Genomic DNA, 54,760 nt, shown 5'->3' with positions numbered 1-54,760 from the left:
GATGATCTTCGAGCGCCCGTCGACCCGGACACGCGTGTCGTTCGATGTCGCGATGCGTCAGCTCGGCGGCGAGCCCATCATGCTCACCGGTGCCGAGATGCAGCTCGGCCGCGGCGAGACCATCGCCGACACCGCGCGCGTGCTGTCGCGCTATGTCGACGCCATCATGATCCGCATCCTCAACCACGACGCGCTGCTGGAGCTTGCGGCCAACGCCACCGTGCCCGTCATCAACGGCCTGACGCGGCGCTCGCATCCCTGTCAGGTGATGGCCGACCTCATGACCTATGAGGAGCATCGCGGCCCGATCGAGGGCAAGACGGTGGCCTGGACCGGCGACGACAACAACGTGCTGGCGTCCTGGGCTCACGCAGCCGAGCGCTTCAAGTTCCAGCTCAACGTCGCAACGCCGCCGGAGCTCGCGCCGAAAAAAGCGATGCGCGACTTTATCAAGGCGACCGGCGCGCCGATCATGCTCGGCACCGACCCGGAAGCCGCCGTGCGCGGCGCCGACTGTGTCGTCACCGACACCTGGGTTTCGATGGGCGACAAGGAAGGCGAGCATCGTCACAACGTGCTCAAGCCCTATCAGGTCAACGGCAAGCTGATGTCGCTGGCCAAGCCCGATGCGCTGTTCATGCACTGCCTGCCCGCCCATCGCGGCGAGGAGGTCACCGATGACGTGATCGACGGTCCGCAATCGGTCGTGTTCGACGAGGCCGAAAATCGCCTGCACGCGCAGAAGGGCATTCTGGCCTGGTGCTTTGACGCGGTGAAGTAAGGGCGCACGAAGCCCGGCCGCGGCCTCACACACAACTGTCGTCCCGGACAAGCGCGCCTAAAGCGCGCGCAGATCCGGGACCCATAACCACAGGAAGTCGTTTGGCGAGGACTCGGAGTTGTCATCGCTGGCTGCAACGTAGTCCTGTGGTTATGGGTCCCGGATCTGCGCTTCGCTACGCTACGCTTGTCCGGGACGACAGCAGGCTTGAGACGGCTTGATACAGTCCAATTCGCATCCGGAACACGCCACCCAGCGCCCCTTCCAATTCCCACCCTCCGACCCCAGATAACGCCCCATGGTTTCCCAATCCCCTCAGATGAAAGCCGGCCCCGAAGGCCCGGTTCGCGCGCCATCAGCGGTTCCGATCGATGACGCCGTGTTGCCCTACGAGGTCGATGCGCTCGACGTGCGCGGGCGCCTCGTGCGGCTTGGCCCGGCGCTCGACGAGATCCTGACCAAGCACGATTATCCGGCGCCGGTCGGCAAGCTGCTCGGCGAGGCCATCGTGCTGACGACGCTGCTCGGCTCGGCGCTGAAATTCGAGGGGCGCTTCATCCTGCAGGCCCAGACCGACGGCCCGGTGTCGTTCCTGGTCGTCGACTACATGGCGCCGGATCGCCTGCGGGCCTATGCGCGCTTCGATGCCGCGCGTCTCGGCGATACCAGGGATTCCGGCACGCTGCTCGGCCGCGGTCATCTCGCCATGACCATCGACCAGGGCCCCGACATGAGCCGCTACCAGGGTCTGGTCGCGCTCGACGGCGGCAGCCTCGAAGACGCCGCCCACGAATATTTCCTGCGCTCCGAGCAGATCCCGACGCGCGTGCGCCTCGCGGTCGGCGAGGAATGGCGCTCCAACGACGGCGGCAAGCATCGCTGGCGCGCCGGCGGCATGCTGATGCAGTTTCTGCCGAAGGCGGCGGAGCGCGCGCGGCAGGCCGATCTGCATCCCGGCGATGCCCCCGATGGCGTCGAGGTGCACAGCGTTGCCGAAGACGACGCCTGGGTCGAGGCGCGTTCGCTGATCGAGACCGTCGAGGATGTCGAGCTGATCGATCCCGAGCTCTCCGGCGAGCGGCTGTTGTTCCGCCTGTTTCACGAGCGCGGCGTGCGCGTGTTCAATCCGATGGTCCTCAAGGCGCAATGCTCCTGCTCGCGCGATGCGGTCGCATCGATGTTGAAGAGCTTCTCGCCCGACGACCGCGCCGCCATGGTCAAGGACGACAAGGTCGTCGTCACCTGCGAGTTCTGCAGCTCGGTGTACGATTTCACGCCGGACGAGGCCGGCGTGGAGGACGCGTAGCGAGCTCTCGTAGGGTGGGCAAAGGCGCACTTGCGCCGTGCCCGCGATCTCTCGATGACGACCAAAAACGTGGGCACGCTTCGCTTTGCCCACCCTACGGCAGCTTGCTGTGTCGCCCTCTGTCAATCCGCCTTGCTAAAAACATTCCACTTTACCGAAATTCGGTTTTGTCGTATCTATCGCCCATCCCGGCTCACCCAAGAGGGGCGATCTTGTGTCGTCACGCATCGAGAGCCGGGCTTGCGGTGGACGCGGCAGCGTCGGCACGAGAGGTGTGGGCAGGGCGGGTAATCCCTGTGAGCCCGTAACCGCGTGTAGATGAGCGGCGCTGTTCAGTTCGTCTCGCCACATTCTTCCGGCAACGTCGACAAGGCCGGGAGATAATGTGGTGACCAGCGAATGCGCGTACGGCAAAACCGTGTGGTCCAGGCCGTCGTTGCTACGGTCAAGCCTTTCGAAGATGCGCGCGAGCCCAACCGGGTGGACGGCATCGTCAATTCGAACGGCGAGGGAGGCCAGAACGAACTCGGCTCCCGGGAGATCACGGCATAAGCCGTCCAACCATCGCGCAGGGAAGGCCGAGTGATCGGCGACACCTGTATGCTGCTGTGCGGTCTTCTTGCGTGTGCTTTTCGCGCAGCAGACCGCGGGTGCCAGCCGGCACCCGGTCTTCCCTGCGCCCTCTTGGCTTTATGAGGGTGAAGCGACGAAGCAAAGCTCGGGCGATTCAAGCCGCGAGGCCGCGGAGGCGTGTCTGCAAATTGGCTGTCGTAGGATGGGTAGAGCGAAGCGAAACCCATCATGCTTCCGCGAGGATGAGGGACGATGGGTTTCGCTTCGCTCTACCCATCCTACTTTGCTGCTTGCCAAGCGCCCCAATATCGTAGGGTGGGCAAAGCGAAAGCGTGCCCACGATTTGTCTCCGAATTCGCGAAAAATGGTGGGCACGGCGCGTTGCGCCTTTGCCCACCCTACGGCAGCTGCGCAAGGAGCGTCGCTCCTAATTCAACACCCTCTTATTGTCCGGGCTGTCCAGCGAAAACGCCGGCACGTCGATCTCGAAGCGCTCGCCGCTTTCGGTGACCATCTGGTAGCGGCCGGTCATGAAGCCCGAGGCGGTCGAGAGCGGGACGCCGGAGGTGTATTCGAAGCGCTCGCCGGGGGCCAGGATCGGCTGCTCGCCGACCACGCCCTCGCCCTTCACCTCCTGCTGGCGCCCGGAGGCATCGGTGATGATCCAGTGCCGCGCCTTGAGCTGCACGGTCTCCTCGCCCGAATTGACGATGACGATGGTGTAGGACCAGAAGTAACGGGAGCGGTCGGCCGACGACTGCTCCGGAACAAAGTTCGGCTCGACGGTCACTTCGATCTGGCGGGTCACGGCGCGGTACATGGTTGCTATCATACCGAAATCGGGCGCTGGAACCAAACGCCGGAGGCGGCTTTGGCGACATCGTCCCGCCAGAATTCAAAGGGAATGACACCCGGACGTGATCCGGCCGCTTTGCGAGATGACGACCGGACCGGTACACTCCTCAACGTCGCGATTTGCGGAAGGGTTTTTAGGCCCCGATGACCATTGCCGACCATGTGACGGGATCGACGATCGCGGGAACCGCCAAGCCTGCAGACGCCAAGCCTGCAGACAGCACGCCTGTGGACAGCAAGCCCGCGGGCGCGAAGACGCGCGCGACCGCACCGGCCATCACGCTGCCCGCCATCGGCGAGCGCGAGCTCCGGCTCGACCTGTTCCGCGGGCTGGCGCTGTGGCTGATCTTCATCGACCATCTGCCGCCGAGTCTGCTGACCTGGTTCACGATCCGCAATTACGGCTTCAGCGACGCCACCGAGATCTTCATCTTCATCTCCGGCTACACCGCCGCCTTCGTCTACGGAAGGGCGATGCTGGAGAGCGGCGTCGTCATCGCCACCGCGCGCATCCTGCGCCGGGTCTGGCAGATCTACGTCGCCCACGTCTTCCTGTTCACGATCTTCCTCGCCGAAATCTCCTATGTGGCGACCCGGTTCGAGAACCCGCTCTACACCGAGGAGATGGGTATCATGGATTTCCTCAAGCAGCCCGACGTCACCATCGTGCAGGCGCTGCTGCTGCGTTTCCGCCCCGTCAACATGGACGTGCTGCCGCTCTACATCGTGCTGATGCTGGCGCTGCCGCTGATCCTGTGGTCGATGAAATGGCGCCCCGACGTCACGCTCGGCCTCTCGGTCGTGCTCTACGCGGTCACCTGGGAGTACGATCTCTACTTCTCCGCCTATCCGAACGGCTTCTGGGCCTTCAATCCGTTGGCCTGGCAATTGCTGTTCGTCTTCGGGGCATGGTGCGCGCTCGGAGGTGCGCGACGGATGTCGCGTATCCTGGCTTCGCCGGTGACGATGTGGATCGCGATCGCCTATCTCGCCGCGGCGTTCTACGTGACGCTGACCTGGTACGTGCCGCAGCTCTCCCAATTCATGCCGAAGCGGGTCGAGCAGTGGATGTATCCGATCGACAAGACCGATCTCGACGTGCTGCGCTTCACGCATTTCCTGGCGCTGGCCGCGCTCACCGTCCGCTTCCTACCCCGGGATTGGCCGGGCTTGAAATCGCGCTGGTTGCGACCATTGATTCTATGTGGCCAGCATTCTCTCGAGATCTTCTGCCTCGGCGTCTTTCTGGCCTTCGCCGGGCATTTCATTCTCGCCGAAGTCTCCGGCGGCGCAGCCATGCATGCGCTGATTAGTCTCTCCGGGGTCCTGATCATGTGGGGCGTGGCCTGGGTGATTTCGTGGTACAAACGCGTGGCTGACAAGAGCGGTGCGAAAACCAAAAACGCCGTCGGCAACGCCGATCTGGCGGGAGGGGGCTGATGAAGGCGAAGGTTCTCCTGAGCCTGGTCCTGCTATGCGGTAGCCTCGCCGCGCCTGTGGCGCGCGCGGGCGATGCCGCGCCTGCCGGTGCGCCCGCGGCGTGCGAATTGCCGTCTTATCTGCTTACCAGCGAAAGCCAGCTTCCTAAGGTCGCCGAGGCCGTCAAGGCTGGCAAGCCGCTCGAAATCCTGGTCGTCGGCAGCCGCTCGACCACGATTCCGTCCTCGGAGGGCAGCTCCTATCCGGCGCGCATGGAAGCGGTTCTGAAGGAAAAGCTGCCACCGTCAGAAGCGGTGCACGTCTCCGTAGAAATACAGAGCAAGAGAACGGCGGAGGAGGCCGCCTCGACCTTCGTTAAGCTGGTGGAAGCAAAGACGCCTACTTTGGTCATCTGGCAGACCGGGACCGTGGATGCTATCCGATCCATCGATCCCGACGAATTTCGGAGCGCGGTGACCGACGGGGTTGTTGCGCTGCAAAAGGCAGGGGCCGACGTCGTCTTGATGAATTTGCAGTACAGCCCGCGCACCGAAACCATGATCTCGGCGCAGCCTTTTCTCGATAATATGCGCGTGGTGGCGCAGGAGCACGACATCCCGCTGTTCGATCGCTTCACGATCATGCGGCAGTGGAATGATCAGGGTCAGTTCGACCTGTTCAGTCCGTCCCGCGGGCCCGAACTGGCGAAGCAGGTTCATGATTGCCTTGGCCGGGCGTTGGCACAGTTCGTGATCGACGCAGCCCATCTGGAGCCGGCCCAGCAGCAAAATTGAGGTCTAGCGTTAATGAGTTCTCTCCGCCCTTTTTGCCTGACGGCATGGCTGGCCGCACCTGCAGCAGCAGTGCTGTTGTTGCTGGCGCCAGCCTCGCATGCGCAGACCCAAGCCGCGCAGGCGACACAAGCACCGGCGCAGTCGGCTGATCCCGCTCCCGCTTCGCCGTCCCAGACCACCGTTGCCGTGACCTCGCCCGAGCAGCGCGGCATCACGGCGCGCGCCATCGACAAGGTGAAGCAGGTCGCCAAATCCGCCGGCGACGTCTTCAACCGCGTGCCCTGCCTGCCGTCAAAGGGCGGCTCGAAGGCGATGGGCTCGCTGCTGCATGTTGCAAGCAAGCTCGTGGCCGGCCAGCCCGTCCTCATCGTCGCGTTCGGCTCGTCGTCGACCGCAGGATTCGGCGCGAGCTCGCCGGAATTCAATTATCCGAACCGTCTTGCTGCCCAGCTGCGCCGCCACTATCCGACCGCCGACATCACCGTCGTCAATGCCGGCGTCGGCGGCGAGGATGCGCCCGAGATGATGAAGCGCCTCCAGACGCAGGTGATCGACGTGCATCCGGATCTCGTGATCTGGCAGGTCGGCACCAACGCTGTGCTGCGCAACCTCGATCCCGGCGACACCGCCAAACTGGTCGAGGACGGCATCAGCCGCATCCAGGCCGCCGGCGGCGCCGACATCGTGCTGGTCGATCCGCAATATTCGCCGGCCGTCAACCAGCGCGGCGAAAGCGCCGGCAAGATGGTGAAGCTGCTCGGCAAGGTCGCCGAGCTGCGTCACGTCGGCATCTTCCCGCGCTTCGAGGTGATGCGCGACTGGCACGAGAACCAGTCGATTCCGGTCGAGAGCTTCGTCATCGCCGACGGCCTGCACATGAACGATTGGGGCTATGCCTGCTTCGCCCAGCTGCTCGGCGACGACATCATCCGCTCGGTGGGGCAGATCAAGCTGGGCGTGAACGTGCCCGCGGACGTAAGAACGTATCGGCCGATGTAGCTTGCTTCACCCTCCCCTGGAGGGGGAGGGTCGATCGCGCGAAGCGCGAGCGGGGTGGGGTGATCTCTCCACTCGGGCACTGTTGGATGTGGGAAGACCGTCACCCCACCCCGCTACGCATTCCGCTTCGCTGCATGCGTAGCAACCCTCCCCCTCCAGGGGAGGGTAAGAACCTCACGCCTTCTCCAGCGCCGCGGTCAGATCCTCGATCAGATCATCGGCATGCTCCAGCCCCGCGGAGAAGCGGATAAAACCTTCGCTGATGCCGAGCGCGGCGCGGTCCTCCGGCTTCAGGCGCTGATGCGTCGTGGTCGCCGGATGCGTGACGAGGCTCTTGGCGTCGCCGAGATTGTTGGAGATCTTCGCCAGTTTCAATTCGTTGAGCACACGGAACGCCGCGGCCTTTCCGCCCTTCACCTCGAAGCCGACCAGCGTCGAGCCGCCGCGCATCTGCTTTTTCACCAATGCTGCCTGCGGATGATCGGCGCGGCCCGGGAAAACCAGTCGCGAGATCTTCGGATGGCTCGCCAGCACGTCGGCGATGCGCGCGGCCGTATCGGTCTGCGCGCGCACGCGCACGCCCAGCGTCTCCAGGCCCTTGAGCAGGACCCAGGCGTTGAACGGCGAGATCGACGGGCCGGTCTGGCGCATGAAATTGTGGATGTGCTCGGCGATGAAGGCTTCCGACGACAGGATGATGCCGCCGAGGCAGCGGCCCTGGCCGTCGATATGCTTGGTCGCGGAATAGACCACGACGTCGGCCCCGAGCGCCAGCGGGCTCTGCCAGATCGGTGTTGCGAACACGTTGTCGACGACGAGCCGCGCGCCGCCCTTGTGCGCGATCTCGGCAATCCCTGGGATGTCGAGCACATCCAGCGTCGGATTGGTCGGGCTCTCCAGGAAGAACGTCTTGGTGTTCGGCCTCACGGCGCGCTGCCATTGGTCGAGGTCGAGCCCGTCCACCAGCGTGGTCTCGATGCCGTAGCGCGGCAGCAGGTCCTGGATGACGTAAAGGCACGAGCCGAACAGGGCGCGGGAAGCCACCACGTGGTCGCCGGCCCTAAGCGGCGCCAGGATCGCAGTCGTCACCGCGGCCATGCCGGTCGCCGCCGAGCGGGCGGCTTCGGCGCCTTCGAGCTCGATCATGCGGCGCTCGAACATCGCGATGGTGGGATTGGAGTAGCGCGAATAGATGAAGCCCGGATCCTCGCCCTTGAACCGCGCCTCGCATTGCTCGGCAGTGTCGTAGACGTAGCCCTGGGTCAGGAACAGCGCCTCCGACGTCTCGCCATATTGCGAGCGCAGGGTGCCGGAATGGACCAGGCGGGTTTCGGGACGGTAGTTGGTGGTCGATTTCGACATAGGTACCTCCGACATGACCGTCTCGTCGAAAACGGTCACAAAAAAACCGGCCTGGATATCTCCACGGGCCGGGATCACAGAGGTCCCCGGCCTGTTTAGCGACTTATTTAACGTGGCTGCAAGCCGGCCGGCTCAAATCACCACGGGATAAGTGATGCTCATATTCCGCAATGCCCTTTCCGTCAAGGCGTCCATCGGATAGCCGTAAAAGACTTGTATTTCCGGCATGTCCGGATGCATCTGCCCCCTGAAGAGGACCCCCGGTTGACGTTCACGGTTGCGCCCGACGCCAATGGTATCCTGCCCGACCGCATGATCGCGGCGATGGCGGCGGCCGGGCTCATCCTGCCCGCCTATGACTTCGTCGAGAGCCAGATCCAGCCGGCGAGCCTCGATCTGCGTCTCGGCGACATCGCTTATCGCGTCCGCGCCAGCTTCCTGCCCGGTCCCGGCGCCACCGTCGCCGAGCGCATCGACGAATTGAAGCTGCACGAATTCAGCCTCGCCGACGGAGCGGTGCTGGAGACCAACTGCGTCTACATCGTGCCGCTGCTGGAGAGCCTCGCGCTGCCGCCGGAGATCGTCGCGGCTGCGAATCCGAAGAGCTCCACCGGCCGGCTCGACGTCTTCACCCGCGTCATCGCCGACGGCACCCGCCGCTTCGACATGATCGGTGCCGGCTATCACGGCCCGCTCTATGCCGAGATCAGCCCGAAGACGTTTCCGGTGCTGGTCAGCGAGGGCTCGCGTCTGTCGCAGGTGCGCTTCCGCACCGGTGACGCCATCCTCAATGCCGACGAGCTCGACGGCTTGCATGCCGCCGAGCGCCTCGTCGACGTCGACGATGCTGATCTCTCCGGCGGCGTCGCCGTCTCCGTCGATCTCTCCGGCGAGAAGGCAAACGGCTTCGTCGGCTACCGCGCCAAGCGCCACACCGGTGTCGTCGACGTCGATCGCCGCTCCGGCTATTCCGTCGAGGACTTCTGGGAGCCGATCTCGGCTCGTCCCGACGGCAGCCTGATCCTCGATCCCGGCGAGTTCTACATCCTGGCGTCGAAGGAAGCGGTGCAGGTGCCGCCCGACTATGCCGCGGAGATGGTGCCGTTCGATCCGCTGGTCGGCGAATTCCGCGTGCATTATGCCGGATTCTTCGATCCCGGCTTCGGTTATGCCGGCGCGGGCGGAAAAGGCGCGCGCGCCGTGCTGGAAGTGCGGTCGCGCGAAGTGCCGTTCATCCTCGAGCATGGCCAGATCGTCGGCCGCCTCGTCTACGAGAAGATGCTGGCCCGTCCCGACGCGATGTACGGCCAACGCATCGGCTCGAACTATCAGGCCCAGGGCCTCAAACTATCGAAGCATTTTCGGGTGTAGCTGCCCATTTTACTGTCATGCCCCGGCTTGACCGGGGCATCCAGTACGCCGCGGCCTGTCGGCTCTATAGTGATCGCCTCTGGAATACTGGATCGCCCGATCCTCGTGCGCAATTGCGCACTGGTCGGGCGATGACACCGGTGTGTCAGGATGCGAAGCGAAATTCGGGCTACATGCAAGGTGGTGACATGAGCAACCAATCCGAACTCGACGCAAAGATCGTCGAAGACGTCGCGGATGCGCTGATCTATTCGGATCGCTCCGGCACGATCATGCGGTGGAACCGTGCAGCGGCGGCGCTGTTCGGCTTCTCCGCTGCGGAAGCGCTCGGCCAGAATCTCGATCTGATCATTCCCGAACACCTGCGCGCCGCGCACTGGAAGGGCTTTGAAGCTGCGCTGGCCAGCGGCAGCATGAAGCTTGCGGGCAGGCCGACACTGACCCGCGCGCTGCATAAGAGCGGGCGCAAGCTCTACATCGAGATGACCTTTGCGTTGGTGCGGGATTCCGGCGGCAACGTCTTGGGATCGGTGGCGATGGCGCGCGATGTCACCGACCGGGTCGAGCGAGAGCGCGCGGCCAAGACGCCACCGCAAACTTCGTGATGCGGAATTGGCGGGTGGCCACGCAGGGCGCTCTGCACGGGCGTCATGTTGCCTGCCGGAGGGTGCGGTGACACACTCGATCGCAACACGATCGGGAGCGAAACGAATGACCTCCGCAGCTGACGCCGCGCAGGAAGCCCAATGGAAGCGCTGGCGTGCGGTCGCCGACCTCTATCACGCCTATTTCACCGCCCTCATCCTCACCGTCGTCACGCGGCGCGGCACTGCGGATGCAGCGGAGTTCGTCTTCCGCGTGTTCCGCCGCCAGCAGCAGGAGCGCTTCCTGCCCGGGCTTAGGAAGCTGGGGATCGATCATCTGCCGCCGGCGGTGGCGGCCGCGCAATATCACTATCTCTCGAACTGGATCGGCGGCGTGCATGTCGAATACATGTATGAGAATGACGCCAAGGCCTGGATCCGCTATCCGCCGCCGCGCTGGATCTGGAAGGGCACCGCGATCTGCGGCGTGCCGGGCGAGGTCTCGCGCGCGATGCTGCGGGGATGGCACGCCAATAACGGCGTTGCGCTCGGCGATCTCAGGCTCGGCTTCGTCTGCACCAAGCAGAGCGTCGACGGGCAGGACGGGCTGGAAGGCTACTACCACCAGTACGATCATCCGCTCGAGCTGGACCAGCGGCTCGTGTTCGCGCGCCACCTCGAAGCGCCGCTGTTCGACGCGAAGACTGCGCCGGCTCTGCCGGTTGCGAGCTGGCCGAAACCGCGCCTCGAAAAAGCCTATCGCAACTATGCGATGGAGTATGTGCGCACGGCGGCGCCCGTGATGGTGCAGTTGTTCGGCCCGGAAGACGCCGGCTATCTGCTGCACCTCACCGGCAAGTTGATCGGGATGCAATATTTCGACGAAGTCGCCGCCGCGCTGGCGATGAGCCGCGGCGGGGCAAGCGAATTCGCGTCGTTCCTGAACGCGCTGTTCGCGGCGCAGGATGACACGGCCGAGACCTCGCAATCCGAAGGCACCTTCGAAATCCGCCAGCAGAGCTGGAAGCTGATGGACGACGTCGCCGATTATCACCCCGCCTGCGCCAGGGTGTTGGAGGGCTTGTTCGAGGGGCTAGCTGCGGGATGCGGGCGGCATATCGGCGTGCGCATGCGCGCTGCTGCTGGCGGCCGTCCGCCGCTGGTTTGGGCCGTGGAATAGGCGATGGCGCCGCCGCGCGCTTCGCCTCTCCCCGCAAGCGGGGAGAGGGAGAACAACAGCCGCAATCTCACGGGCTGAAATGCGCTGCCGCAGGGCACGCCTGCAGCTAGCGCAGGAGGAATCGCTGCGGGCCGTGCTAACAAGCCTCTCGCCGCGCCTTCTGCGCGAAGAAAATAATTGGCACACCTACGCATTGCCGCGCCGCAAATGGCGCCCCGTGCCCCGGAGAGGACATGTCCGACATCGCCGAAATCCCGGTCGATGAGCAAGAGCGTCCGCTGCCGCCGCCCCCGCCGCCGGTGCGAAGCGCGCTGACGGACGGGCCGATTCTGCGCACGCTGCTCTCCCTCGCCTGGCCCAACGTGATCGCGCTCTCGGCCGGCACCTGCACGGTGATCGCGGAGACCTCCTATATCGGCCGGCTCGGCGTCGAGGCGCTGGCGGCGATGGCGCTGGTGTTTCCGACAATCATTCTGACCATGACGATGTCGGGCGGCGCCATGGGTGGTGCGGTGGCTTCCGCCATTGCCCGCGCGCTCGGCGCCGGCGATCGCGAACGCGCCGCCACGCTCGCCGCGCATGCGATCCTGATCGGCATCAGCTTCGGCCTCGTCTTCATGCTGGGCATGCTGATCTTCGGGCCGCGGGTGCTGGAAATGCTCGGCGGCCGCGGCGCCGTGCTGACCCACGCCGTCGCCTACACGCAGGTTTTTTTCGGCGGCGCCGTGCTGCCCTGGCTGCTCAACACCATGGCCGGCGTGCTGCGCGGCACCGGCAACATGAAGCTGCCGTCGTTCCTGATCCTCAACTCGGCGGCCTGGCAGATCGTGCTCGGCGGCACGCTGGGCCTCGGGCTCGGGCCGGTGCCGCAGTTCGGCATGCGCGGCGTCGCGGCCGGCGCGCTGATCGCCTATTCCATGAACATCTGCATCATGGGCTGGTACCTGTTCTCCGGCCGCGCCCGGGTTACACCGAAGCTGCGTGGCCTGCGCATTCAGTGGGCGATGTTTTTCGACATCCTGAAGGTCGGCGCGATCGCCTGCTTCTCGCCGCTGCAATCGGTGCTGACGATCTCGATCTTCACCCACATGCTGGCGAAGTTCGGCACCACGATCCTCGCCGGCTACGGCATCGGCGCGCGGCTCGAATTTTTGCTGACCTCGATCGCGTTCTCGTTCGGCATCGCCTGCGTGCCGATGGTGGGGATGGCGATCGGCGCAGGCAACATCGCGCGCGCCCGGCGCGTCGCCTGGATCGCCAGTGCTGCCGCCTTCGTGGCCGTCGGGGCGCCGGCGTGCGTCGTTGCGATGTTCCCCGATCTCTGGATCAACATCTTCACCGACAGCGCGGCCGTGCGCGCGGCGAGCCATCAATATCTCTCGACGGTCGGACCGTTCTACGCATTCTTCGGCATCGCCACGACGATGTATTTCTCCTCGCAAGGCGCGGCCAAGGTGATCGGGCCGGTGCTGGCGCAGACGGCGCGGCTGATCTACATCTCGGCGGCCGGCTGGTGGCTGTCGACCCACGATGCGACCGCGCAGAGCTTTTTCTGGCTGGCCGCAAGCTCGATGGTCGTGCTCGGCCTGCTCTCGTTCTCCAGCGTGGTGCTGACGCGCTGGGGACCGCGCGCGAGCAAGGCTGCGATCAGGCCGGCTCTATCGGGCGCCGCCGATTAGCGATGCCTGTGGCGGCGATGGCCGCCGCCGCCGACATTGGCGAGCCGCATCAGTTGCGGAATCATCGCCATCATGTCGCCTCCACCGGAACCGCCGATCATGCCCATGATGTCGCCGCCACCAACGCCGCCATAACCGCCCGGCATGGTACCGCCCATCGGGGTGTAGCCGCCGTAATTGGGTGCGCCGAAGCCGCCGCCGAGATTGCCGCCGCCACCGAGGCCACCGCCCATCATGCCACCAAGCCCTCCGCCGCCGTTCTCCATCATGCGGCTCATCATCGGGCCCATGGTCTGCATCATCATGGCGAAGCGGCGCTTGCCCATCTTCGCCTTCATCATCTCCAGCATCGGGGCCATCTGGGTCATCATGTCCTCGCCGCCGGCACCTCCGCCGCCGAGGAACTGCGCCTTCGCCGGCGAGCTCGCGACTGAAAACAGCAGCAGCACGGCGGCCGCCTGGCAGATCACCTTGTCCGCACCTCTCATGGCATGCTCCTCGCGTGCGTGGCGCCGCCGGGAGAGCGGAGTCAACCGGACGCACGCCGCGATGGTTACGGCTGGCGAGGGCGGAGCTCTGTGAGAAAACTCACAGAGCCGAGTGGACCGCCGCTAGGCTGCAGCGGGCGGAAACGCTTTATGTATCGCAACGACGGCGTCCTTGGTCTGGCCCTGGACATAGGCTGCAAGCTCGTTCGGCAGCATGTCGATGATCCACACCAAGCGGCTTCTCCGCTCGCCGTCGGCGATCACCTGCACCGAGGCGCTGTAATGCTTCAGCCGCTCGTTGTTGATGGCATAGACGAGGCGCTGCCGCGCGTCGTCGCAATCGACCAGCACTTCGCGCGCCACCGAGCCGTTGGCGAAGGTGACGATACGCGCATCGCCGTCGAGCGTGCAGGCGGTGACGAAGCCGGGCGCCAGCCGCTCATGCAGTGCGCCGAAATCGCGCACCGCATCCCAGACGTCGCGCGCCGGGGCATTGATGGAGATGTCGTTGTGGATGGAGGCCATGGGATTCCCATTGTTGGAGTCATTCCGGGGCGCGCGGAGCGCGAACTATGGTGCGCAATTGCGCACCTGAGAATCTCGAGATTCCGGGTCTGGTGCTTCGCACCATCCCGGAATGACGGCGTATGTGGCACCTCAGGTCGCGCCTCACACACAAACCGCCTCGACATTGTTGCCATCAGGGTCGATCAGGAACGCCGCGTAATAGGTCGGGCTGTAATCCTTGCGCGGCCCGGCGCCGCCATTGTCGCGGCCGCCGCTCTTCAGGCCTTCGCTGTGGAACGCCTTGACCGCGTCATGATTTCCGGCGCGGAACGCGATGTGCGCACCGTCGGCCTTGCGGCCCTTGTTCAGGTGCAGCCACAGCGCAGGCTCGCCCTTCGGCCCGAAGCCGGCATAATCGTCGCCGCTTGAGCACAGGACGTAACCGAGCGGCGCCAGCACCGCGGTGTAGAAGCGCGTCGCGGCGTCGAGATCGGCAACGCGAAGCCCGATGTGGTCGTACATGATCGTCTCCATCTGCAAAGCGCGTCGAAAATGGCGCGCGCCGGGGACGACCCTAGTCGAGGTGAAGTGGGCGGCTCTTGGAGAATCTTGCGCTTGGCAGCCGGCTAATTCGCCGGCACCTCCGACTGCCACCGGATCACCCGTTTCAGGTGATAGACGTGAACCCACATGTTCGTTCCGATCACGCTGACTGTTGCAACGATCAGGGCCGTGAGCTTCTGCGGGTCATGTAGGGCGAGCACGAGCAGGAACGCGGAGAGGGCCGCCGTGACGCCGAAGCTGAACCAGAGCCCGATGAGGCGTGGTGCAAACCAGGCCGGCTGACCGTCGGTGCCCCACTGCATCGGAATCCTGCGCGAGGTGATCTGGCGGCCATAATAGACGGCACAGCCGGCGATGAAGGCAAGACCGACGGCAAGCGCGATCAGTGTGGCCGCAATCACATCACTCGGGGCACTGTTCATCTGCCGGGTCGCCGCACTCAAAGAGCGTTGATTCGCTCTTTGGTTGTAGTATCGCGCGGCGTGCCGTAAGCCCAGTGCGACGCGCCCGTCTGGTCAACAGACTATTACCCCACCATGCGGCCGACCTGTCTCAGTTGAGGACGAGGCGTTCGGCGAGGATGCTGCGCTCTCCCTTCGAGGCCTGGCGGAACTTGGTCGGCGATACGCCGGCAGCGCGGTGGAAGGTGCGGACGAAGTTGGAGAGATCGCCGAAGCCGACGTCATAGGCGAGATCGGTGACCGCGATGTCGTCATCGGTGAGCAGCCGTGCGGCGTGGCGCAGCCGCGAGCGCACCAGATATTGATGCGGGGTGACGCCGAGCACGCTCGAGAACAGCCGCAGGAAATGGAACGGGCTGAGGCCCGCCTGCTTTGCCATCTGTTCGAGATCGACCTCGGCATGCGAATTGTCGTCGATCCACAGCGCGGCCTCGACCGCGCGGCGGCGGTCGCGCGCGGAGGGCGTGGCCGGCTTGCGCGCCTTGCCGGAAACGACGTCGACAAAACGGCCGGCCAGGATCTGGCCGACCTCGTCGAGACCGATGTCGCTGTTGCCATCTGCCGCCGTCTGGGCGAGCTCGCCCAGCACCATCAATTCGGGCAGCGGCGGCGTGGCGCCGACGTGCCAGATCTCGCGTCGTCCGCCGAGGGCATCGACCATGTCCTCGCTGAGGAAGAACGACAGGCAGACGTCGCCGCTGACATGCTCATGTGTGCAGGTGTATTCCTCGCCGGGCGCGCCGACCAGCATCGAGCCCGCCACCAGGTCGAAGAAACCGGCGCGGCAATGGCAGCCGAAGCTGCCCGAGCGGACATAGGCGATGGAATGCCCGGTGCGGCATTCGGCAAACGGCGTATCGCCCGGTCCCGCGTCGCAGCGAAACTCGGAGACGGTCATCGATTGTGACGTCAGCAGTGTGTTCGCGTCCATGCCGCCTTATCTAGGCATGATCCGGACAAGTGTGTAGCGGTTGTCCGACAAGATCATGCCCAAAAATACAAAGCTAAGGTGCGGTCAAGATCGCGCCTTAGCTCGGCCTTGGTGGGGCAACGGGCAGCAGCACCTCGAACAGCGTCTTGCTGGCGACCGGATGGGCGCCCTCGAGCGCCAGCAGGCGCCGCTTGGAGATCACCCCGCCATAAGGCGAGAGCCGATCGGTGTAATTGCCGGCCTCCAGCATGCGGTGGCAGGGCACGATCAGCATGTAGGGATTCTTGGCGATCGCCTGTGCCACCGAATGTGCCGCGCCTGAAGCGCCCAGCGCCTTGGCGACCTCGTGATAGGTGCGCGTCTCCCCGCGCGGAATGGAGCAGGCGAACTCATAGACGCGGCGATTGAAGCCGGGCACCCCGCCGGCATCCAGGCTGACCTCGGAAAAATCGGGATCGTTGCCCTGCAGCAGGCTCACGATGCCCTCGATCGCAAGCTCGGCATTGTTGGAGGGGCGCTGCTCGCGCGCCTCGGGATGGATCGCAAAAATGCGGCGGCGGGTATCGATCTCCCGCGCCTCCGGCAATTGCACGGCCACCACGCCGGTGTCGCTCCAGATGATGCCGCAGCGCCCGATCGCCGTGTCGAATATCGTATAGCCACGCCCCACCATGCACACGCCCCACTCAGTGCACGTCTCTCCCCAGACAGGAGATCATAACACCGCCACAATCCGGCGCACCTGGAATCTTATCAGGACGTTAATAACCGGCCGGCTGGCTGCGCCAAACCGCTTGGCGGGAGGCGCCGTCTCGGCTAATCAGGACGGGCGCGCAAGCCGCGCATAAGCGGGCGTAGTTCAATGGTAGAACGGCAGCTTCCCAAGCTGCATACGAGGGTTCGATTCCCTTCGCCCGCTCCAAGCTCCCCGATTGAATGTCCATTAACGACCGGACTTGCAGGCGCCAATGCGCATTCGCGCGGGTCTGAGATTCCAATATATTAGCTGCTCTCGTCCGGTCTAAACTTTCCATTGGCCTAAGCTCTGCTCATCCCCGGGGCGGCCCTTGCGCCGGCCAGCGCTTGGATGAAGGCCAGGACCTGCAAAGAGATGGACCAGCAGAAACTCGATCGCGCGATCGGTCGCCGCCTGAAGACGCTGAGGACACAGGCGGGCATGACGTTGAACGAGCTCGCGGCGCGGTCCGGCGTCAGCCGTGCCATGATCGGGCGAGTGGAGCGGGCGCAGAGCAGCGCGACGGCTGCGCTGCTGGGAAGACTCTGCGCGGCGCTCGACGTGTCGCTCAGCGATGTCGTCGCGCTCGCCGAGAAGCCGCCGGAGCGGTTGGTGCGGCTTGCCGACCAGCCGCACTGGCGCGATCCCGACAGCGGCTATCGCCGGCGGCACGCCTCGCCGACGGATGCGGCCAGCGGCATCGAGATCATCGTCGTCGATTTGCCGGCCGGCGCGCGGGTGCCGTACAGCCCCTGGGGCCGCAACGCCTTTACCCAGCAGTTGCTGATGCTGCAGGGCGCGATCGCCGTGCACATCGACGCCAAGGCGGTGCGTCTGCGCGAAGGCGACTGCCTGGATTTCGACGTGATGCGCGCGGTGATCTTCGAGAACGAAACCAAGCAGGACGCACGCTACGTCATCATCACGCGGCGCGGCGCCTCCTACGGGCAGATGTGAGATCAGAGCAGGCCTGTCATGGCCTGTCGACAAGTCGGTCAAATGCTCAGGCCGGTTGCGGGAGCGCTTGGACCTGTTCGCCGACTCAGGAGCTCACGGCCCTCAAAATGAGTTGCGTACCTCAAAACACCTCTGCTAACCTTCAGCGATGGCCGAGACCCTCACCGCGACCGCGCTGACGCTGAAGGACATCGCCCGCGAGGCAGGCGTCAGCCTCGCGACCGTGGACCGCGTGCTGCACAACCGCCCGGGGGTGCGGCCGGACACGGTGCGGCGCGTCAAGGCGGCGATCGAGCGCAACGCGTTCCAGCCGCACGTCGCGGCCGCCGAGCTTGCTCGCGGCCGCGCCCGCCGCTTCGCCTTCGTGATGCCGTCGGGGCCGAACCCGTTCATGCAGCAGATCGAGGCCTATCTCGGCGAGATGTCGGCCTGGCTCACGGTTCGCCGTCTCAATGTCGAGCTGGTCGCGACCGACGTGTTTGACCCCTCGGTGCTCGCAGGCACGCTGGAGACGCTGTCGGGCGATTACGACGGCGTCGCCGTGGTGGCGCTGGATCATCCGGGCGTCCGCGCCGCGATCAACGATCTCGTCGATGCCGGCACCAAGGTGGTGACGCTGGTTTCGGACGTGCCGTCGTCGCGCCGCCACCATTATGTCGGCATCGACAACATTGCCGCGGGACGCACCGCCGGCGCGCTGGTCGGGCGGCTGGCCGGCCAAAAGTCCGGCAAGGTCGCGATCGTCGCGGGCTCGCAGGGCCTGCGCGACCATGCCGAGCGCATCTTCGGCTTCAACCAGGTGATGGCGTCGGAATTCCCAGGGCTCAGCGTGCTGCCGGTGCTGGAAGGCCGCGACGAGGACGATCGTTCGGAACAGGTGCTGGCGCGGCTATTGGGCAAGCATGCCGACATCGTCGGCCTTTATAACGTCGGCGCGGGCACGCAAGGCGTCGCCAAAGCCTTGAATGACAAGGCCTTGAATGACAAGGCGTTGAGCGATGCCGGTCGCAACGAGGTCGTGTTCGTCGGTCATGACGTCACCGTGCTGACGCGCCGGCTGCTGCTGCAGGGCGTGATGGATGCCGCGATCTCGCAGAACCCCGGACATGAAGCGCGTGCCGCGGTGCGCGTGCTGCTCGCGCTCGCCCGCGGCGAGCCGATCCTGCGCGAACAGGAGAAGATCAGGATCGACATCGTGATGCGGGACAATCTGCCCTAGCGGCAGTGGATATCGAACGGGCCGTGGCGGAGAGCGTGACGTCAAGATCGCGCCTCGCAAATGGGCAAAGAGGAGGACGATTTGTATCTCGGACTGGACATCGGCACATCCGGTGTGAAAGCGGTGCTCGTGAGCGAAGCCGGCGCGATCCTCGCGACGGCGGCGCGCGAGCTTGCGCTGTCGCATCCGGCGCCGTTGTGGTCCGAGCAGGACCCCGATTCCTGGGTCGATGCTGCCATCGGTGCGGTCGACGATCTCGCCGCCCGCCATCCAGGCGAGGTCACGCGGGTCCGCGGCATTGGCCTGTCGGGCCAGATGCATGGCGCGACGCTGCTCGACGAGGACGGACGGCCGCTGCGTCCGGCGATCCTCTGGAACGACGGCCGCTCGCAGGCCGAATGCGCCGTGCTGGAGCAGCGTTGCCCGTCGCTGCACGCGATTGCCGGCAATCTCGCGATGCCCGGTTTCACCGCCCCGAAGCTGTTGTGGGTCGCGCGGCATGAGCCAAAAATCTTCGCGCGAATCGCAAAGGTGCTACTGCCAAAGGCTTATGTGCGCTATCGCCTGACCGGCGAGATGATCGAGGATATGTCGGATGCGGCCGGCACGCTGTGGCTCGATGTCGGTCTGCGCCGCTGGTCGCCCCTGCTGCTGCATGCCACGGGGCTCGATCTTCACCACATGCCGCGCCTCGTCGAGGGCAGCGAGGTGAGCGCCATGCTCGCGCCGGGACTCGCGCAGCGCTGGGGCATGGCGAAAGATGTCGTTGTCGCGGGCGGCGCCGGCGATAACGCCGCGAGCGCGATCGGGCTCGGCGCGATCGCACCGGGCGATGCGTTCCTGTCGCTGGGCACCTCCGGCGTGGTGTTCCGCGTCACCGATCGCTTCGCGCCGGCGCCGGCCTCGGCGGTGCATGCGTTCTGCCACGCGTTGCCTGGTCTCTGGCATCAGATGGGCGTGATGCTCTCGGCGGCGGCGTCGCTGGCCTGGCTCGCCGGTGTGATGGAGACGCCGGCCGCAGCGCTGCTGGCGCCGCTCGGCGAGCGCGTCGATGGGCCGAGCCCGATCAGATTCCTGCCCTATCTCGACGGCGAGCGCACGCCGCACAACGATACCGCCGCCAGCGGCGCCTTCGTCGGCCTGCGCGGTGCGACCGGGCGGACGCAGGTCGTGCAGGCCGTGCTCGAAGGCGTCGCCTTCGCCGCGCGCGACAATCTGGCGGCGCTGAGCGCAGCGAGCGGGCCCGTTGCCGAGCTCGATCTCGTCGGCGGCGGCTCGCGCTCGTCGCTGTGGGCGCAGATCTGCGCCGATGTGCTCGGCATTCCCGTCCATCGCATCGAGGAAGGCGAGGTGGGGGCGGCCCTCGGCGCCTCCAGGCTAGGCCGGCTCGCGGTGACCGGCGAGAGACCCGCAGCGGTCTGCACCCGCCCGCGGCGACTCGCGAGCTTCACGCCCCGCGCATCCGTCACGGAGGCCTATGACGAGGCCTATCGGCGATGGCGCGAGCTTTATCGCGCATTGAAGGAGTGCTCTTAAGTGAACGCGTCAGCCAAATTCTTCGATGCAACTACACCTGTCGCCTTCGCCGGCAAGGATGCGGGACAGGAGCCCGCGTTCCGCTGGTACGACAAGGACCGCCTCGTGCACGGCCGCAGGCTGGAGGATCATCTGCGCTTTGCGGTCTGCTATTGGCATTCGTTCTGCTGGCCGGGCGGCGATCCCTTCGGCGGCGAGACGTTCCTGAGGCCGTGGCATCAGGGCGGTGACGCGATGGCGCAGGCGCGGGCCAAGGCCGACGTCGCCTTCGAGCTGTTCCGCCTGCTCGATGTGCCGTTCTTCACCTTCCACGACGTCGATGCCGCGCCGGAAGGTAGCTCGCTCGCCGAGTCCGTCGCCAATCTCAATGCGATCGCCGATCTGTTCGAAGCGAAGATGGCCGCGAGCAAGGTGCGCCTGCTCTGGGGCACCGCCAATCTGTTCACGCATCGTCGCTACATGGCGGGCGCAGCGACCAATCCCGACCCGGAGATATTCACCTATGCGGCAGGCCAGGTCCGCGCCGCGCTGGAGGTGACGCACCGGCTCGGCGGCCAGAACTACGTGCTGTGGGGCGGGCGCGAGGGCTACGAGACGCTGCTCAACACCGATCTCAAGCGCGAGCTCGACCAGCTCGGCCGCTTCATCTCGCTGGTGGTCGAGCACAAGCACAAGATCGGCTTCAAGGGGCCGATCCTAATCGAGCCGAAGCCCAAGGAGCCGACCAAGCATCAATATGATTTCGACGTCGCCACCTGCTACGGCTTCCTTGCGCGCTACGACCTCTTGAAGGACGTCAAGCTCAACATCGAGCAGAACCACGCCATCCTTGCCGGCCACTCCTTCCACCATGAGGTCGCGCTCGCCGAGGCGCTCGGCGTGTTCGGCTCGCTCGACGTCAACCGCGGCGACGATCTGCTCGGCTGGGACACCGACCAGTTCGCGATGAACGTCCCGGAGCTGGCGCTGGTGTTTCACGAGATCCTGAACCGTGGCGGCTTCACCACCGGCGGGCTCAATTTCGACGCCAAGATCCGGCGGCAGTCGATCGATCCGGACGATCTGATCCACGCCCATGTCGGCTCGATGGATGCGTGCGCGCGCGCGTTCCTCGCCGCCGCCGACATGGTCGATGCCGGCGCCCTCACGGCGCCGCTCACCGAGCGTTACGAGGGATGGGCCGGCACCGAGGGCCGCGCCATTCTTGGCGGCCAACGTTCGCTCGCCGATCTCGCCGACCGCGCGCTTCGTCCCGGTTTCGAACCGCAGCCGCGCTCGGGCCGGCAGGAATATCTGGAATCCCTGGTCAACCGCTATGTCTGAGCGAGGCTGCTGATGGCAAACGCTGACGCGAGACCGGTCCTCGAGCTGACCGGCATCGGCAAGGAGTTCGGCGCGATCCGCGCGCTGCACGGCGTCGACATGCAGGTCATGCCAGGCGAGGTGGTCGGCCTGATGGGCGACAACGGCGCGGGCAAGTCGACGCTGGTCAAGATCATCGCCGGCAATTTCCGTCCCAGCCACGGCGAGATCCGCTTTGCCGGCGACGCGGTTCATTTCAGCCGGCCGGTCGATGCCCGCGCGGTCGGTATCGAGGTCGTCTACCAGGACCTCGCGCTGTCGGACAATCTCACGGCGGCGGCCAACGTGTTCCTCGGCCGCGAGCTGAAGCGCAGGTTCGGGCCCATCGCATTGCTTGACCACAAGGCGATGGCGGCACGCGCGCTGGAGCTGTTCGGCGAGCTGCGCTCGGAGACGCGCCCCGACGATCTCGTCAAGCAGATGTCGGGCGGCCAGCGCCAGGCGGTCGCGATCGCGCGGACGCGGCTCTCCAATGCGCGGCTGGTGATGATGGACGAGCCGACCGCCGCGATCTCGGTTCGCCAGGTCGAGCAGGTGCTCGGGCTGATCCACCGGCTCAAGGAGCAGGGTGTCGCCGTGATGCTGATCTCGCACCGCATGCCCGACGTGTTCGCAGTATGCGACCGCGTCATCGTCATGCGCCGCGGCGAGAAGCGGGCCGACAAGCCGATCCACCAGACCTCGCCAGAGGAAGTCACCGCCCTCATCACCGGCGCGAAGGAGGCGGCGTGATGGCCATGCCCATGGAATCCCCGATCAGCTTCACCAATGTCGGCCGGATCAGATGGTGGCAGCGCGGCATCTTCGCCTCCCAGACCGGCTACGTGCTGCTCGCGCTCGCGGTGCTGCTGGTGATCATGCATTTCGCCAGCCCATATTTCTTCACCGAAGGCAACATGCAGAACGTGGCGAAGAACTTTTCGTTCATCGCCATCGCCACCCTCGGCGTCACCTTCGTGATCATCACCGGCGGCATCGATCTGTCGGTGGGATCGATGATGTGCTTCTCGGCCATGATCACCTCGATGGTGATGACCGAGCTCTCGGCGCCCGGCTCGCCGGCGGGCGCGCTGTTCGTGCATCTGGCGGCCGACGGCAAGACCGTAATTGCCAATGTGCCGGGCCTGATCCTGCTGGTCTCGATCGTCGCCGGGCTCGGCGTCGCGCTGATCGCCGGGCTCGTCAACGGCTTCTGCATCGCGGTGCTCGGCCTGTCGCCCTTCGTCACCACGCTCGGCATGCTCTCGATCGTGCGCGGGCTCGGCTACGTCGTCTCCAACGGCCGCGGCAGCTTTCCGGGCGGGCCCGATGCCGATCGTTTCTACGCGCTCACCTCGGGCGACGTGCTCGGCGTGCCCGTGCCTTTCATTTATCTCGTGATCCTCGCACTGACGATGGCCGTGGTCCTGCATCACACCTCGTTCGGCCGCCACGTCTTCGCGCTCGGCGGCAACGAGAAGGCGGCCGAATTGACCGGCATTCCGGTCGTGCGGGTGAAGATCGAGGTCTATGTGATCTGCGCGCTCGCAGCCGGCCTGCAGGGCATCATCATCTCCGGCTGGCTCGGATCGGCGCCCGCCAACATGGCGACGTCCTACGAGCTCAACGTGATCGCGGCGGCCGTCATCGGCGGCGCAAACCTCGCCGGCGGCATCGGCGGTCCGCTCGGGGCCATCGTCGGCTGCGTGCTGCTGGAGGTGATCCGCAATGGCCTCGTGCTGGCTCAGGTCTCCTCCTACTGGCAGCAGACGCTGGTGGGCGTGATCATCATCCTGGCCGTGCTGGTCGACCGCATCCGCTCGCGCATGAGCTGAAGGTGACGTCGTTCCGGGAAAACAACGAAGATGCCGCCTGTCCGCTTCCCGGACGTTTCAAAGAGGACGGGCGCCAGAGAAGGGTGGAGGAGACAATGAGGAAACTTCTTCTTGCCGGCATCGCCGTCGCAATGATGGCAACGCCGGCGTTGGCCGCGAACTACCGCTTCGTCATCGTGCCCAAGGCGATGAACAATCCGTTCTTCGACTTCGCGCGCGACGGCTGCCTGAAGCGAGCCAAGGAGCTCGGCAATATCGAGTGCATCTACAAGGGGCCGGTGGAGCATGAGCCGGCGACGCAGGCCCAGATCATCCAGGACTTCGTCACCCAGAAGGTCGACGGTCTCGCCATCTCGGTCGCCGACGTCGCGGCCATGACCAAGTCGATCGACGCGGCGACGGCTGCCGGCATCCCCGTCATCACCTTCGATGCCGACGCGCCGGGCTCCAAACGCATCGCCTATATCGGCACCAACAACAAGGAGTTCGGCGTCGCACTCGGCAAGCAGCTGGTGAAGATGCGCCCCGACGGCGGAAAGTACGCCATGGTCTCGGGCGGCCCCGGCGCCAAGAACCTCGCCGAGCGTGTCGACGGCGTGCGCGAGGCGCTGAAGGGCTCGAAATGGACGGAGGTTGCGGGCTCCCCGACCTTCTGCAACGACGATCCCGCACTCGCGGTCCAGCAGATGACGGATATGCGCACCGCAACGCCGGATCTCGCCGCGATCGTTCCCATCGGCGGCTGGCCGATGTTCGCGCCTGAAGGCTTCAAGGCCTTCGCCAGCAGGAACAAGAAGGACATCGATTCCGGCAAGTTCACGCTGGTCGTCGCCGATACGCTGAAGATGCAGCTCGAGCTGCTGCGCGACGGCTATGCTAACGCGCTGGTCGGCCAGCGTCCGTTCGAGATGGGCGAGAAGGCGATGGACACGCTGCTCGCCATCAAGAAGGGCGAGAAGGTGCCGGAAATCGTCTACACCGGCCTCGACCTCGTCACCAAGGACAACGTCGCGCAGATGTTGAAGTAGGAGCGTCCGCCAGCCCCGCGCTCCTGCATGCCTCCCCCGCTTGCGGTTTTCGCAAGCGGGGGAGATGATCTGGACTGTTGGAATGAAGACAAGGCAATGGGAATGAAACGGTCGCGGCTCGGCTCGCTCGACGTCACTTCAATCGGTCTCGGTTCCGCCCCGCTCGGCGGATTGTTCAGCCCGGTCAGCGATGCCGATGCTGAAGCGACGATCGCGCGCGCCTGGTCGCTCGGGGTGCGCTTCTTCGATACCGCGCCGCTCTACGGCTTCGGCCTTGCCGAACGGCGGCTTGGCGCCTTCCTGCGGCAGCAGAAGCGCGACTCCTACGCCATCTCGACCAAGGTCGGCCGCCTGCTGCGCGCGCCGGTTGACGGCGCCGCCGAGGACGAGCACTACAAGGGCACGCCGCGCGAGCGGCCGGTGTTCGATTTCAGTCATGACGGCGTGCTGCGCTCGGTCGAGGAGAGCCTGGGGCGCCTTGGGCTGGACCGTGTCGACGTCCTCCTGGTGCATGATCCCGATGACCACTATGACGACGCCGTCGCCGGTGCCTTCCGCGCGCTCCAGCGCCTGCGCGAGGAGGGCACGGTGAAGGCGATTGGTGCCGGCATGAACCAGTCGGAGATGCTTGTCCGTTTCGCCGAGGCCGTGTCGGTCGATTGCTTCCTGCTGGCCGGGCGCTACACGCTGCTCGATCAGGACGCGCTGGATGCGCTGTTTCCGGTCTGTCAGGCAAAGAGCATCGGTACCCTGCTCGGCGGCATCTACAACAGCGGCATCCTCGCCAATCCGCACACCAGCGCGAAGTTCAACTATCAGGACGCCGATGCTTCGCTGGTTGCGCGGGCGTTGGAGCTGGACGCGCTCTGCCGCGAGCATGGCACCGAGCTGAAAGCCGCCGCGCTCCAGTTCTGCATGGCGCATCCGGCCGTCACGGTCGCCGTGATGGGTGCGCGCAACGCCGCGGAGGTTTCCGACAACATCGCGATGTCGGAGAAAGCGGTGCCGGCGGCCTTCTGGCAGGAACTGCGGGCACGAAACCTCGTCGATGCGCGCGCGCCGCTGCCGGGTGGGGCGTAAGGCATGATCATCGACAGCCATCAGCATTTCTGGGATCCTGCGCGCGCCGACTATCCCTGGATGGCAGCGGACGAGCTGACGCCGATCCGCCGCGCCTTTGGTCCGGCGGATCTCGCGCCACTGTTGAAAGCGAACGGCATCGACGCCAGCATCGTGGTGCAATGCCGCTCCGCGCTGGAGGAGACCGAGGAATTCTTGCGCATTGCGCACGAAAATCCCTTCGTCGTCGGCGTGGTCGGCTGGGTTGATCTGACGGATGGTGCGCTCGGCGAAACGCTCGATCGGCTTCGCGCTTCACCCGGCGGCGGCAAGCTGGTCGGAATCCGCCACCAGGTCCACGATGAAGCCGATCCCGATTGGCTGCTGCGCGGGGACGTCCAGCGCGGCCTCACCGCCGTGTTCGCGCACGATCTCGCCTACGATTTCCTCGTCCGCACCCGAGAGCTGCCGTCGGCGATCGCCACCGCGCAGGCCTTTCCGCAAGCGCGCTTCGTGCTCGACCACGCCGCCAAGCCGCCGATTGCCGACGGCGGCAGCGACGAGTGGGCCGATCGCATCAAGGCGCTCGGTGCCTGCGGCAATGTCTGGTGCAAGATCTCAGGGCTCGCGACCGAGGCGGTCTGGAATGATTGGGATGCGGAACGCCTGTTTCCGTTCGTCGCGCACGCCGCGAGGTGTTTTGGCGAAGACAGGCTGATCTTCGGCTCGGACTGGCCGGTGTGCCTGCTTGCGGGAAGCTATGGCGAGATCAAGAACGCGCTGGAGGCTTGTCTGGCGAAGCTTGGCCCGCAGCTGCGGGACAAGGCTTTTGGCGTGAATGCCGCGCGGGCGTATCGGCTGGCGATCGCAGGTTAGCGTCTGAGCGCGCTCTTGCTTCCTGCCTCTCCTGGCAAAGCAGGAGAGGGGAAGCAGCGGCGCGCCCCCAGCCTACTCCGACATCGGCTTGTCGGAGATGTCCCAGTCCTTGCCGGTGAAGGTGGAGATGAAAAGCGTCTTCATCGGCGTGTAGTCTTCGGGCGTGTAGCTGTAGGTGACGCCGTCGAGGAAGTAGGGCGAATGGAAGCCTTTGAGGTTCGAGGCCTGCTTCAGCACGTTGGCGCGGGTGAGGTCGTCGCCGCAGCGGCGCAGGATCTCGCCCATGGTCACGGCCTGGCCGTAGCCGGCGAAGGCGATGGTGTTGTCGGGGTCGATGGCCGGCGTGTACTTCTTGCGCAATTCCTCGAACGCCATCACGTCGGGGTCCTTCTCCCATTTGGGCAGGCCGACCTCCTTGTTGTAGCGGATGGCGACGATGCCGGTGGCGTTCTCGAGGCCCGCGGCAGTGAGGATCGAGCGGCCGGTTGAGCCGGCGGAAAGAAGCTGCAGCGGCTTCCAGCCGAGCTCGGCGACCTTCCGGATCGACTGCGACGACGCCTTGCCGGTCGAGATGTTGTAGAAGACGTCGGCGCCCGACTTCGAGAGGTTGATGAGCTGGGAATCGACGGTCGGCTCGGTGAGATCGTAGGTCTGCTCCATGATCACCTTTGCGGTGCCGCCGGCGTCCTCCAAAACTTTCTTGAAGGGACCGAGGAAGTCGCGGCCGAAATCGTCGTTCTGGTAGAGGATGCCGATCTTGGCGTTCGGCTTCACGCTGACGACGTGACGGGCCAGGATGCGCGCCTCGGTCGGATAGAGCGGCAGGCCCGCCATCGTCCATTTGAACTCTTTCGGGTTATTCCACTTCGACGCGCCGGTGTTGAGCAGCAACTGCGGCACGCCCTTGGAGTTCAGGTATTTGTGCACGGCGGTCTGCGGCGCGGTGCCGAGCGAGCCGTACAGCGCGAGCACTTCCTCCTGCTCGACCAGGCGCCGCGTCGCCTCGACGCATTTCGGCGCGCTGTAGGCATCGTCCATGGTGAGAAACTTGACCTTGCGTCCGTTGATGCCGCCCTTCTCGTTCAGCATCTGGAAATAGGCCTCGCCGATGCGCCCCAACACGCCGTAGAGCGAGCCGGGGCCGGAATGCGGCACGGTCTGCCCAATCTTGATCTCGGTGTCGCTGGCGCCGGCATCGTATTTCTTCTCCGCGGCCCAGACATACGGCGCGGGCAAGGTGGATGCGGCGATGGTGGCGAGCGCGGCGGCGCTGAAATCGCGCCGCGATGGATTCTTCGTCATGATCTGTTTCTCCCTGGCATGCGCATTGTGCTGGGAACGCAGCACGGCTCGCAAGTGGGAAGTCACGGCTTTGCGACGCAATGACGCTCAAATCGCCGGGCGCTAGCGCCTAGACTCAAGTTTTCTCGGCGACCACGACGAGGCCGCGCACGGGCTCGTTGTTCTCGATCCGTGGAGAGGCCGGCTCCAACGTCAGCAGCTTGAGCCCGGCCTTGGCGATGGCACCGCGCACATATTCCGCCGAATGGGCATAGCGCAGGCCTTCGCCGAGAACGATGCCGCTGCCATCGTGCGTCTCCAGCGTGAAGGCGAGCACGCCGCCGGATACGAGCACGCGTCTGGCTTCGTTGAACACCGGCGCGAGATCGGAGAGATAGACGAACGCATCCGCGGCGACGACGAGGTTCGCGCATCCATCGCCCTTGCTCCGCAGCCCTTCGATCATGTCGGCGACTTCGAGCTCGGCGTAGAAGTTGGTGGCGCGCGCCTCCTTGATCATGCCGGGCGACAGGTCAATGCCGATGAAATGATCGACCTGCTTCGAGAATGCGGCGGCCGCAAGCCCGGTGCCGCAGCCGAGATCGATGGTGCGTTTGAAGAAGGCCGGCTTCTTCGCGTCGACCCGCGCGGCCACCACCGCCTTGAAGATCAGCGCCGGGGCGCGATAGTCGAGATCGTTGACCAGTGTGTGCTCGAAGCGCGGGGCGTACTGGTCGAACAGGGCCTGCACATAGGCCTTGGGCATTTCGGCCATCTGTGCGTCGCCGAGCCGCATCAGATGCAGGCCGGCCCCATGGTGGTCGTCGGGATCGGACCGCCGCGCTTCTCGAAAGGCGGCGATGGCCTTGTCGCGCTCGCCGAGCCGCTGACGGATTTCGCCGAGCGTGAACCAGGCCGAGGTGAAGTCAGGCGCGAGCTCGATCGCCTGCTCTATGAGGTCAGCGGCGGCGGGCAGGTCGCCCTTGAGCTGGAGATCGCGCGCGAACTCGAAGCGGCGGTCGGCCATGAGATCGCCGGAGGACTGGAATAGGCGGAGGGGCATTGGAGGAACCGATTGTCATTGCCGGGCTTGACCCGCCTGCGGGGCCGAAGCCCCTCCGGCGCGGCGAAGGCCCGGCAATCCATCAAAAAAGGAACTCTTTAGGGGGATGGATGCGCGGGTCAAGCCCGCGCATGACCGGTGAATATCGGGGCCCCGTGACTATATGATCATGATGCGTCCCCAAGACATCCTGCTGCCAGTTGCTGCCGGCCTGTGCTGCAAGCCCGGCGGCTTCCATATCGACCCTGTCCGCCCGGTCGAGCGGGCCGTGATCACCCACGGCCATTCCGACCATGCCCGCGCCGGCCATGGTGCGGTGCTGGCGACGCAGGAAACGCTGGACATGATGCGGCTGCGTTACGGCGAGAATTTTGCCGGATCGATGCAAGCCATCAACTATGGTGAGGAGATCCGGCTCGGCGAGGTCTGCGTGAAATTCCACCCGGCCGGCCACGTGCTGGGATCAGCGCAGATCGCGGTGACCTGCAAGGACACCTGCATCGTCGCCTCCGGCGACTACAAGGACGCGCCCGATCCGACCTGCACGCCGTTCGAGCTGGTGCCCTGCGACGTCTTCATCACCGAGGCGACGTTCGGGCTGCCGGTATTCCGGCATGGCGATGCGAGCGACGAGGTGAAGAAGCTACTGGCCTCGGTCGCGCTGTTTCCCGAGCGCGCGCATCTGGTTGGGGCCTATTCGCTCGGCAAGGCCCAGCGCGTGATCGCGCTGCTGCGCGCGGCCGGCTATGACGCCCCGATCTATCTGCATGGCGCGATGGAGAAGATCACAGAGTACTACCAAAGCCGCGGAATCGATCTCGGCGAGCTCAGGCCGGTGAAGGGCGTGAAGAAGGCGGCGCTCGCCGGCACGATCACGCTGGCGCCACCCTCGGCGACCTCCGATCTCTGGACGCGGCGGTTTCCCGATCCGGTCACTGCGTTCGCGTCAGGATGGATGCGCGTGCGCGCCCGGGCGCGGCAGCGCGGCATCGAGCTGCCGCTGGTGATCTCCGACCACGCCGACTGGGACGGCCTCACCGCCACCATCGGCGCGACCGGTGCCGGCGAGATCTGGGTCACGCACGGCCAGGAAGATGCGCTAGTGCATTGGTGCCAGAGCAAAGGCCTGAAAGCGCAGCCGCTCGACCTCGTCGGCTATGGCGACGAGGAGGAGAGCGAGACGCCGGCCATTGACGAGGCCGAAGCATGAACCGCTTCGCCGAACTCCTGGACCGTCTCGCCTACGAGCCCGGCCGCAACAACAAGCTGCGGCTGCTCACCGGCTATTTCCGTGAGGTCGGTGACCCCGACCGCGGCTACGCGCTGGCCGCGCTCACCGGCGCGCTCAGCTTCAAGCACGCCAAGCCCGCCCTGATCCGCGATCTCATTGCTGCGCGCACAGATCCGGTGCTGTTCGGGCTGAGTTACGATTACGTCGGCGATCTCTCGGAGACGGTGGCGCTGATGTGGCCGAAGGCTGTGCTAGCCGCCCACAACAACCCGCCGCCGCCGACCCTTACCGAGGTCGTCACCACGTTGCGCACGCTCGGCAAGACCGAGCTGCCAAAGCAGCTCGAGCGCTGGCTCGACGAGCTCGATGAGACCGGGCGCTGGGCGCTGCTGAAACTCGTCACCGGCGCGCTTCGCATCGGCATCTCGGCACGGCTGGCGAAGACTGCGGCGGCCGCGCTCGGCGACAAGGATCCGCATGACGTCGAGCTGATCTGGCCTGGCCTTGCGCCACCCTATCTCGACCTGTTCGCCTGGCTGGAGGGCCGCGCCGAAAAGCCGGTCAATCGCGATCCCGCGCCGTTCCGCCCGGTGATGCTGGCGCATGCGATCGAGGACAGCGATTTCGCCGCGCTCGATCCCGCCGACTACATCGCCGAGTGGAAATGGGATGGCATTCGCGTGCAGGCGGTGGCAGGGCGCGACGAGCGCGGCCACGTCACGGCGCGGCTCTATTCGCGCACCGGCGAGGACATCACGGGCAGCTTTCCCGATCTCGTGCCAACGCTGCGCCTGCCCGGTGCGATCGACGGCGAGCTGCTGATCCTGCGTGAAGGCCGCGTGCAGAGCTTCAACGTCCTGCAGCAGCGGCTCAACCGCAAGGTCGTCTCGCCAAAGCTGATCAAGGAATTTCCGATTCACCTGCGCGCTTACGATCTGCTCGGCGACGACGAGAACGATTTGCGCGAGCTGCCGTTCGCGGAACGGCGCGAGCGGCTGGAGACCTTCATCGGGAAGCTTAGCGATCCCCGCATCGATCTGTCGCCGACCGTTGCCTTCGCAAGCTGGGAGGCGCTGACCGCCGCCCGCGCCGATCCCGCAAGTGCCGGTGCCGGCGAAGACGCGGACGCCGTCGAAGGCGTGATGCTGAAACGGCGCGATGCGCCTTATCTGCCCGGACGTCCCAAGGGCCAGTGGTGGAAGTGGAAACGCGATCCGCACATCATCGACGCCGTGCTGATGTATGCGCAGCGCGGTCACGGCAAGCGCTCGTCCTTTTATTCCGACTACACGTTCGGCGTCTGGACCGCGGGCGAGGGCGGCGACGAACTGGTGCCGGTCGGCAAGGCCTATTTCGGCTTCACCGACGAGGAGCTGCTGCAGATCGACCGCTTCGTCCGCCGCAACACCACCGAAAAATTCGGCCCCGTCCGTCATGTCGTGCATGAGGGCGACAAGGGGCTGGTGCTGGAGGTGGCGTTCGAGGGCCTGCAGCGCTCGCCGCGACATAAATCCGGCGTCGCCATGCGCTTCCCCCGCATCAGCCGCCTGCGCTGGGACAAGCCGCCGCGCGAGGCCGATCGGCTGGAGACGCTGGAGAGGATGCTGAAGGCGGAGGCGGTGGAGATTGAGGCATGAGGAAGATGGCTCGATTGCGGCCACGGAGGCAGTCCGCCCCCTCTCCCGCAAGCGGGAGAGGTTGGGAGCCCGCGGCACGCGCGTGCCTGAATTAAAACGCGGTAAGCTGATTGACGGTCGGGCCGGGGTTCCCCATCTGCCTCGCCGTGCCCTATAATGGGTCGAATCCGCCTACAGGAGTTTGAGATGGTCCAAGACGTCAGAGATTTGCCGGCCGGCCGCAACGACGGGCTGAACCGCTTTCTCGGCGGCTCGCCGCTGGCGGTCGCGTTTCGCCTGGTCCTGCTCTCGATCCTGGTCGGCGTCGTGCTCGCCGCGATCGGCTTCGATCCCTGGAACATCCTCACCAGCATACGCCTGTTGTTCCAGCGGCTGTGGGATCTCGGCTTCGACACCATCAACTGGCTGTGGCGCTACTTCCTGCTCGGCGCCGTCATCGTGATCCCGATCTGGTTGCTCTCGCGCGTGTTCGGCACGCCGCGCGGCCGGTGAGATTTTGAGGGTCCGCAGCCGATGCAATTGCGCTTTGTCGGCTGCGGCGATGCTTTTGGCTCCGGCGGCAGGCTCAATACCTGCTTCCACGTCTCGGGGCGCCAAGCCAACTTCCTGATCGATTGCGGTGCGTCGGCTCTGCCGGCGCTGAAGCGGCTCGAGATCGACCGCAACGATATCGATCTGATCCTGATCACGCATTTCCACGGCGACCACTTTGCCGGCCTGCCGTTTGTCCTGCTCGACGCGCAATTCACGCGGCGGACGCGGCCGCTGACGATCGCGGGCCCGCAAGGCATCGAGACGCGGCTGCGCGAGGTGATGGAGGCGCTGTTCGAGCACTCCTCGAGGACACAGCAGCGCTTCGAGCTAAATGTCGTCGAGCTCTCGCCCGAGCAAAGCCGGACTTTCGGCACCGTGACGGTGACGCCCTATCCGGTCGTGCACGGCGAATCCGGCGGTCCCTTCCTCGCCTACCGCGTCGAGGTCGAGGGCCGCACGCTCGCCTACAGCGCCGATACCGAATGGACGGAGACGCTCATTCCGCTGGCGCATGGCGCGGATCTTTTCATTGCCGAGGCCTATATGTACGAGAAGGTGGTCAAGAACCATCTCAGCCTGAAGACCTTGGAACAGCATCTGCCCGCGATCGGCGCCAAGCGGCTCGTCCTCACCCATATGAGCGATGACATGCTGTCGCGCCTCGAAGCTCTGCCCCATATGGCGGCCGAGGACGGCATGGTCGTCGTGTTCTGACCATGCACGCGCCCGTCCATCCCAAAGTCGGCACACGTGAAGTGTTCGCCATCGCCGGTCCGGCGATGGTCGCCAACCTGACCACACCGCTGATCGGCATCGTCTCGACCACGGCGATCGGCCGCCTCGACGATGCCGCGCTGCTCGGCGGCGTCGCGATGGCGTCGGTGATCTTCGACTGCCTGTTCTGGCTGTTCGGCTTCCTGCGGATGAGCACGCTCGCCTTCACCGCGCAATCGCTGGGCGCGGGTGACACGCGCGAGCCGACCGCGATCCTGGCGCGCGGCTTCATCGTTGCCGGCCTGATCGGCGCCGCGCTGATCGTGCTGCAGCTGCCGCTGGCCGCAATGCTGTTCGACCTCATGGGCGGCAGCGAGGGTGTGACGCAGGCCGCGAAGACCTACTTCAAGATCCGGATCTGGTCGTCGCCGTTCGCGCTCGCCAATTACGTCATCCTCGGCTGGCTGATCGGCCAGGCCCGCGCCAATTCAGCCTTGATGCTTCAGGTCGTCATCAACCTCGTCAACATGGCGGCGACGATGGTGCTGGTGCTGGTCTACGACACCGGCATCGCCGGTGCCGCGATCGCCGCGCTGTTGTCGGAAGCGGTCGGGTTCGCCCTCGGCGTGATCGTCTGCCGCCATTATGCCGACGGCGGCTTTGCCGTGCCGTACGCGACCCTGCTCGACCGCGACAAGCTGTTGCGGATGCTGGCGGTGAACACCGACATCCTGATCCGCACTGCGGCGCTAATCGCCGTATTCCTGTTCTTCACCGCCAAGGGCGCGCAGGCCGGCGACGTCACGCTGGCCGCCAACTCCGTGCTCAACAATTTCCTGCTGGTCAGCGCTTTCTTCCTCGACGGTCTCGCCAACGCAGCGCAGCAGCTCTGCGGCCGCGCCGTTGGCGCGCGCGATGCAAAGGGCTTCGCGGATTCGACCCGGCTGGTGCTGCTGTGGGGCCTCGGCTTCGCGCTGGTGATGTCGGGACTGTTCGCGCTGTTCGGGCCCGCCTTGATCGATTTCATGACGGCGAGTGACGACGTCCGCCGTGCCGCGCGCGAATTCCTGCCCTTCGTCGTGCTCGTGCCCATCCCCGGCGTGTTCGCCTTCGGCTTCGACGGCATCTATATCGGCGCGACCTGGGCGCGCGAGATGCGCAATCTGATGCTGGCTTCGCTGCTGATCTTTCTCGCCGCCTGGTGGGCGCTGCAATCGCTCGGCAATGCCGGCCTGTGGTGCGCGCTGATGGCTTCCTACCTCTCGCGCGGCGGCTTGCAGGCCGCACGCTATCCGGCGCAGTTCCGGGCGACGTTTTCAAAGGCGTAGCTCTCGTGTCCCGGACGCGCTGCAGCGTGAAACGCTGCTGCGCTGAGCCGGGACCCATTTCTCATCGAGTTCGCTGTCACATGGGCCCCGGCTCGGCAGCGCACCACGCCGAAGTCGGCGCGCTGCGCTGCGTCCGGGGCACGAGACCGCGTCACATCCCCGGCCAGTCTTCCGCGGTGAGCGTCGCGGCGTCGGCGCCGACGATCTCGGACAGGGAATCCCGCCCGGTGCGAAGCAGCGTCGAGGTGAGGTCGCGCTTGATCTCGTCGACGAGCCCGAGGCCCTTGTAGATCAGCGACGAATAGAGCTGGATCAGGCTTGCGCCGGCGCGGATCTTGGTCAGCGCGGCACCGCCAGAATCCACGCCGCCGACGCCGATCAGCGGGAACGCGCCTTCGACGCGCACATAGGTCTCCGCGACCATGCGCGTCGACAGGCGGAACAGCGGCCGGCCGGACAGGCCGCCTTGCTCCTTGGCGCGCATCTCCTCGCGCAGCGTGCTCGGCCGCGCGATCGTCGTGTTCGACACGATCATGCCGTCGACCCGGCGCGAGCGCGCCACCTGAACGACGTCGTCGAGCTGGGCGAGGCTCAGATCCGGCGCGATCTTGAGCAGCACCGGCGTGTCGCCGGCCTTCTGGCGCACACGCTCGCGCGCGTCGATTACCCTGGCGAGGAGATCGTCGAGCAGGGCGCCTTCCTGCAAATTGCGCAGGCCCGGCGTGTTCGGCGAGGAGACGTTGACGGTGAAATAGCTCGCCACCGGCGCAAAGGTCTCGATCAGCTTGACGTAATCGGCGACGCGGTCCGGCGAATCCTTGTTGGCGCCGACATTGACGCCGACGATGCCGCCGTGTTGCGCGCGCGCGGCGAGCCGGCGCAAGGCGACGTCGGCGCCGTCATTGTTGAACCCCATGCGGTTGATGACGGCCTCGTCGCGCTCCAAACGAAACAGCCGCGGCCGCGGATTGCCAACTTGCGGCTTCGGCGTCACCGAGCCGATCTCGACGAAGCCGAAGCCGAGCCGCAGCAGCGCGTCCGGCACCTCGGCGCTCTTGTCGAAGCCCGCGGCCATGCCGATCGGATTGGGAAAGTTGAGCCCGAAGGCGCGCATCGCGAGCTTGGGATCGTCAGCGCGCGGCTTGACCGGCGGCAGGAAGCGCAGGCCCTGGATCGCGAGGCGATGGGCGTCTTCCGGATCGAGCCAGCGCAGCACCGGCAGCGAAAAGGCGTCGAAAGCGCGGATCACGGCAGCAGCTCCGGAGTGTCGTGGCCGCCGTCCGAGCGGATGTTGAGGTTCATCACCGACAGCACCGCGCCGAGGTCGAGCTCGCCATAGAGATGTGGAAACAGCTCGTCATTGCGCGAGCGCTCCCAGCGCAGCTCACTGCCGAGTGCGTCGCCGTCGACCTCGACCAGGAACAGCGCGCGCTGTCCGACATAGTGCTTGCGCAAGGTCTCGGGAACCTGGGCAGCGGTGGAGAAATGGATGAAGCCGTCGCGCGCATCGTCCGCGCTGCCCCGGTAGACACCCTGCCGTTCCGCCTCGCGCCAGGCCGAGGCCGGACAGATTTTGTAGATCTTGACCACCGCTTGCGCAGCCCTGTTTGCTCTTTGAGTCAGCTCTTTGAGTTTCTTGGGTTTTTTCGCCGCGTGCGGGTCCCCGAAACCCGGGCGCGACCGTAAAGGCCGCCCCTTCCGAACTCAAGACTTAGAGCCTATTCCGTTCCGATGAAATCGGAACGGGGCTCTGGATTCCTGTTTTAGCGCGTTTTCTTGAGGCGAACCGCTATCCACATCGCTTGAAGGCGCGCCTGCCCATCGCCTCTTGCGCGAAAAACGGAAAACCGGTTGATTTGAGGATAGTTTTCCTGAGTTGCGACGGGCTGGACCTTGCATGGTCAGACAGGCCAAAGCGCAGAGGATACTGACGCACGACCAGATCTGGGTCGCCCTGGATCGGCTGGCGGCGCGCGCCGGTCTGTCGCCATCCGGCCTCGCCAAGCGCGCTGGGCTTGATCCCACCACCTTCAACAGATCCAAGCGCGTCACCTCCGACGGCCGCGAGCGCTGGCCCTCGACCGAATCGATCGCAAAGGCGCTGGCCGCGGCCGACTCCTCGATCGAGAGCTTTGCGCGGCTGATCGACGGTGAGGCCGGCGACGGTCGCTCGGTACCGCTGCTCGGCTTCGCGCTGGCCGGCGCAAGCGGCGCTTTCGATGAGGCCGGCTTTCCATCCGGCAAGGGCTGGACCGAAATCGCGCTTCCCACCGAGGACAGCCACACCTTTGCGCTGGAGATTTCCGGCGATGCGCTGCTACCTGCCTATCGCGACGGCGACCTCATCCTGGTCTCACCCGGCGCACCGATCCGCAAAGGCGATCGCGTGGTGGTGAAGACCAAGGCCGGCGAGGTGATGGTCGCGACGCTGGGGCGCCGCACCGTGAAGGCGCTGGAGCTTCAGGCGTTCGATGCGTCGCAGGCCGGGCGCACGATGGCGGCGAGCGATGTGGCGTGGATCGCGCGCATCATGTGGGCGAGGCAGTGAGGGCGAGGGGACGCTCACGTGCAGCGCACTCAACGCATCCACGGAGCTCTCACAGCACTTCGAAGATCTTGTAGGCGACGGCACCTTCGACGAGGTAGCCCTTGCCGACGCAGACGATGTCGTTGACCCAGGCGTAGGTCTGCGAGCCGGTCTCGAACAGCGGATTGGTGCGGAAGTAATATCCGGCGGGATCGACCTTGGTACGTCGCGCGGGATCCGCCATCTCGGCGCGCAAAGACTGCGGCGTCACCCAGCGGCCGCCATAGGTCATGTAGATCAGCTCGCCATCATGCGTCCGCAGCGACAGGCGGACATCGAGGGTCATGGTGCCATCGGCGCGAAACAAGGCCCAGTCCCCACCGCCCCGCAGCACCTCGCCGCGCAGGCGCGGCCCTTCGAACGAACCCTTGGCCGCGCCGAACAACACGCGCTGCCCGACCGGCCCGGCACCGAAATTGATGCGCGGATCGAGGTCGACGACGATGTCGAAGACAAGCCTGGTCGCGAGGTCACCGACGGGCTTGATGCGGGGATCGGCCATGGTCTGACGCTCCTGTTACGTGGATGGAGTTACGTCGGCGAGCTACGCCGCCTGCGCGGCTTCGCCGAACAGCTTGCGCCTGACCGCGTCGGTCGAGACGCCGGATTGGGCGCAGAGCTCGGAGAGATCGAAGACGAAGCGCTCAAACGCGATCTTGTCGTCGCGAAAGGCGAAGGCGATGAACACCGGCAGCTCGGCGCGACGGCCGTTCGGCACGGCCCCGAAGCGATCGCCCGTCATCGTCATCCGCGCGGTGCCCCAGCAGACCAGCGTGTCGGGGCAATTGGCGCGGCCATCGAGCGTGACGTGATAGTCCGGAAAGGACTTGAAGAAGCGCGCCAGGATGCGCTGGTTTTCGGCGAGACCCTGCGCCCGGGTGCCGAAGGCCGGCGTCTCCAGCACCATGTCGGGATGCAGAACCTCCAGCGCCGCTGGGATGTCCTGCCGGCTTTTCGCGATCGCCAGCCTTTCCGCCAGCTCGAACATGCGCCTGCCGTCCATGGTCTACCTCACCGAATTCTTTATACACATTCTACGTGTCTAATACATACATCATGTATGTTATAAGCGGTTTGATACCGACGCGTCAAGCATTAGGTTGCGCGCGATGCGGGCGAAGGATCCTCCGAGAAGTCGTCGGGAAGAGTACAGCGAGGCCACCAGGCAGGCGCTGCTCGATGCTGGCCGCGAAGCGTTTGCGGCCCACGGATTTCAGGCCGCCGGCATGGAGGCGATCTCACGGGCGGCGCGGGTCACGCGCGGCGCGTTCTACCATCACTTCGAGGACAAGAAGGCGCTGTTCGACGCCGTCGTGGTCGCCATGCAGCGCGAGGCGGCCGCCAGAATCGAGATCGCGGCGCGCAATGAGCGCAAGATCTGGGATCGTCTCAGCGCCGGCATCGACGCTTATCTCGACGCCTGCGAAGAGCCGGACTACGCGCGCATCGTCATCCAGGAAGCGCAGGCCGTGCTGGGCGAGCCGCGCTATCGTGAGATCGAGGAGACCTACCCGACCGCGCTCCTGATCGCGACCCTGCGGGCCCTGAAGCGCGATGGCGAGTTGCACGCGGACGATGTCGATCTGCTCAGCCGGATGATCGACGCCATGATCTGCAAGATCGGACTGCTGCTGCCCCACGCCGAAGATTCCAGGAAGCTGCGCAGAAACGGACAGAAGATCGTCGCGGCCGTGCTGGAGACCTTTCGCCAGAAGGTCTGAATCCGCTCCCGGCTCGCGTCACTCCTGCATCGCCATTGCGACTCACCGCCGCTCTCGCATAGGTTGCGGCCGATATTGCCAATCAAGTTCATCTTAGGGGGATATGATGAATCGCCGTCACGCATTGAAGGCTCTCGCGGGTCTTGCGCTTTGTCCGCTGTGCAAGCCGGCCTTCGCCGCCGAAGGCGCGCATTGGAGCTATGAAGGCGTCGGCGGCCCGGCCAAATGGGGCGATCTCGATGCGGCCAACAAGGCCTGCGCGGTCGGCCTGCAGCAATCGCCGATCGACATCGAGGGGACGATCAAGTCGCAATTGCCGGTTCTGAAGCTGAACTGGGGCAAGAGCCCCGACACCATCGTCAACAACGGACACACGATCCAGCTCAACTTCGCCGAAGGCAGCACGTTGATGCTCGGCGACGTCAAGTACAAGCTGCTTCAGGTGCACTTCCACCGGCCGAGCGAGCACATGATCGGCGGCAAGAATTTTCCGATGGAGGCGCATTTCGTCCATCGCAACGAAGCCGGCGGCCTCGCCGTGGTCGGCGTGCTGATGGCCGAGGGAAGGCCGAACGCCGCCTTCGGCAAGATCGTCAAGACCATGCCGGCGGCGGAAGGCCCGGCGGTGAAGGCGGATGCGGGCATCGATCCGCACGCCATGCTGCCGCAAAAGCTGAGCTACTTCCGCTATCCCGGCTCGCTGACGACGCCGCCCTGTTCGGAAGTGGTCGAGTGGCTGCTGCTGACCACCCCGATTCAGGTGTCCGCCGCTGACGTCGCCGCGTTCGCAAAACTCTATCCGATGAACGCGCGCCCGGTGCAGAAGGACAACAGGCGCTACGTGCTAAGGTCGATTTGAGACGGGACGAAGGTCCGTAGCCCGAATGCAGCGAAGCGCAATCCGGGACCGCTGATGCCGCTCCTGAAGACCCCGGATTTCGCTTCGCTCCATCCGGGCTACAACGCTACGCTGACCGCGCCAGCGCGCCGTCGATCATGTTGACCGCGTTCTGCACGCCGTACACCGCGACGAAGGAGCCGAAGCGCGGGCCCTTCTCCTGGCCGAGCAGCACCTGATAGAGCATGTTGAACCAGTCCAGCGTGACGCCGGGACGGCCGTCCTTGCCCTTCTTGACCTGATCGAGGAATGGCTCGCGGCGGCCGATCTCGTAGACGACGTTCTGGATGTCCTCGGCAGATGCGTCCTGCGCAAGTTGTGACAGCGCATCGCGCAGGTCCTGCAGCGCGCTGCGCTCGTTGTCCGAGGGCACGCGGAACTGCTTCGTCGGCGCGACGAAATCGCGGTAGTAATTGATGGCGTAGCCGACCATCGCATCGAGCTTCGGATGCGTCTGCGGCGAGACGCCCGGACGATAGCGGCCAATAAAACCCCACAGCGTCTCGGCATTCTCCGCGTTCGACGACGACACCAGCGTCAGCAGGAGCTGGAAGGTGACGGGCATGTCGCCCTGCGGCGGCTTGCCGTTGTGGATGTGCCAGACCGGATTGCCGAGCTGCTGCTTGTCATCCTGCCGGGCAAAGCCGTCGATGAACTGCTGATAGTCGTCGACGTTGCGCGGGATGACGTCGAAATACAGCCGCTTGGCCGCCTTCGGCTCGCGATACATGAACAGCGACAGCGATTCCGGCGAGGCGTAGCGCAGCCATTCGTCGATGGTGAGGCCGTTGCCCTTCGACTTCGAGATCTTCTGGCCCTGCTCGTCGAGGAAGAGCTCGTAGTTGAAGCCTTCGGGCGGCGTGGCGCCGAGCGCCCTGGCGATCGCGCCGGAGAGCTTCACGGAGTCGATCAAATCCTTGCCGGCCATCTCGTAGTCGACGCCGAGCGCGACCCAGCGCATCGCCCAGTCGGCCTTCCACTGACACTTGACGTTGCCGCCGGTGACGGGCGTTTCGACTTCCTGGTTCGTGTCGGGGTCGACATAGGTCACCGTGCCGGCCGCAACGTCGCGGCGGATCATCGGCACCTGCAGCACGACACCATTGGTCTTGCTGATGGGCAGGAACGGCGAATAGGTCGCGCGGCGATCGGGCCCTAGCGTCGGCAGGATGATCGCCATCACCTTGTCGTAGGCAGCTAACATCTTGAGCAGCGTCGCGTCGAAGCGGCCGGACGTATAATAGTCGGTCGAGCTCGCGAATTCGTAGTCGAAGCCGAAATGATCCAGAAACGCGCGCAGGCGCGCGTTGTTGTGCGCACCGAACGAGGGGTACTCGTTGGAGAACGGATCCGGCACCCGCGTCAGCGGCTTGCCGAGATGCGCGGCCAGCATCTCCTTGTTCGGAACGTTGTCGGGCACTTTCCGAAACCCGTCCATGTCGTCGGAGAACGCCAGGAGGCGCGTCTTGACCTTGTCCTCGGTCAGAACGCGGAAGGCATGGCGCACCATCGACGTGCGCGCGACCTCGCCGAACGTGCCGATATGCGGCAGGCCGGATGGTCCGTAGCCGGTCTCGAACAGCACCTCGTCCTTCGGGCTTTTCTTCAGCCGCGCGACAATGGCCTTCGCCTGCTCGAACGGCCAGGCGTTGGATTGTTCGGCGAGCGCACGCAAATCGCTCGGGCTCATGTTGGGATCGATAACGGACATCAAGAAGGGCCTCCAGGGCCGCGGAAAATAGCGATTTCCGGGCAGAATGCAAAAGAACGGTAGTTGTCATTCCGGGGCGATGCGCCAGCATCGAACCCGGAATCTCGAAATTCCGGGTCTGGTCCTTCGGACCATCCCGGAATGACAATTCAACAATCTCGAGATTCCGGGTTCGCGCTTCGCGCGCCCCGGAATGACGATCGATGGCTAAAACGGGCTCACCGAGAAATACCGCAGCCACAGATCGGTGTAGCGGCCTTTTTCCCAGACGCGGAACAGGGCCCAGTTCAGGGCCTGGCGCAGCACGTCATTGCCCTTGCGCACGGCGATGCCGATGCCTTCGCCGAAGAAACGGCTCTCGACGAAGGGGCCGCCGGAAAAGGCGCAGCAATCGCCGGAATCGGTGCCGTTGATCCAGAACGCCAGCGAGATGGCGTCGCCGAAGATGAAATCGACCTCGCCCTTGCGAAGGGCGGCGCGCATCGCGTCGTCGTTGGGATAGGGATGCAGCTCGGCGTCGGTGAACATGGCCTTGAGATAGGCCTCGTGCGCGGAGCCGGCGATGACGCCGACTTTCTTGCCCTCGAGATATTCGGGGCGGATCTCCGGCATCACCGCGTCCTTGCGCGAGGCGAAGCGCGCCGGCACGCGGTAATAGGGATCGGTGAAGTCGACGCGGGCGCGCAGCTGCGGGCTGACCGCCATCGAGGCGATGATAGCATCGCCGCGGTTGGAGGAGAGCGCGTCGACCAGCGTCTCGAAGCGGCGCATCTGCACCGTGCAGGTGACCTTGATCTCCTCGCACAGGCTGCGTGCGAGATCGACGTTGAAGCCGGCCGGGTTGCCGTCGGCGCCGGTGAAATTGAATGGCGGATAGTCGGTCTCGGTCAGGAAGCGGATCACGGTCAGGCGCGACAGGTCCGGCCGCTCCGGTCGCCGCCGCGGGTCCCAGAAGCCGGGCACGGCCTGCGGGGCGGCCTGCGCGACCCGAGTTGCGGCTTGCTGCGTCCCCTGGGGCGGCGAGGGAGGCTGCTTGGCCGGGGCCTGCGCCTCGGCGCCGGGAAGGCCTGCGAGCAGGCAGGCGCCGACGGCTAGCCCCGCCAGCAAGCTACGGGCAGATTTGGACGATTTCGCCTGTTGCGATGGAGCCATCGGCCGGAAATGAACGAATTTCATTGGGATCGGAGGGCGTTATAGACCATCCCGACGGGAACGCGAGCATGGAATGCAGCCGAGCGAGGTGCGCTCCCTCTCCCGCTTGCGGGGGAGGACGGGGTGGGGGTATCTCGCGCGGGCGAGAGCCCCAATGTGGAGAGAGCCCCCGCCCGGCGCGCTGTGCGCGCCGACCTCCCCCGCAAGCGGGAGAGGTTGCACCGAGAATGCCGCTCGATCCTGCGCTCTTCTCAGAGATACTTCTTCAAATCCGCCGCCGCCTCGTCCGGCGTCCGCTTCAAATTGAACGGCGACACGAACCGGCCGTCGCGGTCCATCAGATAGATCAGCGCGGTATGGTCCATGGTGTAGTCGCCGTCCTTGGTCGGGACCTTCTTGGCGTAGACCCGATAGGAGCTGATGACCTTGGCGGTCTCGGCGGGATTGCCGGACAGGCCTTCGAGGTGCGGATCGAAGCTCGATAGATAATCCTTCATGGTCGCCGGCGTATCGCGCTCGGGATCGACCGATATGAAGACGGCATTGACCTTGTCGGCATCCTTGCCCATCGCGCGCAGCACTTCCGAGATCTCGAACAGCGAGGTCGGGCAGACGTCTGGGCAATGGGTGTAGCCGAAGAAGATCAGGGTCGGCTTGCCCTTGAGGCTCTTGTCGGTGACGGCCTTGCCGTTCTGGTCGGTGAGCTGGAACGGGCCGCCGATCGCGGCCGGCTGCGCCACCTTGCTGACCCCGCCCATGGCCCAGAACATGATCAGGAGGCCGACAACGAGGCTTGCTGCGAAGGCGGTCGCGATCACCAGCGGACGGGCGGCGGAACTCATGAGCGGAAAACTTCCTGTGGCGGATCAGAAGCAGGCGGCGAAACCGGTCCTGATCATCTCGAAGAACATCTGTGTGCCGTAGTGGAACCACAGCGCCAGCGCGCCGAGCACCAGCAATCCGCCGATCCCCGCGCCCGCCAACAGCAGCACGAACGGCGTCCGGCCGGCAGTGGGCGAATTGTCCTGTAGCGGATGCGTCGGGTGCAGCGGTTGAGCCATGACAACGATCGAGGCGAAGGCCCCGGTTCCCTGGCTTCCAGATAAGCTTTGGCCCGCCTGCGGGCAAGGCGCCGCTGGCGGGCCGGAGCGATCCCGTCCTGGACGATCAGTGGACCAGCTGGCCGCGGGCGGATTCGAGCTGGTCCGCCTGCGGGAGGGGCCGGCGCAACGGCTTGATCGCCGAGGCCTGCGCGTCCATGTAGCAGGGCTTGTACATGGCCTGGAGCTGCCTGCCCTTCAGGAAGAGCATGTGCGGGGTGAGGCCGCCGCGCTGGGTGATCCAGCGCTTCACCTGCGACGGATACATCGCGTAGAGCATCTGGGTCGCCTCGGTGTTAGTGACGGCCCGGCCATTGGTGCCGAAATCCCAGGCGGCGTGGAAGCCGAGCGTCGCGCTCGAGGTCACGCAGATGCGGTCATGCGGGATGGCGCCGAGGACGATGGTGCAGGCGGACGCGCACAGGCCATCGATGATGACGGTTTCGCCCGACTGCCGCAGGTCCTGGTATCTGTCGACGTAGGTTCCAATCCGGCCACCGCGGTCATCCGCGATCCGAACCACCGCGTGAGAAGCCCCCATGCCCGCGATCAGGAGAACCGCCGCAAGCAACCCCGTCAGAAACTTCATTGTCCCCCGCCCCGGTCGAATTCGAATCTGCGTGTCAGGTGATGATGCACGGCCAGCGTCCGTCGTAACCGAGGTTTTGTCTAGGCAGGGCGGCTGACTCAAAACAAATTCAAATCCAGTGTTGCGTCCGCGCTGCACTCGGCCGGCCTCTATCCCAAAGTGGAACAAGTTAACGATGTCTTACGCGCCACGCCCTTGATCTCAGTTGCCACCGCTGGCTTCAATCCCGGGCGACTACAGGGGGGAACCGATGGAGGGGGAAATAATGGAGGGGGAAACCATGGCTGAAGAGACAGACGTCGTCGTTGTCGGCGCAGGCCTATCGGGCCTCGTGGCCGCAACCGAGATCGCGGATGCGGGCAAGCGCGTGATCGTGGTCGACCAGGAAGGCGAGCAGTCGATCGGCGGCCAGGCGTTCTGGTCGTTCGGCGGATTGTTCCTGGTTGATTCGCCGGAGCAGCGCCGGCTCGGCATCAAGGATTCCTTCGACCTGGCCATGCAGGACTGGATCGGTGCCGCGGGCTTCGACCGCGACGAGGATTTCTGGCCGCGGCAATGGGCCGAGGCCTACGTGGCATTCGCGGCCGGCGAGAAGCGCGACTGGCTGCGGGCGATGGGCCATCGCATCTTCCCCGTGGTCGGCTGGGCCGAGCGCGGCGGCTATGACGCGATGGGCCACGGCAATTCGGTGCCGCGTTTTCACGTCACCTGGGGCACCGGGCCCGGTATCGTCGAACCGTTCGAGCGCCGCGCGCGCGAGGCGATGAAAAGCGGCCGGCTGAGCTTCAGGTTCCGCCACCGCGTCGATGCGCTTTCGATCACCAATCGCACGGTGGACGGCGTCAGCGGCGCCGTTCTCGCCCCCGACACGGTCGAGCGCGGCAAGAGCTCCTCGCGCAACGTCGTCGGCGAATTTGCGCTGAAGGCGCAGGCCGTGATCGTGGCGTCCGGCGGCATCGGCGGCAATCACGAGCTGGTGCGGCAGAACTGGCCGAAGCGGCTCGGTGATCCCCCGAAATTCATGATCTCCGGCGTGCCCGAGCATGTCGACGGCCGCATGATCGGCATCACCGAGAAATCAGGCGCGCGGCTGATCAACCGCGACCGCATGTGGCATTATGTGGAGGGCATCCAGAACTGGAATCCAATCTGGCCGCGCCACGGCATCCGCATCCTGCCCGGCCCCTCCTCGATGTGGTTCGACGCAACAGGCACGCGGCTGCCGGCGCCGCTCTTCCCCGGCTCCGACACGCTCGGCCAGCTCAAATACATCATGTCGACCGGCTATGATTATTCCTGGTTCATCCTGACCCAGAGCATCATCAAGAAAGAGTTCGCGCTGTCGGGCTCGGAGCAGAATCCCGACCTCACCGGCAAGAGCTGGCGCATGACCTTGCGCCGCGCCACCAACAAGGGCGCCCCCGCGCCGGTCGAGGCGTTCAAAAGCCATGGTGTCGACTTCATCGTACGCGACAAGATCGAGGACCTTGTTGCGGAGATGAACAAGCTTGCCGGCAGCGACCTCCTCAAGCTCGAGCACATCAGGATGCAGATCGAGGCGCGCGACCGCGAGATCGCCAACGCTTACGTCAAGGACGCGCAGGTGATGAACATCCACAATGCGCGCCGCTATATCGGCGACCGGCTGATCCGCACCGCCTCCCCACACAGGATCCTCGATCCCGCGCAGGGGCCGCTGATCGCGGTCAAGCTCAACATACTCACCCGCAAGACGCTGGGCGGCTTCGAGACCGATCTCGACTCGCGTGTGTTCGGCAGCGAGGGCAGCGTCATTCCCGGCCTCTATGCGGTTGGCGAGGCCGCCGGCTTCGGCGGCGGCGGCGTGCACGGCTATCGCTCGCTGGAAGGCACCTTCCTCGGCGGCTGCCTGTTCTCGGGCCGCAATGCGGGCCGGGCCGCGGCGAAAGCGGTAGGCTAGATCGTGCGGCGGTGGATGTGCATCGGGGCGGTGGTTGCTGCATTGGCCGCCGCATCAGTCGCATCCGCCGAGACGATCGACGTCAACGGCGTGAAGCGCTCCTACAGTGCGCAATTGCCGGCCAGGAAGCCGGCACCGCTCGTCATCGTGCTGCACGGCAAGACCCAGCGCGGCGCCGACATGATCGCGCGGACGGCGTGGCCGCAGGTCGCCAAGCGCGAGGGCCTGGCCGTGGTCTTTCCTGATGGCCTCAACCATGCATGGGCGGATGCGCGAACGAAGGCGGGGCCGGCGCTGCGCGGCCCGCCGGTGGGCACCGACGACGTCACCTTCCTCGCAAAGCTCGTCGAGAAGCTGGTGGCCGACGGCACGGCCGATGCAAAGCGCGTCTTCATCGCGGGCGTCTCCAATGGCGGCGCCATGGCGATGACCATGGCCTGCGCCCGCGCCGATCTGTTTGCGGCAGGCGCGAGCGTGATCATGAACCTCACCGACGAGGCCGCCGTCACCTGCCATCCGTCAAGGCCGCTGCCGATGCTGCTCATGAACGGCACGGCCGACCAGCTGGTCCCCTACGAGGGCGGTCGCGGATCGAGCTATTTTGCCGCAGACGGCTTCTGGTCGACCGAGGAGACATTGGCGTTCTGGCGCAAGCTCAATGGCTGTGAGACCGACGATGCCAGCGTGACCGACCTGCCCGACAAGGCGCCTGCAGACCAATCGACAGTGACCCGGATCTCATCGCGCTGCCCGAGGGGACACGACGTCGTGCTCTATCGCATCAACCATGGCGGCCACCGCATGCCTGGATTTTCTCCGGATGCCCGCTTCCCGAGGGTCGCAGCCGGCCTGCTCGGGCCGCAGAACGGCGACATCGATGGCGCCGAGACGATCTGGGCTTTTTTCAGTCAGTTTCCGTGAGGCGCACATGCTCGGCGTTGACGGCATGCGTGCGGGGCAACGCATGCGCCGCAGGCAACGCATGCGTGCCCGGGGTGGCACGGCGCGAGGTGCTGGGCTAGACAGGGCCGCCATTCCAGTGAGGAGATCCGTAAATGAGCATTCAGCGTTTCGAAACCGGCCCGCGCATGAGCCAGGTCGTCGTGCATGGCAACACCGTCTATCTCGCCGGTGTCGTCGCCAACAAGGCCGCCGGCGAAAGCGTGACCAAGCAGACCCAGGACATCCTGGCCACCATCGACGGCCATCTCGCCAAGGCCGGCACCGACAAGTCGAAGCTGCTCTCGGCCACGATCTACATCACCGATATGAAGACGTTCGGCGAGATGAATGCGGTGTGGGACGCCTGGGTGTCGGCCGGCAATACCCCCGCCCGCGCCACCGTCGAAGCCAAGCTGGCGGCGCCGCAATACACCGTCGAGATCATGGTCACGGCCGCGAAGTAATCTTCACGACCAATTCGCATGCGAATGGAGCGCGATGACAACATCATCGCGCTCCATTTTTTCGCGCAACGATGACCTGCGAGGTAATCGATAAGCGCGCGCGATCCTTCGATAGTCAGGGACAGCCGAATACGGCGTCCTCGAAGGAGAGCATTATGACCGACCCCATCACAATCGCCCGCCGCTACATCGAGCTCTGGAACGAGCGCACCGCCGGCCGGCGCCGCGAACTGCTCAGCGAAAACTGGACGAGCGATGCGAGCTATGTCGATCCCTTGATGAAGGGCGACGGCCGCGACGGCATCGAGGCGCTGATCGCAGGCGTGCAGCAGCGCTTTCCCGATTTCAAGTTCAAGCTGATCGGCGAGCCCAACGGCTACGGCGATCACATCCGCTTTTCATGGGGGCTTGGTCCCGATGGCACCGACAGCCCGATCAAGGGTACTGATTTCGCCGTACTGAAGGACGGCCGCATCAGAAGCGTGACCGGATTTCTGGATCAGGTGCCGGCCGGGGCGTGAGACCACTGGCCCTCCTCGTGCAGGCGGGGAGGGCGGCACCCCTCGACGAAGCGATCTTCACGGCTTACCTGTCATGCCGTGCCGCCCCGTATCCTCCAAACATCGGCCGAGCCGGCCACGCTGCTGCCGAGCCGCTTCCAGCAATGGTTCGCAGCCCGTGGCTGGTCGCCGCGCGCGCATCAATTGGCACTGCTGGAGAAGGCGCGCGAAGACGCTAGCGCGCTGCTGATCGCGCCGACCGGCGCCGGCAAGACGCTGGCGGGATTCCTGCCGACGCTGGTGGAGCTTTCGACCGAGGCAGCCGAACGGAAGGCGGGTGAGAAGCAAAGCCTCGTCTCCACCGGCCGCAGCGTGCAGCGCACCGGCGGCCTGCATACGCTCTATATCTCGCCGCTGAAGGCGCTCGCCGTCGACATCGCGCGCAATCTGGAGCGGCCGATTGCGGAGATGGCGCTGCCGATCAAGGTCGAGACCCGCACCGGCGACACGCCGGTGTCGCGGCGGCAGCGGCAACGGCGTTATCCGCCTGATGTGTTGCTGACGACGCCCGAGCAGCTTGCGCTGCTGCTGTCCTCGGATGATGCACCGTTCCTGTTTTCCTCGCTGAAGCGCATCGTGCTCGACGAGCTGCATGCGTTGGTAACGTCCAAGCGCGGCGACCTGCTCTCGCTCGGGCTGGCGCGGCTGTGGCGGCTGGCGCCGCAGATGCGCTCGATCGGCCTGTCGGCGACCGTGGCAGAGCCGGATCAGCTCGCGCGCTTTCTGGTGCCGCAGCCCGACGGCAGGGAGCGAGCAGCCGACATCGTCATCGCCGGCGGCGCGGCGCCGCCGCTGGTCGAGATGCTGGATACGCGCGAGCGCCTGCCCTGGGCCGGCCACAGCGCGCGCCACGCGCTTCCTGAGATCTACGAGCTGATCAAGGCGAACAAGACCACGCTGGTCTTCGTCAATACCCGCAGCCAGGCCGAGATGCTATTCCAGAATCTCTGGAGCATGAACGACGACGGCCTCGCGATTGCGCTGCATCACGGCTCGCTCGATGTTGCGCAGCGCCGCAAGGTCGAGGACGCCATGTCGGCGGGACGCCTGCGCGGTGTGGTTTGCACCTCTTCGCTCGACCTCGGCGTCGACTGGGGCGATGTCGATCTCGTCGTCAACATCGGCGCGCCCAAGGGCTCCTCGCGCCTGATGCAGCGGATCGGCCGCGCCAACCACCGCCTCGACGAAGCCTCGCGCGCGGTGCTGGTGCCGGCCAATCGTTTTGAAGTGCTGGAGTGCCGCGTCGCCATCGATGCCATTGCCGAGAACGCGCAGGATACGCCACCCTTGCGCACCGGCGCGCTCGACGTGCTGGCCCAGCACGTGCTGGGCTGCGCCTGCGGCGAGCCGTTCCTCAGCGATGATCTGTATGGCGAGGTTCGCACCGCCGCGCCTTACGCCGGCTTGTCGCGGACGGATTTCAATGACGTCGTCGATTTCGTCGCCTCCGGCGGCTATGCGCTGAAGACTTATGAACGCTTTGCCCGCATCAAGCAGGACAAGGAGGGGCGCTGGCGCGTCGCCAATCCCAAGGTGCGGCAGAGCTACCGGATGAATGTCGGCACCATCGTCGAGGACGACATGCTGAAGGTGCGGCTGGTGCGTTCGCGCGGTGGCGGCAAGGGAAAAATGGGCGGCTCGACCGGCGTCATCGCGCGCGGCGGCCGGTTGCTCGGCGAGATCGAGGAAGCCTTCATCGAGGGCCTCTCGCCCGGTGACACCTTTGTGTTCAGCGGCGAGGTGGTGCGCTATGAAACCCTGGTCGAGGACCAGGTCTATGTCTCCCGCGCCAACGACAAGGACCCGAAGGTGCCGTCCTACATGGGCGGCAAGTTTCCGCTCTCGACCTATCTCGCCGAGCGCGTGCGCCGGCTGCTCGATGACGGCCGCGCCTGGGGCGGCTTGCCGGAGCAGGTGCGCGACTGGTTGTCGCTGCAACGGGACGTCTCGCGCGTGCCCGCGGTGCGCGAGCTGCTGGTCGAGAGTTTTCCGCGCGCCAACAAGCACTACATTGTTTGCTATCCCTTCGAAGGCCGCCTCGCGCATCAGACCCTCGGCATGCTGCTCACGCGCCGGCTGGAGCGCGCCCGCGCGCGGCCGCTCGGCTTCGTCGCCAACGAATATGCGGTGGCGATCTGGGCGCTCGGTGATCTCTCGTTCATGATCCGTGATGGCCGGGTCGATCTTAACGCGCTGTTCGACCCCGATATGCTCGGCGACGATCTCGAGGCCTGGCTCGCCGAATCCGCCCTGATGAAGCGCACCTTCCGCAACTGCGCGATCATCTCCGGCCTGATCGCCCGCCGCCACACCGGCGAAGAGAAGAGCCGCCGCCAGGTGCTGTTCTCGACCGATCTCGTCTATGATGTCTTGCGAAAGCACCAGGCCGATCACGTCCTCTTGCGCGCCGCGCGCGCCGATGCCGCCACCGGCCTGCTCGATTTGCGCCGCCTCGGCGACATGCTCGCCCGCATCCACGGCCGCATCACGCACCGGGAACTCGACCGCGTCTCCCCATTGGCCGTGCCCGTGATGCTGGAAATCGGCCGCGAGTCAGTCTATGGCGAAGCTGCAGACGAGCTTTTGGCCGAAGCCGCCGATGAGCTCGTCAAAGAGGCGATGGATAGAAGCGGGTAAGACGTGACGATTGGCGCGCAGGTTTCAGGAGACGTCGACGACATGCGCGTGTCCACAGTCACCATCAGCGATGTGACCTTCGCCGCCGATCTTTCCGGCGCCCTGTTCTGGGAGGAGCAGCGCCTGCTCGTCGTCTCCGACCTGCATCTGGAAAAAGGCTCCAGCTTCGCCACCCGCGGCGTGCTGCTGCCGCCTTACGACACCGTCGCGACGCTCGGCCGTCTCGCTGCTGTCATCTCCCGCCATGATCCGCGCACCGTCATCGCACTCGGCGACAGCTTTCACGACCGCACCGCGCATGAGCGGTTGTCGCCGGACGACCGCGATGCCGTCGCGGCGCTCCAGACCGGCCGCGACTGGATCTGGATCTCCGGCAATCACGATCCGATGCTGCCGCGCGATCTCGGCGGCACGGTCGCCGACGAGGTCGCGATCGGCCCGATCACCTTCCGTCACGAGCCGACCGGCGCACGCGGCGAGATCGCCGGCCATCTCCATCCCAAGGCGCGCGTCTCCGCGCGCGGCCGCTCGATGGAGCGCCGCTGCTTCGCCTCCGACGGCATGCGCGCGGTGATGCCGGCATTCGGCGCCTACGCTGGCGGCCTCAGCATCCGCGACCTTGCCTTCGCAAAGATCTTTCCGGCCAATGGTTTTGTCGCCCATCTGCTCGGCGACCGCCGCGTCCACGCCATTGCAGCCTCACGCTGCTCCTGAGGCCCAAAATTGGGACAGCACTACATTCAGTAGTTTTCCGGAATCGCCCAAGCGCGTTGCCGGCTCTAACTTTGCGCTTGCCGGGGCTGGAATTTTGATCCCGAACAAGATTGTAACCGGCAAGGGGCCGCTGCGAGGCGGCCCCTTTCATTTCGGGCGATCAAAACTGACGGGGACAGTCGCCGAGTTAGGAACAAATTAAGAACACTTTAGCAAGTCTTTGATATATCATTGTGATTCGGCGCGTTGCCGATACAATATCTAGCGTCTGTCAGACTTTGCGAGGACTACATGTCCACCATCGCCTTCGATCAATTTGCCCTCACCCGGATCGCCGATTTCGCGCGCTCGCTATCGCGGCTGCATCAGGCGGCGCGGCGCCAGAGGATCGATGACGACCAGTTCGACCGCGAGTTCAACGCGGTGTGCCAGTCGATCTGGGGTTACACCATCGACGACGTCAGCGACGATCTGTTCTCGACCGAGGATCATCTGTTTCTGGACACGCTGGACGAAGCGCATGCGCGCATTTTCGCGGCCGAGCAGGGCTACGACCTCGTCGGCGATCAGGGCATGCTGACGGATTGGTGGGGCTTCTGCTGGATGATCCTGGCCGAGAAGCGCGGCTTGCTGACGCCGGACAACCGCGCCGCCGCGCGCGCGGCGATCGAGGAGAAATATCTGGCGGCGCCGAACGTGATCGGGGTGATTATCGGGAGGTAGTCTCGTGCCCCGGACGCGGGCGCAGCGCTCCTTCAGCGGTGCGCTGCAGAGCCGGGGCCCATGCTCGCGGCATTCTGGTCCCGGCTCTGCGCAGCAACGCCAAAGAGCGTGCAGCGCGTCCGGGACACGAAAGCGGCTTTAATCCAACCCCGCCCGCTTCGCCGGCTTCTTCGGCACCGTCACATCGGGCAGTGTCTCACGCACGATCTCCGCAGCGGGCGCATCTGCCGACACCGTCTCTGCCCGCACCGGGGCCACCTTCATCTCGCCGAGGCGGGCGCGGACCTGCGCGGTGAGGCCGGGATAGGAGGCAACCGGGGTGAAGTCCGCAGCCTGGTCGTTGCCGACGCGGATGCCGGTATAGGCGACGAGGCCGTCAGTGGTGGCGATCACGTCGCCGGCTTTCAGCGAGGAGTCTAGCGCGAGATCGACCGGGGCAAGGCCGACCGGCTCGCGGCCGTTGCACGTGCAGTCGGCGCGCAGCGCCTTGCGATAGGCGAACGCGTTCTCGCTGTCGGCGTAGCGCTCGCCGGTCTGCGACGCCGCACCGTCGATCGAGGAGCCGAAATAGACCTTGGTCGCGCTGGCAGGACAGAACGCCTGACACATCTGGGCCGGCGAGGTGAGGCCGCGCATCAGCGGAAAATATTTGCCGTCGCAGCTGCGCACGCAGAAGGCCGGGCCGGAGCCGCCGGCTGCCGCGGAGCGGGTCGGCGGCACATATTGTGGGGTTGCGGCATTTTGCTGCCCGCTGAAGGGATCGGCGTAGGAGCTCGACTGTTGCGGCACCTCGCGCTGCGGCCGCTGCTGCTGCATGCCGCCGAAGAAGAAGTCGAACAGGCCCTCGGCCGAAACCGGGGCCGGAGCCGCAAGTGCTCCAAGGGTGGCGGCCACAAGCATCGCGCGACGCCGCCGGCGCGCATGGGACAGGACTGTACGCAATGCTCACTCCACCCGACGCTACTGAACCGGCCGGGACCCCAAGGGGTCTCAGCACATGATTCACCATAAGGCGCGATGGTAAATGAGCAGTTGAGCGGAGGCGGTTTCAAGACGAGGCGGTGGCCTCTTTAGGGCCGGGCGCAGCTTTGGACGGATGGTTGCTTCCGGGGCACACTGAGGCATGACGGCGAGGGATGTTTCGCCGCGTCAGGCCTTCAAGAATTCCGAGGCCTTGTACAGCGAGCGGAACGGCAGGCCGGCCGCACCGAACGTGTCGGTGGCGCCTTCCTCGCGGTCGACCATGGTCAGCACCAGCACCACCTCGGCGCCGGTCTCGCGCACCGATTCCACCGCCTTCATCGCCGAGCCGCCTGTCGTGGTGACGTCCTCGACGATCACGACGCGCTTGCCCTCGAGCGTCTCGCCTCTGGGCAGGCCTTCGATCGCGAGCTTGGCGCCGTGCTCCTTCGGCTTCTTGCGCACGAAGAACGCCGCAATCGGATGGCCCTTGATCCATGAGATCTGCGCCAGCGCACCGGCGAGCGGCACCGCGCCCATCTCGAGGCCCCCGATGAAATCGAGATTGTCGTCCTTCAGCGCCTCATAGGTCAGCTCGGCGAGCAGGGTCGCCCCCTCCGGGTCGAGCATGGTCGGCTTGAGGTTGAAGTAGAAATCGCTCTTGCGGCCCGACGCGAGCGTCACCTCGCCGCGACCGAATGAGCGCCGGCGGATGATTTCGAACAGGCGGGCGCGGGAGGCTGATTTCGACACGGCGGTCCCTCGGGAGCGTTTTTAGAGGAGGCGGAATTTATCCGCGACAGCCGCGACATTCCAGAGGGGGCGTCCCTCGTCAACAGGGATCGGCCATCCCGGACCGCCGGTTGTGGGGGCGCGACGTTCTGGAGTAGGTGGGATGCCAAACCTGTTGGGGAAGGAAGCCAAGGCATGACCATCGAGCTGCACACCTGGAACACGCCGAACGGCCGCAAGATCTCGGTCGCGTTGGAGGAGATGGGGCTGCCTTACAAGGTGGTCCCGGTAAATATCACCAAGGGCGAGCAGATGGCACCGGGGTTCCTCAAGCTCTCCCCGAACAACAAGATCCCCGCGATCGTCGACCCCGAGGGCCCGGACGGCAAGCCCGTCAGCATCTTCGAATCAGGCGCGATCCTGCTCTATCTCGGTGAAAAGACCGGCAAATTCCTGCCGAAATCGCTTGCCGGGCGGATTCCCGTCTACGAATGGCTGATGTGGCAGATGGGCGGCTTCGGCCCAATGCCGGGCCAGGTGCACCATTTCATCGCGCTCGAGAACGAGCAGGATCGCGCCTACGGCCTGAAGCGCTACATGGCGGAGACCCGCCGGCTCTACGGCGTGCTAGACCATCGTCTGGACGGGCGCGACTTCGTCGCCGGCGACCTCTCGATTGCCGATTTTGCCATCCTGGGCTGGGCCTGGCGCCACCCTCGCCACAAGGTTGAGCTGGCCGAATTCCCCAACGTCAAGCGCTGGTACGAGACCCTGATGGCGCGCCCGGCGGTGAAGCGGGGCATGGAGGCGAAGCTGGATTGATGGGGTCTTGCCCTCTCCCCCTGTGGGCCTGTTGCGTTATCGGCTTTTGAAGTTGAGGACGGCAGGAGAAGGGCCGTGGTTACGGCAATTGCCAGCCAAGTCTGTAGTGGTCGCCCTCGGCGGGCGGCTCAGGCCGCGATCGTGGCCCACCGCCTCATGTTGAAGGCGATCGAGGCGAGCAGGACCTGCCCGCTTGCCTTCATCAGACCAACGTAGCGGATGCAAGTCAGTCGCATGCGGCGTTTGAGAGTGGCGAAGGTGGTCTCAACCTGGGCTCGTC

The 54,760-nt window shown here is 65.4% G+C and carries 57 protein-coding genes, 1 tRNA gene and 1 riboswitch (1 of these 59 cut by a window edge); of the genes, 36 read left to right on the top strand and 22 right to left on the bottom strand.

Features of this window, described 5'->3' with window-relative positions; translation table 11 throughout:
• From argF to GA0061098_RS45320, 3 genes are all read left to right on the top strand, one after another.
• Positions 1-781, top strand: partial view of an ornithine carbamoyltransferase gene (argF, locus tag GA0061098_RS34370; RefSeq protein ID WP_091965841.1) — the 3' portion only. 143 nt of this gene lie to the left of the window's left edge; 781 of the gene's 924 nt are visible here — the last part of the coding sequence; its start codon lies off the left edge, out of view; it ends in the stop codon at positions 779-781.
• 298 nt (positions 782-1,079) lie between these two features.
• Positions 1,080-2,087: an Hsp33 family molecular chaperone gene (locus tag GA0061098_RS34365; protein WP_091965840.1), complete on the top strand. Its 1,008-nt coding sequence runs from the start codon at positions 1,080-1,082 to the stop codon at positions 2,085-2,087.
• A gap of 399 nt (positions 2,088-2,486) precedes the next feature.
• Complete coding sequence (locus GA0061098_RS45320) at positions 2,487-2,639, top strand: hypothetical protein (RefSeq protein WP_165637785.1); 153 nt, start codon at positions 2,487-2,489, stop codon at positions 2,637-2,639.
• Between the two features lie 448 nt (positions 2,640-3,087).
• On the opposite strand, the gene apaG is transcribed toward GA0061098_RS45320, so the two are convergent.
• Complete coding sequence (gene apaG, locus GA0061098_RS34355) at positions 3,088-3,480, bottom strand: Co2+/Mg2+ efflux protein ApaG (RefSeq protein ID WP_165637784.1); 393 nt, start codon at positions 3,478-3,480, stop codon at positions 3,088-3,090.
• Between the two features lie 179 nt (positions 3,481-3,659).
• Here apaG and GA0061098_RS34350 point away from each other — a divergent pair, with 179 nt between their 5' ends.
• Genes GA0061098_RS34350 through GA0061098_RS34340 form a run of 3 tightly spaced genes read left to right on the top strand, consistent with a single transcriptional unit; the run spans position 3,660 to position 6,727 of the window.
• Entirely contained in the window at positions 3,660-4,955 is a 1,296-nt protein-coding gene (locus tag GA0061098_RS34350) for an OpgC domain-containing protein (protein WP_091965838.1), read from the top strand.
• Entirely contained in the window at positions 4,955-5,728 is a 774-nt protein-coding gene (locus GA0061098_RS34345) for an SGNH/GDSL hydrolase family protein (RefSeq protein WP_091965837.1), read from the top strand. Before GA0061098_RS34350 ends, GA0061098_RS34345 begins: the two co-directional genes overlap by 1 nt.
• Before the next feature lie 12 nt (positions 5,729-5,740).
• The gene (locus GA0061098_RS34340; RefSeq protein ID WP_091965836.1) at positions 5,741-6,727 is read left to right on the top strand and encodes an SGNH/GDSL hydrolase family protein; all 987 of its coding nucleotides are present in this window, start codon (positions 5,741-5,743) and stop codon (positions 6,725-6,727) included.
• Between the two features lie 174 nt (positions 6,728-6,901).
• Here GA0061098_RS34340 and GA0061098_RS34335 read toward each other — a convergent pair whose 3' ends face one another.
• Positions 6,902-8,089 (bottom strand): O-succinylhomoserine sulfhydrylase, encoded by a 1,188-nt coding sequence (locus GA0061098_RS34335; RefSeq protein WP_165637791.1) that lies wholly within the window; start codon positions 8,087-8,089, stop codon positions 6,902-6,904.
• Between the two features lie 74 nt (positions 8,090-8,163).
• Positions 8,164-8,243, bottom strand: a riboswitch (SAM riboswitch).
• Between the two features lie 80 nt (positions 8,244-8,323).
• On the opposite strand from GA0061098_RS34335, the gene GA0061098_RS34330 reads away from it, so the two are divergent.
• From GA0061098_RS34330 to GA0061098_RS34315, 4 genes are all read left to right on the top strand, one after another.
• Positions 8,324-9,460: a 2'-deoxycytidine 5'-triphosphate deaminase gene (locus GA0061098_RS34330; protein ID WP_091965835.1), complete on the top strand. Its 1,137-nt coding sequence runs from the start codon at positions 8,324-8,326 to the stop codon at positions 9,458-9,460.
• Between the two features lie 188 nt (positions 9,461-9,648).
• Positions 9,649-10,065, top strand: coding sequence for a PAS domain S-box protein (locus GA0061098_RS34325; RefSeq protein ID WP_091965893.1), 417 nt, complete (start codon positions 9,649-9,651; stop codon positions 10,063-10,065).
• A gap of 106 nt (positions 10,066-10,171) precedes the next feature.
• Positions 10,172-11,224, top strand: a complete 1,053-nt coding sequence (locus tag GA0061098_RS34320; RefSeq protein ID WP_091965834.1) for a hypothetical protein — start codon at positions 10,172-10,174, stop codon at positions 11,222-11,224.
• Between the two features lie 233 nt (positions 11,225-11,457).
• Positions 11,458-12,903, top strand: coding sequence for an MATE family efflux transporter (locus GA0061098_RS34315; protein WP_091965833.1), 1,446 nt, complete (start codon positions 11,458-11,460; stop codon positions 12,901-12,903).
• On the opposite strand, the gene GA0061098_RS34310 is transcribed toward GA0061098_RS34315, so the two are convergent.
• From GA0061098_RS34310 to GA0061098_RS34285, 6 genes are all read right to left on the bottom strand, one after another.
• A complete protein-coding gene (locus GA0061098_RS34310) occupies positions 12,900-13,391 on the bottom strand; it encodes a hypothetical protein (RefSeq protein WP_165637782.1) in 492 nt (163 codons plus the stop codon). The two genes, GA0061098_RS34315 and GA0061098_RS34310, sit on opposite strands and share 4 nt — an antisense overlap.
• 123 nt (positions 13,392-13,514) lie before the next feature.
• Positions 13,515-13,916 (bottom strand): SRPBCC family protein, encoded by a 402-nt coding sequence (locus tag GA0061098_RS34305; protein ID WP_091965831.1) that lies wholly within the window; start codon positions 13,914-13,916, stop codon positions 13,515-13,517.
• A 144-nt stretch (positions 13,917-14,060) separates the two neighbouring features.
• Entirely contained in the window at positions 14,061-14,420 is a 360-nt protein-coding gene (locus GA0061098_RS34300) for a VOC family protein (protein WP_165637781.1), read from the bottom strand.
• 104 nt (positions 14,421-14,524) lie between these two features.
• Positions 14,525-14,884, bottom strand: coding sequence for a hypothetical protein (locus tag GA0061098_RS34295; RefSeq protein WP_038947289.1), 360 nt, complete (start codon positions 14,882-14,884; stop codon positions 14,525-14,527).
• Between the two features lie 130 nt (positions 14,885-15,014).
• Entirely contained in the window at positions 15,015-15,854 is an 840-nt protein-coding gene (locus GA0061098_RS34290; RefSeq protein WP_091965829.1) for a helix-turn-helix transcriptional regulator, read from the bottom strand.
• A gap of 97 nt (positions 15,855-15,951) precedes the next feature.
• Positions 15,952-16,527, bottom strand: a complete 576-nt coding sequence (locus GA0061098_RS34285; RefSeq protein ID WP_091965892.1) for a methylated-DNA--[protein]-cysteine S-methyltransferase — start codon at positions 16,525-16,527, stop codon at positions 15,952-15,954.
• 175 nt (positions 16,528-16,702) lie between these two features.
• Between GA0061098_RS34285 and GA0061098_RS34280 the strand changes: the two genes are divergently transcribed.
• From GA0061098_RS34280 to GA0061098_RS34235, 10 genes are all read left to right on the top strand, one after another.
• Positions 16,703-16,776, top strand: a tRNA-Gly gene (locus GA0061098_RS34280).
• A gap of 189 nt (positions 16,777-16,965) precedes the next feature.
• Positions 16,966-17,547: a helix-turn-helix domain-containing protein gene (locus tag GA0061098_RS34275; protein ID WP_091965891.1), complete on the top strand. Its 582-nt coding sequence runs from the start codon at positions 16,966-16,968 to the stop codon at positions 17,545-17,547.
• Between the two features lie 148 nt (positions 17,548-17,695).
• Complete coding sequence (locus tag GA0061098_RS34270; RefSeq protein WP_091965828.1) at positions 17,696-18,766, top strand: LacI family DNA-binding transcriptional regulator; 1,071 nt, start codon at positions 17,696-17,698, stop codon at positions 18,764-18,766.
• 81 nt (positions 18,767-18,847) lie between these two features.
• Positions 18,848-20,302, top strand: a complete 1,455-nt coding sequence (gene xylB / locus GA0061098_RS34265; protein WP_091965890.1) for a xylulokinase — start codon at positions 18,848-18,850, stop codon at positions 20,300-20,302.
• On the top strand, positions 20,303-21,625 hold the full coding sequence (xylA, locus tag GA0061098_RS34260; RefSeq protein WP_091965827.1) for a xylose isomerase: 1,323 nt from the start codon (positions 20,303-20,305) through the stop codon (positions 21,623-21,625).
• A 12-nt stretch (positions 21,626-21,637) separates the two neighbouring features.
• Entirely contained in the window at positions 21,638-22,396 is a 759-nt protein-coding gene (locus GA0061098_RS34255; RefSeq protein WP_091965826.1) for an ATP-binding cassette domain-containing protein, read from the top strand.
• Positions 22,396-23,478, top strand: coding sequence for an ABC transporter permease (locus GA0061098_RS34250; RefSeq protein WP_165637780.1), 1,083 nt, complete (start codon positions 22,396-22,398; stop codon positions 23,476-23,478). Before GA0061098_RS34255 ends, GA0061098_RS34250 begins: the two co-directional genes overlap by 1 nt.
• 95 nt (positions 23,479-23,573) lie before the next feature.
• Complete coding sequence (locus GA0061098_RS34245; RefSeq protein WP_165637779.1) at positions 23,574-24,506, top strand: sugar-binding protein; 933 nt, start codon at positions 23,574-23,576, stop codon at positions 24,504-24,506.
• 102 nt (positions 24,507-24,608) lie between these two features.
• The gene (locus tag GA0061098_RS34240; RefSeq protein WP_091965823.1) at positions 24,609-25,586 is read left to right on the top strand and encodes an aldo/keto reductase; all 978 of its coding nucleotides are present in this window, start codon (positions 24,609-24,611) and stop codon (positions 25,584-25,586) included.
• A 3-nt stretch (positions 25,587-25,589) separates the two neighbouring features.
• Positions 25,590-26,441 carry an amidohydrolase family protein gene (locus GA0061098_RS34235; RefSeq protein WP_091965822.1) on the top strand — a complete coding sequence of 284 codons (852 nt, stop codon included), beginning with the start codon at positions 25,590-25,592 and terminating at the stop codon, positions 26,439-26,441.
• Positions 26,442-26,513: 72 nt separating this feature from the next.
• On the opposite strand, the gene GA0061098_RS34230 is transcribed toward GA0061098_RS34235, so the two are convergent.
• Together GA0061098_RS34230 and GA0061098_RS34225 are read right to left on the bottom strand one after the other, a co-directional pair.
• Positions 26,514-27,743, bottom strand: a complete 1,230-nt coding sequence (locus tag GA0061098_RS34230) for an ABC transporter substrate-binding protein (RefSeq protein ID WP_165637778.1) — start codon at positions 27,741-27,743, stop codon at positions 26,514-26,516.
• A 115-nt stretch (positions 27,744-27,858) separates the two neighbouring features.
• A complete protein-coding gene (locus GA0061098_RS34225) occupies positions 27,859-28,785 on the bottom strand; it encodes a class I SAM-dependent DNA methyltransferase (RefSeq protein ID WP_091965820.1) in 927 nt (308 codons plus the stop codon).
• Between the two features lie 172 nt (positions 28,786-28,957).
• On the opposite strand from GA0061098_RS34225, the gene GA0061098_RS34220 reads away from it, so the two are divergent.
• From GA0061098_RS34220 to GA0061098_RS34200, 5 genes are all read left to right on the top strand, one after another.
• Entirely contained in the window at positions 28,958-29,995 is a 1,038-nt protein-coding gene (locus GA0061098_RS34220) for a ligase-associated DNA damage response exonuclease (protein WP_091965889.1), read from the top strand.
• Positions 29,992-31,653, top strand: a complete 1,662-nt coding sequence (locus GA0061098_RS34215) for an ATP-dependent DNA ligase (RefSeq protein ID WP_091965819.1) — start codon at positions 29,992-29,994, stop codon at positions 31,651-31,653. The genes GA0061098_RS34220 and GA0061098_RS34215 overlap by 4 nt, the downstream gene beginning before the upstream one ends.
• A 186-nt stretch (positions 31,654-31,839) precedes the next feature.
• On the top strand, positions 31,840-32,145 hold the full coding sequence (locus tag GA0061098_RS34210) for a DUF6460 domain-containing protein (protein WP_018320831.1): 306 nt from the start codon (positions 31,840-31,842) through the stop codon (positions 32,143-32,145).
• Between the two features lie 21 nt (positions 32,146-32,166).
• A complete protein-coding gene (locus tag GA0061098_RS34205; protein WP_091965818.1) occupies positions 32,167-32,901 on the top strand; it encodes an MBL fold metallo-hydrolase in 735 nt (244 codons plus the stop codon).
• A 2-nt stretch (positions 32,902-32,903) separates the two neighbouring features.
• A complete protein-coding gene (locus tag GA0061098_RS34200; RefSeq protein WP_091965817.1) occupies positions 32,904-34,229 on the top strand; it encodes an MATE family efflux transporter in 1,326 nt (441 codons plus the stop codon).
• A 151-nt stretch (positions 34,230-34,380) separates the two neighbouring features.
• On the opposite strand, the gene GA0061098_RS34195 is transcribed toward GA0061098_RS34200, so the two are convergent.
• Both GA0061098_RS34195 and GA0061098_RS34190 read right to left on the bottom strand, forming a co-directional pair.
• On the bottom strand, positions 34,381-35,478 hold the full coding sequence (locus GA0061098_RS34195) for a quinone-dependent dihydroorotate dehydrogenase (protein WP_091965816.1): 1,098 nt from the start codon (positions 35,476-35,478) through the stop codon (positions 34,381-34,383).
• Positions 35,475-35,819, bottom strand: coding sequence for a DUF952 domain-containing protein (locus GA0061098_RS34190; RefSeq protein WP_018320827.1), 345 nt, complete (start codon positions 35,817-35,819; stop codon positions 35,475-35,477). Before GA0061098_RS34190 ends, GA0061098_RS34195 begins: the two co-directional genes overlap by 4 nt.
• 307 nt (positions 35,820-36,126) lie before the next feature.
• Here GA0061098_RS34190 and GA0061098_RS34185 point away from each other — a divergent pair, with 307 nt between their 5' ends.
• The gene (locus GA0061098_RS34185) at positions 36,127-36,777 is read left to right on the top strand and encodes a S24 family peptidase (protein ID WP_091965815.1); all 651 of its coding nucleotides are present in this window, start codon (positions 36,127-36,129) and stop codon (positions 36,775-36,777) included.
• A gap of 49 nt (positions 36,778-36,826) precedes the next feature.
• Here the strand turns inward: GA0061098_RS34185 and GA0061098_RS34180 are convergent, their stop codons facing one another.
• Together GA0061098_RS34180 and GA0061098_RS34175 are read right to left on the bottom strand one after the other, a co-directional pair.
• Positions 36,827-37,318, bottom strand: coding sequence for a DUF3237 domain-containing protein (locus tag GA0061098_RS34180; protein ID WP_091965814.1), 492 nt, complete (start codon positions 37,316-37,318; stop codon positions 36,827-36,829).
• 42 nt (positions 37,319-37,360) lie between these two features.
• Complete coding sequence (locus GA0061098_RS34175; protein ID WP_091965813.1) at positions 37,361-37,819, bottom strand: ester cyclase; 459 nt, start codon at positions 37,817-37,819, stop codon at positions 37,361-37,363.
• Between the two features lie 106 nt (positions 37,820-37,925).
• Here GA0061098_RS34175 and GA0061098_RS34170 point away from each other — a divergent pair, with 106 nt between their 5' ends.
• Both GA0061098_RS34170 and GA0061098_RS34165 read left to right on the top strand, forming a co-directional pair.
• Positions 37,926-38,537, top strand: coding sequence for a TetR/AcrR family transcriptional regulator (locus GA0061098_RS34170; RefSeq protein WP_091965812.1), 612 nt, complete (start codon positions 37,926-37,928; stop codon positions 38,535-38,537).
• Positions 38,538-38,643: 106 nt separating this feature from the next.
• Positions 38,644-39,396: a carbonic anhydrase gene (locus GA0061098_RS34165; protein ID WP_091965888.1), complete on the top strand. Its 753-nt coding sequence runs from the start codon at positions 38,644-38,646 to the stop codon at positions 39,394-39,396.
• Between the two features lie 106 nt (positions 39,397-39,502).
• Here GA0061098_RS34165 and GA0061098_RS34160 read toward each other — a convergent pair whose 3' ends face one another.
• From GA0061098_RS34160 to GA0061098_RS34140, 5 genes are all read right to left on the bottom strand, one after another.
• Entirely contained in the window at positions 39,503-41,146 is a 1,644-nt protein-coding gene (locus GA0061098_RS34160; RefSeq protein WP_091965811.1) for a lysine--tRNA ligase, read from the bottom strand.
• 207 nt (positions 41,147-41,353) lie between these two features.
• Positions 41,354-42,298 carry an ABC transporter substrate-binding protein gene (locus tag GA0061098_RS34155; RefSeq protein WP_091965887.1) on the bottom strand — a complete coding sequence of 315 codons (945 nt, stop codon included), beginning with the start codon at positions 42,296-42,298 and terminating at the stop codon, positions 41,354-41,356.
• Between the two features lie 251 nt (positions 42,299-42,549).
• Complete coding sequence (locus tag GA0061098_RS34150; protein WP_091965810.1) at positions 42,550-43,140, bottom strand: SCO family protein; 591 nt, start codon at positions 43,138-43,140, stop codon at positions 42,550-42,552.
• Positions 43,141-43,164: 24 nt separating this feature from the next.
• Complete coding sequence (locus GA0061098_RS34145; protein ID WP_091965809.1) at positions 43,165-43,359, bottom strand: hypothetical protein; 195 nt, start codon at positions 43,357-43,359, stop codon at positions 43,165-43,167.
• A gap of 106 nt (positions 43,360-43,465) precedes the next feature.
• Positions 43,466-43,987, bottom strand: a complete 522-nt coding sequence (locus GA0061098_RS34140) for a hypothetical protein (RefSeq protein ID WP_165637777.1) — start codon at positions 43,985-43,987, stop codon at positions 43,466-43,468.
• Between the two features lie 280 nt (positions 43,988-44,267).
• On the opposite strand from GA0061098_RS34140, the gene GA0061098_RS34135 reads away from it, so the two are divergent.
• From GA0061098_RS34135 to GA0061098_RS34105, 7 genes are all read left to right on the top strand, one after another.
• Positions 44,268-45,926: an FAD-binding dehydrogenase gene (locus tag GA0061098_RS34135; protein WP_091965808.1), complete on the top strand. Its 1,659-nt coding sequence runs from the start codon at positions 44,268-44,270 to the stop codon at positions 45,924-45,926.
• Between the two features lie 15 nt (positions 45,927-45,941).
• Positions 45,942-46,847, top strand: a complete 906-nt coding sequence (locus tag GA0061098_RS34130; protein WP_430649286.1) for a CE1 family esterase — start codon at positions 45,942-45,944, stop codon at positions 46,845-46,847.
• Between the two features lie 134 nt (positions 46,848-46,981).
• Positions 46,982-47,332 (top strand): RidA family protein, encoded by a 351-nt coding sequence (locus tag GA0061098_RS34125; RefSeq protein WP_018320814.1) that lies wholly within the window; start codon positions 46,982-46,984, stop codon positions 47,330-47,332.
• A gap of 155 nt (positions 47,333-47,487) precedes the next feature.
• Entirely contained in the window at positions 47,488-47,853 is a 366-nt protein-coding gene (locus tag GA0061098_RS34120) for a nuclear transport factor 2 family protein (protein ID WP_091965885.1), read from the top strand.
• A gap of 78 nt (positions 47,854-47,931) precedes the next feature.
• Complete coding sequence (locus GA0061098_RS34115) at positions 47,932-50,529, top strand: ligase-associated DNA damage response DEXH box helicase (protein ID WP_091965806.1); 2,598 nt, start codon at positions 47,932-47,934, stop codon at positions 50,527-50,529.
• Between the two features lie 42 nt (positions 50,530-50,571).
• Positions 50,572-51,243, top strand: a complete 672-nt coding sequence (gene pdeM / locus GA0061098_RS34110; RefSeq protein ID WP_165637776.1) for a ligase-associated DNA damage response endonuclease PdeM — start codon at positions 50,572-50,574, stop codon at positions 51,241-51,243.
• Positions 51,244-51,534: 291 nt separating this feature from the next.
• Positions 51,535-51,966 carry a hypothetical protein gene (locus tag GA0061098_RS34105; protein WP_038973194.1) on the top strand — a complete coding sequence of 144 codons (432 nt, stop codon included), beginning with the start codon at positions 51,535-51,537 and terminating at the stop codon, positions 51,964-51,966.
• 138 nt (positions 51,967-52,104) lie between these two features.
• Here GA0061098_RS34105 and GA0061098_RS34100 read toward each other — a convergent pair whose 3' ends face one another.
• Both GA0061098_RS34100 and pyrE read right to left on the bottom strand, forming a co-directional pair.
• On the bottom strand, positions 52,105-52,866 hold the full coding sequence (locus tag GA0061098_RS34100) for a DUF2865 domain-containing protein (RefSeq protein ID WP_165637775.1): 762 nt from the start codon (positions 52,864-52,866) through the stop codon (positions 52,105-52,107).
• Between the two features lie 249 nt (positions 52,867-53,115).
• A complete protein-coding gene (gene pyrE, locus GA0061098_RS34095) occupies positions 53,116-53,679 on the bottom strand; it encodes an orotate phosphoribosyltransferase (RefSeq protein WP_008136514.1) in 564 nt (187 codons plus the stop codon).
• Positions 53,680-53,853: 174 nt separating this feature from the next.
• Here pyrE and GA0061098_RS34090 point away from each other — a divergent pair, with 174 nt between their 5' ends.
• Positions 53,854-54,480: a glutathione S-transferase family protein gene (locus GA0061098_RS34090; RefSeq protein ID WP_091965804.1), complete on the top strand. Its 627-nt coding sequence runs from the start codon at positions 53,854-53,856 to the stop codon at positions 54,478-54,480.
• 128 nt (positions 54,481-54,608) lie between these two features.
• Here GA0061098_RS34090 and GA0061098_RS34085 read toward each other — a convergent pair.
• Positions 54,609-54,760: transposase (locus tag GA0061098_RS34085; protein ID WP_165637774.1), on the bottom strand; the 152-nt coding region annotated here is incomplete at its 5' end.

Source organism: Bradyrhizobium shewense, assembly GCF_900094605.1.
Taxonomy (GTDB): Bacteria; Pseudomonadota; Alphaproteobacteria; order Rhizobiales; family Xanthobacteraceae; genus Bradyrhizobium; species Bradyrhizobium shewense.
This window is presented reverse-complemented; position numbering and strand designations above follow the sequence as displayed.

Bases quoted from the DNA above. Each gene is read 5' to 3' on its own strand.
- GA0061098_RS34175 (WP_091965813.1), bottom strand. From the start codon at position 37,819: ATGGACGGCAGGCGCATGTTCGAGCTGGCGGAAAGGCTGGCGATCGCG.
- pdeM (WP_165637776.1), top strand. From the start codon at position 50,572: ATGCGCGTGTCCACAGTCACCATCAGCGATGTGACCTTCGCCGCCGAT.
- GA0061098_RS34345 (WP_091965837.1), top strand. From the start codon at position 4,955: ATGAAGGCGAAGGTTCTCCTGAGCCTGGTCCTGCTATGCGGTAGCCTC.
- GA0061098_RS34235 (WP_091965822.1), top strand. From the start codon at position 25,590: ATGATCATCGACAGCCATCAGCATTTCTGGGATCCTGCGCGCGCCGAC.
- GA0061098_RS34150 (WP_091965810.1), bottom strand. From the start codon at position 43,140: ATGAGTTCCGCCGCCCGTCCGCTGGTGATCGCGACCGCCTTCGCAGCA.
- GA0061098_RS34145 (WP_091965809.1), bottom strand. From the start codon at position 43,359: ATGGCTCAACCGCTGCACCCGACGCATCCGCTACAGGACAATTCGCCC.
- GA0061098_RS34120 (WP_091965885.1), top strand. From the start codon at position 47,488: ATGACCGACCCCATCACAATCGCCCGCCGCTACATCGAGCTCTGGAAC.
- GA0061098_RS34335 (WP_165637791.1), bottom strand. From the start codon at position 8,089: ATGTCGAAATCGACCACCAACTACCGTCCCGAAACCCGCCTGGTCCAT.
- GA0061098_RS34230 (WP_165637778.1), bottom strand. From the start codon at position 27,743: ATGACGAAGAATCCATCGCGGCGCGATTTCAGCGCCGCCGCGCTCGCC.
- GA0061098_RS34245 (WP_165637779.1), top strand. From the start codon at position 23,574: ATGAGGAAACTTCTTCTTGCCGGCATCGCCGTCGCAATGATGGCAACG.
- GA0061098_RS34220 (WP_091965889.1), top strand. From the start codon at position 28,958: ATGCGTCCCCAAGACATCCTGCTGCCAGTTGCTGCCGGCCTGTGCTGC.
- GA0061098_RS34160 (WP_091965811.1), bottom strand. From the start codon at position 41,146: ATGTCCGTTATCGATCCCAACATGAGCCCGAGCGATTTGCGTGCGCTC.
- GA0061098_RS34135 (WP_091965808.1), top strand. From the start codon at position 44,268: ATGGCTGAAGAGACAGACGTCGTCGTTGTCGGCGCAGGCCTATCGGGC.
- GA0061098_RS34320 (WP_091965834.1), top strand. From the start codon at position 10,172: ATGACCTCCGCAGCTGACGCCGCGCAGGAAGCCCAATGGAAGCGCTGG.
- GA0061098_RS34200 (WP_091965817.1), top strand. From the start codon at position 32,904: ATGCACGCGCCCGTCCATCCCAAAGTCGGCACACGTGAAGTGTTCGCC.
- GA0061098_RS34325 (WP_091965893.1), top strand. From the start codon at position 9,649: ATGAGCAACCAATCCGAACTCGACGCAAAGATCGTCGAAGACGTCGCG.
- GA0061098_RS34305 (WP_091965831.1), bottom strand. From the start codon at position 13,916: ATGGCCTCCATCCACAACGACATCTCCATCAATGCCCCGGCGCGCGAC.
- GA0061098_RS34240 (WP_091965823.1), top strand. From the start codon at position 24,609: ATGAAACGGTCGCGGCTCGGCTCGCTCGACGTCACTTCAATCGGTCTC.
- GA0061098_RS34330 (WP_091965835.1), top strand. From the start codon at position 8,324: ATGCATCTGCCCCCTGAAGAGGACCCCCGGTTGACGTTCACGGTTGCG.
- GA0061098_RS34290 (WP_091965829.1), bottom strand. From the start codon at position 15,854: ATGGACGCGAACACACTGCTGACGTCACAATCGATGACCGTCTCCGAG.
- GA0061098_RS34275 (WP_091965891.1), top strand. From the start codon at position 16,966: ATGGACCAGCAGAAACTCGATCGCGCGATCGGTCGCCGCCTGAAGACG.
- GA0061098_RS45320 (WP_165637785.1), top strand. From the start codon at position 2,487: ATGCGCGTACGGCAAAACCGTGTGGTCCAGGCCGTCGTTGCTACGGTC.
- GA0061098_RS34205 (WP_091965818.1), top strand. From the start codon at position 32,167: ATGCAATTGCGCTTTGTCGGCTGCGGCGATGCTTTTGGCTCCGGCGGC.
- GA0061098_RS34250 (WP_165637780.1), top strand. From the start codon at position 22,396: ATGGCCATGCCCATGGAATCCCCGATCAGCTTCACCAATGTCGGCCGG.
- GA0061098_RS34365 (WP_091965840.1), top strand. From the start codon at position 1,080: ATGGTTTCCCAATCCCCTCAGATGAAAGCCGGCCCCGAAGGCCCGGTT.
- GA0061098_RS34155 (WP_091965887.1), bottom strand. From the start codon at position 42,298: ATGGCTCCATCGCAACAGGCGAAATCGTCCAAATCTGCCCGTAGCTTG.
- GA0061098_RS34350 (WP_091965838.1), top strand. From the start codon at position 3,660: ATGACCATTGCCGACCATGTGACGGGATCGACGATCGCGGGAACCGCC.
- GA0061098_RS34215 (WP_091965819.1), top strand. From the start codon at position 29,992: ATGAACCGCTTCGCCGAACTCCTGGACCGTCTCGCCTACGAGCCCGGC.
- GA0061098_RS34225 (WP_091965820.1), bottom strand. From the start codon at position 28,785: ATGCCCCTCCGCCTATTCCAGTCCTCCGGCGATCTCATGGCCGACCGC.
- GA0061098_RS34185 (WP_091965815.1), top strand. From the start codon at position 36,127: ATGGTCAGACAGGCCAAAGCGCAGAGGATACTGACGCACGACCAGATC.
- GA0061098_RS34105 (WP_038973194.1), top strand. From the start codon at position 51,535: ATGTCCACCATCGCCTTCGATCAATTTGCCCTCACCCGGATCGCCGAT.
- GA0061098_RS34285 (WP_091965892.1), bottom strand. From the start codon at position 16,527: ATGGTGGGGCGTGGCTATACGATATTCGACACGGCGATCGGGCGCTGC.
- apaG (WP_165637784.1), bottom strand. From the start codon at position 3,480: ATGTACCGCGCCGTGACCCGCCAGATCGAAGTGACCGTCGAGCCGAAC.
- GA0061098_RS34315 (WP_091965833.1), top strand. From the start codon at position 11,458: ATGTCCGACATCGCCGAAATCCCGGTCGATGAGCAAGAGCGTCCGCTG.
- GA0061098_RS34210 (WP_018320831.1), top strand. From the start codon at position 31,840: ATGGTCCAAGACGTCAGAGATTTGCCGGCCGGCCGCAACGACGGGCTG.
- GA0061098_RS34090 (WP_091965804.1), top strand. From the start codon at position 53,854: ATGACCATCGAGCTGCACACCTGGAACACGCCGAACGGCCGCAAGATC.
- GA0061098_RS34295 (WP_038947289.1), bottom strand. From the start codon at position 14,884: ATGAACAGTGCCCCGAGTGATGTGATTGCGGCCACACTGATCGCGCTT.
- GA0061098_RS34140 (WP_165637777.1), bottom strand. From the start codon at position 43,987: ATGAAGTTTCTGACGGGGTTGCTTGCGGCGGTTCTCCTGATCGCGGGC.
- GA0061098_RS34130 (WP_430649286.1), top strand. From the start codon at position 45,942: ATGTGCATCGGGGCGGTGGTTGCTGCATTGGCCGCCGCATCAGTCGCA.
- GA0061098_RS34310 (WP_165637782.1), bottom strand. From the start codon at position 13,391: ATGAGAGGTGCGGACAAGGTGATCTGCCAGGCGGCCGCCGTGCTGCTG.
- GA0061098_RS34165 (WP_091965888.1), top strand. From the start codon at position 38,644: ATGAATCGCCGTCACGCATTGAAGGCTCTCGCGGGTCTTGCGCTTTGT.
- GA0061098_RS34255 (WP_091965826.1), top strand. From the start codon at position 21,638: ATGGCAAACGCTGACGCGAGACCGGTCCTCGAGCTGACCGGCATCGGC.
- GA0061098_RS34125 (WP_018320814.1), top strand. From the start codon at position 46,982: ATGAGCATTCAGCGTTTCGAAACCGGCCCGCGCATGAGCCAGGTCGTC.
- GA0061098_RS34270 (WP_091965828.1), top strand. From the start codon at position 17,696: ATGGCCGAGACCCTCACCGCGACCGCGCTGACGCTGAAGGACATCGCC.
- GA0061098_RS34100 (WP_165637775.1), bottom strand. From the start codon at position 52,866: ATGCTTGTGGCCGCCACCCTTGGAGCACTTGCGGCTCCGGCCCCGGTT.
- GA0061098_RS34300 (WP_165637781.1), bottom strand. From the start codon at position 14,420: ATGTACGACCACATCGGGCTTCGCGTTGCCGATCTCGACGCCGCGACG.
- GA0061098_RS34340 (WP_091965836.1), top strand. From the start codon at position 5,741: ATGAGTTCTCTCCGCCCTTTTTGCCTGACGGCATGGCTGGCCGCACCT.
- GA0061098_RS34170 (WP_091965812.1), top strand. From the start codon at position 37,926: ATGCGGGCGAAGGATCCTCCGAGAAGTCGTCGGGAAGAGTACAGCGAG.
- GA0061098_RS34180 (WP_091965814.1), bottom strand. From the start codon at position 37,318: ATGGCCGATCCCCGCATCAAGCCCGTCGGTGACCTCGCGACCAGGCTT.